Origin of the sequence: Aeoliella sp. (assembly GCF_965227375.1) — a bacterium.
In the GTDB taxonomy this organism is placed as follows: Bacteria; Planctomycetota; Planctomycetia; order Pirellulales; family Lacipirellulaceae; genus Aeoliella.
In genome coordinates this window covers 1,550,054-1,607,724 of the sequence record NZ_CBDDFX010000001.1, presented here as the reverse complement: position 1 = coordinate 1,607,724, position 57,671 = coordinate 1,550,054, and the positions used below count along the sequence as shown (strand labels likewise).

37 protein-coding genes (2 of these 37 running past the window's edge) are annotated in these 57,671 nt (G+C 61.3%); 20 read left to right on the top strand and 17 right to left on the bottom strand.

The features are described from left to right. The 3 genes from ACQK2L_RS06600 to ACQK2L_RS06590 form a co-directional block, all read left to right on the top strand. A protein-coding gene (locus tag ACQK2L_RS06600) for a hypothetical protein (protein WP_425396142.1) crosses the window boundary here: on the top strand, positions 1 to 3,003 show its 3' portion. 1,002 nt of this gene lie to the left of the window's left edge; the window shows 3,003 of its 4,005 coding nt (coding positions 1,003–4,005); the start codon falls outside the window, past its left edge; the stop codon is at positions 3,001 to 3,003. A gap of 127 nt (positions 3,004 to 3,130) precedes the next feature. Then, positions 3,131 to 4,492 carry a hypothetical protein gene (locus ACQK2L_RS06595; RefSeq protein ID WP_425396141.1) on the top strand — a complete coding sequence of 454 codons (1,362 nt, stop codon included), beginning with the start codon at positions 3,131 to 3,133 and terminating at the stop codon, positions 4,490 to 4,492. A 49-nt stretch (positions 4,493 to 4,541) separates the two neighbouring features. Then, entirely contained in the window at positions 4,542 to 5,942 is a 1,401-nt protein-coding gene (locus tag ACQK2L_RS06590) for a hypothetical protein (RefSeq protein ID WP_425396140.1), read from the top strand. A 128-nt stretch (positions 5,943 to 6,070) separates the two neighbouring features. Here the strand turns inward: ACQK2L_RS06590 and ACQK2L_RS06585 are convergent, their stop codons facing one another. After that, the gene (locus ACQK2L_RS06585; RefSeq protein WP_425396139.1) at positions 6,071 to 6,301 is read right to left on the bottom strand and encodes a hypothetical protein; all 231 of its coding nucleotides are present in this window, start codon (positions 6,299 to 6,301) and stop codon (positions 6,071 to 6,073) included. Positions 6,302 to 6,741: 440 nt separating this feature from the next. Here ACQK2L_RS06585 and glgC point away from each other — a divergent pair, with 440 nt between their 5' ends. After that, positions 6,742 to 7,962 carry a glucose-1-phosphate adenylyltransferase gene (gene glgC, locus ACQK2L_RS06580; RefSeq protein ID WP_425396138.1) on the top strand — a complete coding sequence of 407 codons (1,221 nt, stop codon included), beginning with the start codon at positions 6,742 to 6,744 and terminating at the stop codon, positions 7,960 to 7,962. A 23-nt stretch (positions 7,963 to 7,985) separates the two neighbouring features. On the opposite strand, the gene ACQK2L_RS06575 is transcribed toward glgC, so the two are convergent. The 3 genes from ACQK2L_RS06575 to ACQK2L_RS06565 all read right to left on the bottom strand — a co-directional run bounded on the left by ACQK2L_RS06575 (position 7,986) and on the right by ACQK2L_RS06565 (position 19,130). After that, positions 7,986 to 14,474: a hypothetical protein gene (locus tag ACQK2L_RS06575; protein WP_425396137.1), complete on the bottom strand. Its 6,489-nt coding sequence runs from the start codon at positions 14,472 to 14,474 to the stop codon at positions 7,986 to 7,988. Beyond that, positions 14,467 to 18,033: a hypothetical protein gene (locus ACQK2L_RS06570; protein WP_425396136.1), complete on the bottom strand. Its 3,567-nt coding sequence runs from the start codon at positions 18,031 to 18,033 to the stop codon at positions 14,467 to 14,469. Before ACQK2L_RS06570 ends, ACQK2L_RS06575 begins: the two co-directional genes overlap by 8 nt. 275 nt (positions 18,034 to 18,308) lie before the next feature. Further along, positions 18,309 to 19,130, bottom strand: a complete 822-nt coding sequence (locus ACQK2L_RS06565; RefSeq protein WP_425396135.1) for an inositol monophosphatase family protein — start codon at positions 19,128 to 19,130, stop codon at positions 18,309 to 18,311. Between the two features lie 466 nt (positions 19,131 to 19,596). Between ACQK2L_RS06565 and ACQK2L_RS06560 the strand changes: the two genes are divergently transcribed. Then, entirely contained in the window at positions 19,597 to 20,253 is a 657-nt protein-coding gene (locus ACQK2L_RS06560; protein WP_425396134.1) for a hypothetical protein, read from the top strand. 7 nt (positions 20,254 to 20,260) lie between these two features. Here ACQK2L_RS06560 and ACQK2L_RS06555 read toward each other — a convergent pair whose 3' ends face one another. Then, positions 20,261 to 21,559, bottom strand: coding sequence for a hypothetical protein (locus tag ACQK2L_RS06555; RefSeq protein ID WP_425396133.1), 1,299 nt, complete (start codon positions 21,557 to 21,559; stop codon positions 20,261 to 20,263). A gap of 265 nt (positions 21,560 to 21,824) precedes the next feature. Between ACQK2L_RS06555 and ACQK2L_RS06550 the strand changes: the two genes are divergently transcribed. Together ACQK2L_RS06550 and ACQK2L_RS06545 are read left to right on the top strand one after the other, a co-directional pair. After that, positions 21,825 to 23,831: a glycoside hydrolase family 32 protein gene (locus ACQK2L_RS06550; protein WP_425396132.1), complete on the top strand. Its 2,007-nt coding sequence runs from the start codon at positions 21,825 to 21,827 to the stop codon at positions 23,829 to 23,831. A gap of 110 nt (positions 23,832 to 23,941) precedes the next feature. After that, entirely contained in the window at positions 23,942 to 25,276 is a 1,335-nt protein-coding gene (locus ACQK2L_RS06545; protein WP_425396131.1) for a S41 family peptidase, read from the top strand. Between the two features lie 103 nt (positions 25,277 to 25,379). Here ACQK2L_RS06545 and ACQK2L_RS06540 read toward each other — a convergent pair whose 3' ends face one another. Continuing rightward, positions 25,380 to 25,526, bottom strand: coding sequence for a pilus assembly protein N-terminal domain-containing protein (locus ACQK2L_RS06540; protein WP_425396130.1), 147 nt, complete (start codon positions 25,524 to 25,526; stop codon positions 25,380 to 25,382). Next, a complete protein-coding gene (locus tag ACQK2L_RS06535; protein ID WP_425396129.1) occupies positions 25,516 to 25,737 on the bottom strand; it encodes a hypothetical protein in 222 nt (73 codons plus the stop codon). Before ACQK2L_RS06535 ends, ACQK2L_RS06540 begins: the two co-directional genes overlap by 11 nt. 179 nt (positions 25,738 to 25,916) lie before the next feature. On the opposite strand from ACQK2L_RS06535, the gene ACQK2L_RS06530 reads away from it, so the two are divergent. From ACQK2L_RS06530 to ACQK2L_RS06520, 3 genes are all read left to right on the top strand, one after another. Next, positions 25,917 to 27,296 (top strand): Nramp family divalent metal transporter, encoded by a 1,380-nt coding sequence (locus tag ACQK2L_RS06530; protein WP_425396128.1) that lies wholly within the window; start codon positions 25,917 to 25,919, stop codon positions 27,294 to 27,296. A 32-nt stretch (positions 27,297 to 27,328) separates the two neighbouring features. After that, positions 27,329 to 28,018, top strand: a complete 690-nt coding sequence (locus ACQK2L_RS06525) for a hypothetical protein (protein WP_425396127.1) — start codon at positions 27,329 to 27,331, stop codon at positions 28,016 to 28,018. Positions 28,019 to 28,130: 112 nt separating this feature from the next. Continuing rightward, positions 28,131 to 28,565, top strand: coding sequence for a hypothetical protein (locus tag ACQK2L_RS06520; protein ID WP_425396126.1), 435 nt, complete (start codon positions 28,131 to 28,133; stop codon positions 28,563 to 28,565). Between the two features lie 21 nt (positions 28,566 to 28,586). Here the strand turns inward: ACQK2L_RS06520 and ACQK2L_RS06515 are convergent, their stop codons facing one another. Then, positions 28,587 to 29,261, bottom strand: coding sequence for a TVP38/TMEM64 family protein (locus ACQK2L_RS06515; RefSeq protein ID WP_425396125.1), 675 nt, complete (start codon positions 29,259 to 29,261; stop codon positions 28,587 to 28,589). A 144-nt stretch (positions 29,262 to 29,405) separates the two neighbouring features. Here ACQK2L_RS06515 and ACQK2L_RS06510 point away from each other — a divergent pair, with 144 nt between their 5' ends. Next, entirely contained in the window at positions 29,406 to 30,392 is a 987-nt protein-coding gene (locus ACQK2L_RS06510) for a hypothetical protein (RefSeq protein WP_425396124.1), read from the top strand. A gap of 86 nt (positions 30,393 to 30,478) precedes the next feature. Here ACQK2L_RS06510 and ACQK2L_RS06505 read toward each other — a convergent pair whose 3' ends face one another. From ACQK2L_RS06505 to ACQK2L_RS06475, 7 genes are all read right to left on the bottom strand, one after another. Beyond that, the gene (locus ACQK2L_RS06505; protein ID WP_425396123.1) at positions 30,479 to 30,685 is read right to left on the bottom strand and encodes a small basic protein; all 207 of its coding nucleotides are present in this window, start codon (positions 30,683 to 30,685) and stop codon (positions 30,479 to 30,481) included. 158 nt (positions 30,686 to 30,843) lie between these two features. Further along, positions 30,844 to 31,722 (bottom strand): serine/threonine protein kinase, encoded by an 879-nt coding sequence (locus ACQK2L_RS06500; protein WP_425396122.1) that lies wholly within the window; start codon positions 31,720 to 31,722, stop codon positions 30,844 to 30,846. A 188-nt stretch (positions 31,723 to 31,910) separates the two neighbouring features. Next, positions 31,911 to 33,914 (bottom strand): glycosyl hydrolase family 28-related protein, encoded by a 2,004-nt coding sequence (locus ACQK2L_RS06495; RefSeq protein ID WP_425396121.1) that lies wholly within the window; start codon positions 33,912 to 33,914, stop codon positions 31,911 to 31,913. A 120-nt stretch (positions 33,915 to 34,034) separates the two neighbouring features. Then, a complete protein-coding gene (locus ACQK2L_RS06490; RefSeq protein WP_425396120.1) occupies positions 34,035 to 35,300 on the bottom strand; it encodes a hypothetical protein in 1,266 nt (421 codons plus the stop codon). A gap of 41 nt (positions 35,301 to 35,341) precedes the next feature. Continuing rightward, a complete protein-coding gene (locus ACQK2L_RS06485; RefSeq protein WP_425396119.1) occupies positions 35,342 to 36,589 on the bottom strand; it encodes an efflux RND transporter periplasmic adaptor subunit in 1,248 nt (415 codons plus the stop codon). Between the two features lie 65 nt (positions 36,590 to 36,654). Beyond that, on the bottom strand, positions 36,655 to 39,024 hold the full coding sequence (locus tag ACQK2L_RS06480) for an ABC transporter permease (RefSeq protein WP_425396118.1): 2,370 nt from the start codon (positions 39,022 to 39,024) through the stop codon (positions 36,655 to 36,657). A gap of 191 nt (positions 39,025 to 39,215) precedes the next feature. After that, a complete protein-coding gene (locus tag ACQK2L_RS06475) occupies positions 39,216 to 39,941 on the bottom strand; it encodes an ABC transporter ATP-binding protein (RefSeq protein WP_425396117.1) in 726 nt (241 codons plus the stop codon). A gap of 175 nt (positions 39,942 to 40,116) precedes the next feature. Between ACQK2L_RS06475 and ACQK2L_RS06470 the strand changes: the two genes are divergently transcribed. The 4 genes from ACQK2L_RS06470 (at position 40,117) to ACQK2L_RS06455 (ending at position 48,886) form a co-directional block, all read left to right on the top strand. Next, positions 40,117 to 41,871 carry a TIGR03790 family protein gene (locus tag ACQK2L_RS06470; protein WP_425396116.1) on the top strand — a complete coding sequence of 585 codons (1,755 nt, stop codon included), beginning with the start codon at positions 40,117 to 40,119 and terminating at the stop codon, positions 41,869 to 41,871. Positions 41,872 to 42,336: 465 nt separating this feature from the next. Next, positions 42,337 to 46,818, top strand: coding sequence for a tetratricopeptide repeat protein (locus ACQK2L_RS06465; RefSeq protein WP_425396115.1), 4,482 nt, complete (start codon positions 42,337 to 42,339; stop codon positions 46,816 to 46,818). A 237-nt stretch (positions 46,819 to 47,055) separates the two neighbouring features. Beyond that, a complete protein-coding gene (locus ACQK2L_RS06460) occupies positions 47,056 to 48,078 on the top strand; it encodes a hypothetical protein (protein ID WP_425396114.1) in 1,023 nt (340 codons plus the stop codon). A 163-nt stretch (positions 48,079 to 48,241) separates the two neighbouring features. After that, entirely contained in the window at positions 48,242 to 48,886 is a 645-nt protein-coding gene (locus ACQK2L_RS06455) for a hypothetical protein (RefSeq protein WP_425396113.1), read from the top strand. A gap of 22 nt (positions 48,887 to 48,908) precedes the next feature. Here ACQK2L_RS06455 and floA read toward each other — a convergent pair whose 3' ends face one another. After that, on the bottom strand, positions 48,909 to 49,859 hold the full coding sequence (gene floA / locus ACQK2L_RS06450; protein ID WP_425397424.1) for a flotillin-like protein FloA: 951 nt from the start codon (positions 49,857 to 49,859) through the stop codon (positions 48,909 to 48,911). Positions 49,860 to 50,338: 479 nt separating this feature from the next. Here floA and ACQK2L_RS06445 point away from each other — a divergent pair, with 479 nt between their 5' ends. Continuing rightward, positions 50,339 to 51,466: a DUF1559 domain-containing protein gene (locus ACQK2L_RS06445; RefSeq protein ID WP_425396112.1), complete on the top strand. Its 1,128-nt coding sequence runs from the start codon at positions 50,339 to 50,341 to the stop codon at positions 51,464 to 51,466. 1 nt (position 51,467) lies between these two features. Here ACQK2L_RS06445 and ACQK2L_RS06440 read toward each other — a convergent pair whose 3' ends face one another. Then, positions 51,468 to 53,927: a hypothetical protein gene (locus tag ACQK2L_RS06440; RefSeq protein ID WP_425396111.1), complete on the bottom strand. Its 2,460-nt coding sequence runs from the start codon at positions 53,925 to 53,927 to the stop codon at positions 51,468 to 51,470. A gap of 236 nt (positions 53,928 to 54,163) precedes the next feature. Here ACQK2L_RS06440 and rpmI point away from each other — a divergent pair, with 236 nt between their 5' ends. From rpmI to pheT, 4 genes are all read left to right on the top strand, one after another. After that, complete coding sequence (gene rpmI / locus ACQK2L_RS06435; protein ID WP_425397423.1) at positions 54,164 to 54,370, top strand: 50S ribosomal protein L35; 207 nt, start codon at positions 54,164 to 54,166, stop codon at positions 54,368 to 54,370. 264 nt (positions 54,371 to 54,634) lie between these two features. Then, entirely contained in the window at positions 54,635 to 54,991 is a 357-nt protein-coding gene (gene rplT / locus ACQK2L_RS06430) for a 50S ribosomal protein L20 (protein ID WP_425396110.1), read from the top strand. A gap of 72 nt (positions 54,992 to 55,063) precedes the next feature. Continuing rightward, entirely contained in the window at positions 55,064 to 56,173 is a 1,110-nt protein-coding gene (pheS, locus tag ACQK2L_RS06425) for a phenylalanine--tRNA ligase subunit alpha (RefSeq protein WP_425396109.1), read from the top strand. Between the two features lie 235 nt (positions 56,174 to 56,408). After that, a protein-coding gene (gene pheT / locus ACQK2L_RS06420; RefSeq protein WP_425396108.1) for a phenylalanine--tRNA ligase subunit beta crosses the window boundary here: on the top strand, positions 56,409 to 57,671 show its 5' portion. It continues 765 nt past the right edge of the window; the window shows 1,263 of its 2,028 coding nt (coding positions 1–1,263); it begins with the start codon at positions 56,409 to 56,411; the stop codon falls past the right edge of the window.

The window sequence follows — 57,671 nt, the reverse complement described above, 5'->3', positions numbered from 1 at the left end:
GAGCAATTGCTCACCCGCGAACAGGGACCACGTGGCCAACGCTTGCGCACCGAAGCCGAGCGAACCCGCCAGCCCTTCGGCGGCGCGCGGCAACACCTGAACCAGGAACTGGCCCGTCGCCGCGCGATTCAGTTGCAGCGCGTTCACCTGGCGCAGGTGTACGCTCGCATGGGCTACACCGAGGCCGCGATGAAGCAAGCACAGTCGGTGCGCGTGGCCTCGGCGCGGATGCTGTGCCAGATCTACTGCCGACTCACCGCCGGCCACCACGCCATCGATCGCCACCGTATCGACGAGGTGGCCACCTACCTGGACGAAATCACCGATCTGCTGACGCGTGGCATCGAATGCGGCGCGCTGGTCGACCCGTGGAGCATCCTCGGCTTCGGCGCGAACTTCAGCCTGTTTCCCTCGCTGGAAGACTCGGTGCGCGATTTCCGCGTCGACGATCTTATCCAGATCGTCGAACAGACGCTCGACCTGTGCTCGCGGGCGTGGGCCGAAGCGGCCGCGGTGGACGAGCGCAAACTGGAAGATCGCTTCAGCAAGCAACTCACGCAACTGGCCGACTGGTGGGACTCCTTCGGCTCCACCGAAGTGAGCGGCGTCAAATCGCTCGACGCCAAGGAAATCGAGATCAGCACCAACCTCGTGGCCGGAGCGCTGAACGCCTGGCACAAGGCCGGCGCGGCCGCGGGCGACGTGAAGTTCTGGGGCCTGTTTGTCGAGCAATTCGATACCTCCAAGGCGTTCCAACTGGTGATCGAAGCGCTGTTGGACAAGGACGACCTGGTCGCCTCGATGGCGCTGATGATGCAGTGGCTCAGCCAGGTGGAGTACACGCCGCTCGAGGAAGGCGACGCCGCCCTGCACCCGCTGGCGCTGCGGTGGATGCGGATGGTCGAAGCGCGGTCGCAAGAAACCTCCGCCCAGGGCGACGACCAATGGTCGCTGGTGGCCCGCTTCTTCGGCCAGTTGGAAGCCAGCGCCGAGGAGTACTGGCACGTTCCGCAGTTCGAGTTGGGCAAGCCTTCATACCGCTACGACGGCCCCGACGATTCGATCTTCGACGACGAGAACTACGACCCCGACGACGAAGAAGATTACAACGAGCTGTCGCCGTACGACGAGGAGATGGACGATGAGGAAGAAGGCCTCGATAACCTGTTCCGCGCGGCCTACGAGGACGTGACCTACCGCGACAGTACCGACGACGGCTTCGACTCGGCCATTTACGATCCCGGCAGCGAAGAGACCGACTACGAACTGGAAGACGAAGCCGAGCGACTCCGTGAGCGCCTGGCGCTGCTCACCACGATCGCTCGGCTATGGAAGCACACCGCGATTGGTTGGGACGCCAGCGAGTCGCCTGAGCGCCGCGACCAGTACGACGCCTGGCAGCGCGACGCGCTGTTGAAGTACGGGCAGTTGGTGCAGTTGCTCGAAGAGGTCCACCAGCACCGTGTCCCCCCGCCCTCCGGTTCGCACGAGTCGATGGTGGAGTACGACCGGCGGCGGATGATCCTCGAGACGCTGATCGAACAGATCATCACCACCTGCGTCGAAATGTCCGACGCGGGGCGGTTGCTTCGCGCGGCCGCCGGCGTGGCGCAAGTGACCGAAGGCGCGCCGGCGTCGGCCATCACTCGCACCATCGAGATCCTCCGCTCGGTGCTCGAAGGCGACGCCGACGGCGTCCGCCAGCACTGGGACGACTTCGCCCGCTCGCTGGTCGACCAGGAGTTGCTTTACGTGCCGCTCGGCAAAGGCGGTAGCCCAGGCCGCATCGTCAAAGCCCGCGCGCTGCATGGTTTGATCCACGACCTGTTAGGCTGGCTGCCACGACTAGGCTTGGTGCGCGAGACGTGCGAGCTGCTGGACGTCGCGCAGCGAATGGAGATCGAACACCCCGTCGGCCCCGGTGCGATTACCGAGTACGACACGCTGTTTGAACAAGGTTACCAGGCGCTGGTCGAGTGCGTGGTGGCCTCGGCGGAGACGTGGGACAACTCGGGTGGCACGGACGTCCCCGGCTTTCGGCGTAGCGACCAGATGCTGGTCGAGGCCCTGCAGGACCTGACCGAAGCGCAGCTCGGTCGCTGGCTTCGCCATAGCCGCACGGTTCGACTCAGCGTGGTCGAAAAGCTATCCAACGAGAAAGATTGGAAGCGATTTGTCGACTTCGTCGAGCGCTACGGCCGCGACTTGTTCACCCAGCGATTCCTGAGCCTCGGCAACCTGCGTTCGATCCTGCACCAGGGCGTCGGCGTGTGGCTCTCGAACCAGGAGATGGATCCAGGCGACGATCCCCTGCCACTGATCGAAGAGTTGGGCGGTCGCATCGAGCGCGAAGATGCGGTGGAGATGCTCACGATCGCCATCGATTCGGTGGTCGAGAACTTCCGCGAGTACCGCGATTACAACGCCACCACCACGCAAAGCGATCACGGCGAACTGTTCTACATGTTCGTCGATTTCTTGCGTTTGCGGGCGAGCTACGACCGCAGTGCGTGGAACATGAAGCCGGTGTTCCTGGCCCACGAGATCCTCATCCGCCAGGGCCGAGAAGCGGCGGCCGACATGTGGCGCCGGGCCATCGCCGCCCGCACCAGCGAACGCGCCGACCACTATCTGAAGGCCTTCTCGCAGATGTCCGAACTGTACGGCATGCGTCTGCCGACCATCGCCGAACGGCTCGGCGAGCGCTTCATCCGCTCGCTGACCGTCGACCGCTTGCGCGCACTCGCCGCGCCGGCTATCGAGGCCATCGACGCAGAACGCGAGGATGGTTCGTTCGAGGCGCTGGAATCCGAAATCACCAGCCTCATCGCCGAGCCATGCGGCGCCGGCCTCGACGTGCCCGACTGGGTGGCCGCGCTGGAGGACGAAGTGACCACCATCCGCCGCACCCGCCGCCACCATCCGCCAGAAGACAGCCTGCTAGCGCGAATCGATCAGGTATCGCTAAAGTGGGAAGACTTGCGCAAGCAGCTGGGCGAGTAAGCCGAACGCGGTAGCATCGGCTTTCTGAGATGCGTCGAGGTCGCGGCAAAGAACTTGCCCCGCTAGTGCAAAACCGCGACAATGCCCTCTAGCGTTCCGCGTCCACGCTCACTTGGAGGCCCGCCGCATGCGATTCGTCCGCGCCACGTTCGCCCGACTTCGCCGATTGCACCCGTTTACCTGGTGCGTGGTGCTGCTGGTCAGCGTGGCGATGGTGTTGATCGTCGTGCCGGGCGATCTGACGGCGTTTGAGTTCGGTTCGGGGCGCAACGGGGCTTGGGAGCTTCGCGCGCGGGAGATCTTTCAGCAAACCAAGGCCGATTTTGGCGGCGAGCCGACCGCCAAGCGTCAGGTCACCGCCAACGTGCGACTGTTCGAGCATGGTTGGCCGCGGCCGTTCCTGTTTCGCACGATCGGCTCCACCTGGAAGTGGGACGTCGATGGCACGATGCACCGCTCGCGGGACAATGCCCCCTACTGGCTGAAGTTCGACAAGCATGGCAATACGCTCTATCCCGCGCCCTACCATGCGATCCGGTGGAGCAGCACCGATCATTGGCCGCTGGAAGCCGACGCCTGGGCGATCGACGTGCCGCATCTGCTGATCGACATGGCCGTCGCAGTGCTGGTAATCGTTGCTATCGGCTTCGTGGCCGAGCGATGGATTCGCTGGCGTGGCGGGCTGCTGCGTTTTCGCTTGCTCGAGATGCTGGCCGCAACCACCGTGTGCGCCATGCTGCTTGGCTGGTACACCCACCACACGCGAGCCCACCGGCTGGAGAGCGAAGTGCTCGAACAGTGCGACCGCCTGACCGAAGGCAACATGTGGCAACGCTCGGAGTACGTCGGGCCCGAGTGGCTACGATGCCTGGTGGGCAACGACCAACTGATTCCCCTGCTGCATCACACGACCCACTTTGGCTTTCAGGGCCAAGGCGACTGGCACAACAACACGCAGGTGGAACAGAGCTTGAAGCACTTGGAGAGGTTGCCTTACCTCGAGTACCTGGAAATTTCGCAGCCCGTGCGTCCGCATTTGTTACCGGAGTTGCAGAAGCTCTCCGGTTTAAAAGCGCTGGAGTTCCCAGCGGCCAAGTGGCTGCTGCCCGACTCGCCGAAGGAGGCGAGTTTCGTTGCCGCGGCCCAACGTCTCAACGGCCCGCAGTTCCATCGCTTGGAGCCATTGCGTTTGGCGGAGATTCGCGTCTATGGCCCACACTTGCTGGTCGAGGACGCGGAGGAACTTGCCAAACTGCCTGGGCTTCACAAGCTCGAGTTGGTGAACCCGCTGATCACGAACGACGAATTGGACGCGCTGCAAGAGCGGCACCCAGCGATCGTGTTCCGAGCCGAATGGAGACGGGACAGTCCATCCCCCGTCCGTCACCAAACCGTACCGACGATCACGCGCCCGACGAAGATCAAGAACGAGCGAGATCATCGTGCCCAGCACGCGAAGTTGCTGGCCACCGCGGATGCCGCTGAATGAAACGGACTATACTACGAGACCAAACGGATCGCACCAAACTCTGCTGGCCATGAACTTCATCCGCCACACCGCCGCCCGACTTCGCCGATTGCACCCGTTTACCTGGTGTGTGGTGTTGCTGGTCACCGTGGCGATGGTGTTGATCGTCGTGCCGGGGCTGGAAGCAGACAACGATGAGACTTCGCCGTGGTACGCCTCGTCGCGGAAGCAACTGTATTGGGACACCGCTTCCCGCTACGAAGCCCACGCCCACCAGGCCAATGCACCGCATCGAACCACCATCTGGGTTACCGATCACGGGTGGCCATTTCCGTTCATGCTCCGCTCGCTAGGCTCCTTCGAATTGATCGCCGTTGGGGGAGCTAAGCAGAGCCGCGCCTGGTCGAAGCCGCAGATCACGTTGGGTGGCGCTAACACGGGAACTTCGACCGGCGCGCCGCTGGAGGTGAGCTGGAGCAACCGCGACAACTGGCCGTTGGAGAGCGAGTTTTACCACTTCCGCCTCGGATTTTTGCTGCTCGACTGCTTGGCCGCCTTGCTCGTGGTCGCCATTGTGGCGGCACTCACCGAAGGGTGGATTCGCGCGCGAGGTGGACTGCTCCGTTTTCGCACTATCGATTTTCTTATCGTTGTCACGGGCTCCTCGGTTGCTTTGGCTTGGTATTTTCACCACTGGCGGATTAGCGAGCGCGAAAACGATCTTGTCCAATCGATGACGACCGAAACGTGGATTCGCGGTGCCGAAAAGGACTACGCGGGACCCAAGTGGCTCGCGAGGCTGGTAGGCAATCAGGAGTTGCTTTCATTTCTGTATCACTACGATAGTCTGCAATGGCACAACAGCAGGGCCGTACAGTCGCTCGACGATTGGCAGCGAGAGTTTGGAGCTGTGCGTAAACTCCCCTACTTGCGATCGGTGACGCTACCCGATGGGGTGCCGCTGACAGCACTGGCCGAGTTGGTAGAGCAACATCGACTGAGATCCGTTGGCTTCGAATTCTACAAGGCCGACGTCACCCAGTTCATCAGCGGTGAGGTTTCCTTGGTGCACGCGCACCAACTCGAGTTGCTTAAGAACCTTGGCATCAGGCATCTCGAACTCATCGGCGAGAATGTCCTCGCATCCGATATCGAAACCGCCGCCGGCTTGCCTACGACAACGCGACTTACGTTGCACGACGTCGCCGCCTCGCTCGACGATATCGAGGCGATCCGCGAGCGACATCCCAATGTGGAAATCGTCACTACCTGGGGAACCTATCGCACGAAGGAACCCGCCAGCGCGCCTGCCCAAGAACGACTCGCACGACACAACGAGGCACGTCGCCGCGAGGCTAAAGCGGAAGCCGAGCGACTTGCCAGTGCGGCCGATGCTCAACCGGAAGACGAAGGCGACATGTTGTCGCCAGCTATACGAGACGAGGTTCAAAGAACCATCGGTACACAGTGAATGCCTGGTGTCCAGTTACTTCCTCCCCAATGATCGCGGCTCCTCACGGAAGTGATTCGATCATTGCTGCCACTCTGATCGGAGCAGCCGCGATCGTTGGGGAGGGAGAGCCCGCCGGGTGCGGGTGCTTAGTCGCTCGCCAGGCGGTTCATCGACAGGCGGAAGCCGCTGGTGTCGATCGTGGGTGGCGACCACGTTTCAGGAATCTCATCGGGAAGTTCCGGGCCGACGAAGCGGCGACGACGTTCGTTGAGGCTCCAGTTTTCGCGAATTGACGCACAAGCGTCGCTGATTTCCGCGGGAGTGGGAAGGTAGTCGATGCGGGTCGAGTCCAAGGTATCCAGGGCTTGAGCGATCACTGCCTCTTGAGTCTCCCGTTGAACATCAATGTGGGTAAAAAAGACCGACGCCGATTGGCGGGCGGTGGGCGTAATGGAACCGACGCCGGCCTCATGTTTCGTTCTCGGCTTGCCCCCTGGGCTGCCGACGACAAGAAAGTATCACCCGTTTGTGTGGATTGTATGTAGACCACACAAGTTTTCCGCGAAGATGAAAATGCGGCCAGAGATTCTTCATGGCGACCTCCCTAAGTGACGACTATGAAAAGAGTAACGATCGAACAAGGCCGCTGGAGAAAAGTATCGTCGGTGGTCCTTTTTAACCAGTCGTGTCGCGGTTGAACGCAACCTTCTTACCCTGCGGAACTGGCCGCCTGCTCTAGGGGACCGGCATCCGACGCGGTAGAATCGGTGGTGTAGGCAACCCACGTATTTGGCTTCAGGGAAGGAGGGTGCTGGCGATGAAGGATGTACTGGCAGTCGTATTGGCCGGAGGCAAGGGTTCGCGTCTGGAACCGCTAACGCGCGATCGCGCCAAGCCGGCGGTGCCGTTCGGCGGCAATTACCGGATTATCGACTTTACGCTCTCGAACTGCCTGAATAGCGACATCCGCAAGATTCTCGTGCTCACGCAGTACAAAGCGATGAGCCTCGACCGCCACGTGACGCTCGGTTGGCGGAGCTTCTTGTGCCGGGAATTGGGTGAGTTCATCGACGTCATCCCGCCGCAGCAGCGGATCGACGACAAGTGGTACCAAGGCACCGCCGACGCGGTGTACCAGAACATCTACGCTCTGGAGCAAGAACGCCCCAAGCACGTGGTGATTCTGGCCGGCGACCACATCTACAAGATGGATTATGCCAAACTGGTTGCCAGCCACGAGGAAAACAACGCGGACGTTACGATCGCGGCGCTCAGTGTTTCGCTGGAGGAAGCCACGCAGTTTGGCGTGATGCAAGTCGACAGCGATAACCGCATCGTCGGGTTCGAAGAGAAACCAGCCAACCCCAAGCACATCCCCGGCGATCCGGACCACGCGTTGGCGTCGATGGGCATTTACGTGTTCAACGCCCACTTCCTGTTCGACGAACTGTGCAAAGACGCCACGCTGCCTGAGAGCAGTCACGACTTTGGCAAGAACATCATTCCGGCGAACATCGATTCGCGCCGCGTGTACGCGTTCCCATTCCTCGACGAGAATCGCAAAGAGCAAGCCTACTGGCGCGACGTCGGGACGATCGACTCGTACTTCCAGGCCAACCTGGAACTCACCAGCGTCGACCCACCGCTGAACCTGTACGACCTCGACTGGCCAGTCCGCACGTTCCAGCCGAGCACCCCGCCGGCGAAGTTTGTGTTCGATTCCGATCAGCGGCGCGGGCAGGCGCACGACAGCATTGTCTCCAGCGGCGTAATCATCTCGGGCGGTTGCGTTACGCAGAGCGTGATCGGTCCGCAATCACGCATCAACAGCTTCGCCGAAGTCGATCAATCGATCATCTTCGGCCGTGCGAGCGTCGGCCGCCACGCGAAACTGCGCCGGACGATCATCGACAAGGACGTGATCATCCCCGAAGGGGTCGAAATCGGTTACGACCACGACGCCGATCGCGCACGCGGCTTCACGGTAACCGAAAGCGGCGTGGTCGTCGTCGCCCGGGGTGAGAACATCCCGACTTAGGACCCGAGGGCAGCGCCGACGGCTCACGGGGGTGACTGCGAAACTGTGGAGGCTTGTTCCACATCGCGACGAGCGAAGTTGCGCCAGCGGAGCCATGCCACGAGGGCGGCAACGGCCAGCACCAGCCCGATCGCCCGCGGCCACAGGCAGAGCCACCACGCCAGGCCGAACAGGGTCACCGCCGGGAACAGCAGCTCGTATTCAGAGAGTGGCAGCGCCCACGTTCGCTCGCGCGAAATCAAAAAGACGCCAGCCAGTAAGGCTGCGCCGAGCGCCAGCGCCCAGCGGGACAACTGGTCGGTGGCGTCTCGTTGTACTTCGGACCAATGAAGCGAATCGGCGCCAGACTGCACGAACACCTGGCTCGATCGATCGCCGACCTCGAGTAGATTGTCGACCGAGGAGATCGATCCCACCTGAAGCTGGGCCGCTGCGCTGGTGCGTTTGATCTCGGCCGTCGCGTCACTCAGCAGCTTGTTGTACTCGTCCGCGTCGTCCTCGGGGCTGACAATCGTGGGATCGACCACCGCTCGCTCCGCCAACGATCGGCGAAGGTCGCTTTCGGCGGCGGCCAGTTCGGCCATCCAACGCTTGGCCCACAGAGTAGGCACCGGTTGCGAGGCGGGGGTCTGGCTGCCCAGTGTGCTGGCCAGCAGTTGGTAGAGTCGCAACGCGGCTGTGTCGGCTGCGGGAAGTTCCTCGGCCTGCGGCGCCACGAGGGACACTTGGTGGTCGAGCCCCGACACCCGCCAGACGGTGTGCTCCACTTCGCAGCGGCGTCCGTCGGCCAGCAGTTGCGGGATCTCGACCGACGACCGCGCACCGTCGGCGGCCAAGCGAGTGACGATCTCGACAAAGTGTGGCAGATGGGCATCGGGCAACTCTAGCCGCAGATGGTTTTCGTCCACCGCCGTGGCGTGCGCCGCGACCCTGTCGATAGTGACCTGCATCGCTCGCTGCCCGTCGGGAATGAGCACTTCCAGCGAGTCCGTTTCCAGTGGCGGCACAACCAGTTGGGTTCGCATCGAAACCGCGTGGCTGTCGAACTTCCGCACGGCGATCGTGGCCAGCGGCAACTGATGGATTTGTTCGTTCGCGGCCTTGGCAGTCCAGACTCCAACGGGAATGCTGCCAGGGTTGGCTTTGAGCAACCGAGCCGAAGGCCAGGCCGCCAGCAGTCCTTCGATACTGGCGGGGGCGACGTCGCTTTTGACGCGCTGCCACTGCCAATCGCCTGCTTCGTCGAGCAGTTCGCCGAAGTACCACCGAGTGTTGGATGCCTCGCGGACATGAACGATGGGGCAAACCACGCGCCCTGGCGACTGCATCTGCACGGCCGAACGAAGGGTGATTCGCAGTTGTTGGCTCGGCATGGCTGCCGGGTCGAAACGCAAGTGAAGTCGTCGATCCTGCGAAGAGGGAGACGACTCCATGGATACTCGCACCGAACCATCGACGTCCGCCTCGCCCACCAGCATGCTGGGCCAGTCGAGCACCACCTCGGGCAAGTTGCCCTCGGCCACGGTCAACAACACGCCGAACTCGGCGATCCAGGCATTGTCGCGGCGAATCATGGTGGTCAGCACGTCGGCGTCGAAGCGTACTCGGTTCTCGCCCACGCGGACGCTTAGCGGAGTGTCCCGCTCGCTGGAAGTCATGTAGCTCCGCACACCGTACGCTTGCCAGTTGGCAGGCGGAGTGGGGATGGCGGCTGCGAGTTGCGGTTCGACTTCGCCCTCGATCAACTCGACCGTTGTTTGATCGGACGCATATAGACGGATCTGTTGCGTGACCGGCGTGTCGAGCGACGCGGTGAGTCGGGGTATCTCCCCTTCGTCGCTACCCTGGGGCATCGGCGCCCAGCCGGTAACGCGCAGTTCGCACGTGCCACTCAAGGGGCTATCCACCATCACCAACAGGCGCGTGCGATCGGGACGGGCGAAGTCGGCTTTGCGCACAACTCCCTCTTGACGCAGTTCCACCGACTGCACTTCGAAATCGGGCGAGACGGACAGCCACTGCGAGTAGGTTTGGAGCTTGGCGTAGTCGAGCGTTCCGCGATAGTTCAAATCCAATTGGCTCTCAGTGGCCAGCACGTCGAGCGCTTCTTCAATCCTGGGAGTCGAAGTTACAGGGCTGATGCCAGCCACCAGTGCGGTGGCGCTGCGGTCGATGGTGAGCAGTTGGCCGGGCTCGTCGCGAGTGGGCCAGAACTGGGCGAGTGCGGTCAACATGTCGCTGCTGTCAGAGGCGGTTCCGGCCAGCGTGACCATCAGATCGGACGACTCGTCGACCGCCATCTGGCGCGTTTCCAGCATGGTGCCCGCCAGGCGAAGATTCGGCAACAGCAGCCGACCGTAGGTATCGGGACGAAGTTGCTGCAGTTCAACGCGCAGTTGCTGCGATCCGTCGTCGCCGGTGGTGGTTTGCGGCGGCGAAAGCAGTTGCCACTGCGCGTCGGGCGAGGCGGTGGTCGGGGCGACCAACGCTACGCGGCCGTCGATAGTCAATTCCGGGGTCAGGTCGTACTGCTCGGGATTGTCGATCCGAAACACCACGTCGAGCGTCGCGCGGTGCTCGTCAACGTCCAGCCAGGCCCACTGCTCGACCGGCACCAGGGCCGTTGCCGCGTCGTCCGATTCTTGTGGCCAGGCGATGTTCAATTGCGATTCGCACCCCAATTGAATGGTGGTCGCGTTGGAAGCGGCACTCGAGGTGGTCATCGCCCGTCCGTTAACCTGCAGCCGACTGGCCAGCGCGCCCGACTCGAGTTGCAACTCGCCGCCCGGTAGCGGTGGCACGGCCAAGCGTACCGACCAGTTGGTGTCGCTGCTCTGAATCATCGGCTGGAATTCGATCTTCACGCGATAGTGGCCCGGGCGTGGTACTTCGAACTCGAGCCACTCGCCAGCGTCGCCCCACTCCAGCGGGATGCTCACCCCATCGAGCATTACTACCTCCGACCACTTGGCGTCGGCACGATGGAACGGCAGACGCACCTTGGCCGGCGCTTGCATCACATCCAGATCCAAACTGCACTGCCAGCGACCCACCGTAGCGGTGGTCGAGTTGCCGTTGGCCGTGGACGAGAGCGAACCGGTGTAGTGCGGCGTCGACACAACCCACGCGTCGCCGGTCGCCTGCTGTCTTTCGCGACGCAGCAACTCCGCTAGCAGCCGCGACGTGATGTAACGCTGGTTACCGACGACCTGACCTTCGGCATCAACCGGAATCAGGCAGCTTTCCATGGACGGTCGCGGTGCGATGGCCAGACTGTGGTCGCCCAAGACCAACACGAACACCAACAAGGTTCGGGCGGCTGTGCTCACCAGCGACCATTGCTCGTCGCCCGTCCAAGCTTGTCGGGCAATGGTGGTCATATGTTGAAGCGCCCGCACGGCCACGGCCAGTATCAGGCCTCCCAGCGCTGCGGTGGCCCAGGCCGAGGTGGTTGGCGGTAGCAACAGCGCCGCCACAGCCGCGGCGGCCACCAGCACGACCAGCGCGCTGGGCTTTGGCCACAACCAGTAGCCGACGACGACAAACAGCACCAGGCACAAGCACTGCCGCGTTTGCCGAGTCGGTTGATGCACCAACTGGATACTCGCCGGGGCGCCCGGCCCGAACAGCAGGGTCACTTCGTGCAACGACCGGTCGCCCGCCGCCGGCGTGTTGGAGTTGTCGGCGACGACGCTGCGCGGCGCCATCCAACCAAACAGCCGCGCCCTCCAGCCAATCGGCTCGGCCGCTTCGCTGCCAGGCAGCGGCTGGTACGACCGCGGAACGAGGACTTTCCAAGTGGTCTCGGTCGCCGGCATACTCAACTTCGGCATCGGCGCGGTGTATCGTTCGCCATGTCGCAGCGATTGCCCCGGCATGGCGTACTGGACGACGATCGTTTGTTGTCCGCTGGGCACGCTGAGCGGAATCGCAAATTCCGTCTGCGACGAAGCAACGCCTGGCAGCGGAAGACCGTCGCCGTCGAACGTGTGCCACCGAATGTCGGTAGCCGCCTCGGGTAGCGTGCAAAGTAGTTGGCCCTCGGCCTGATTGTCGATGGTCAATTCGAGCTGATGTTCCGACGCCATTTTAGGAATGAACGTCGAGGTCAACTCGGCGCTCTCCACCGACGCCAACGGCAGATTGTCTTGCTCGCCCTTTCGGCTCACCACCAGGCCTTCGGGCCGCGACGACTGCTCGGACCACCACGCCGAGTGGAGTGGCACTTCGTCGTTGTCAGTGTCTTGGCGCGACATCTTCCATCCGCCGGCGGTGACATTCAGGTCTCGCGCTGCCGCCGACCGCACCTTCACCCACTGGATGGTGTTGCGGGCGTCCAGCAACTCCAGCGGCTGCGGTCGGCACGTGGCACTAGTGGTTCGATACGGCTTGATCAGCACCACAAACGGCGTCGCTTGGCGTCGCGGCAGTTGCAGGTTGACCGACGTGCCCGCCACCGTTGCACCGCCGTTGGTGCGAACATCCGCTCGCGGTTTTGCTTCGCGCCATTGATCCTCGTTCTCAAATTTCCATTGCAGCGGAATCTGTCCCGCGGAAGTGGTCGCCAGAGTGAGCCGTTGAATCGATCCATGCAGCGGAGTGCACTGGATGCGGTGCGAAACCTCCCAACCATTCTGCCGATCGACCACGCTGGTCACCAACCGCGCGTCGAACTCAGCCGCTGCGGTGCCCAGGAACACCCGCAGGTTACTGGCCAGCGAAGCACGCTCGAACACCTGCGCCGTGGGTGCACTGGACACCAGATCTGCAGGCGCCGATTGGCTTGGCGCGGGCGGGGTGGGGTTGAATTGCAGCTGATAGCCGTCTTCGGCGGTCAACGAGACCCAGCTTTCCTCGACGGTGGCGTCGTTCCAATGGAGTACGTCATAGGTCGACATCCGCACGTACCGGTCGCTTGCGGGCACCTCGCGATTGGCATCGACTTCGAGTGTGAGCTTGCCCGTTTCACTTGCTTCGGCGGTCGGATCAATCGATACCCGCACCACCAACTGACGCGCTTTACCTTGCGGCTCGACATACCATTCGTCCACTTCGTACGGCGCGGCGGCCGACACCAACTGCGGCTGCCAGTCCTGGACCAATTGGGCGGTAAGCAGCCGCACGTGGTCGGCGGACGTTGACTCCCACTGCGTGACTACCTTGGCCGTGGCGCCGGTGGAGCTAAGCTGCAGCGAGCGTCCTAACTCGATACTGTCGGTAGCCACGCGGCGAACGACGGCCAAGTCGATCGCGCCGCGCGAGCGGATCTTCTCGAAACACAATGCTGGCGGATTGCTGGCCGAATCAGGAGCAACCTGAACCGCGTCGCGAAGTTCCAGGTCGGCCACCTTCAATGTCGGTTCGAGCAGAAGCTGCAACTCGCCCGACAGCCAATAGAGCTGCGAAAGCTCCACTTGCGGCAGTGGCAGCGCCGCCTGCGGAGGTAGGGCGCTCCAGGCATCCACCACCAGTTCATGCTGGTCGTTATCACCCGCTACTTCTGGCGGCAGTGCGACTTCGAGCAGTCCGCTATCGGTCCGGCGGATGTCGAGCGACTCTCCGTTCCAGGTCACGCTTCGCACGACCGCGCCATTGATGGCGCGCAGCGTGAGCGGTCGCGGCAGCTTACCCCGCGGGACGATCTCAAAACGTCCTTCCAGTGCGACGCCCCCTTCGCTCACGCGATAGGTCAATCGCTCGTGGTATGCGGCGGTGTCGATGGCCTTGGGCTTGGCCTGCTGGTTGGTGCGAATGCGGAAGTGAAAACTCCCGTCGGCGCCCGCTCGCAGTCGCCAGCGGAATTTCCCGGCAGTCACCTCAGGCAGAGACTTGCCGAGTGGTTGTTGCGGCTGATCGTCATCTACGCGCTCAATCACCAACGAAGCATCGATCGCTTCGATCGATTGTCCGTCCGCCAAATCGAGCCACAGCACGCTCGATAGCGCAGCCGGCAATTCCAGGCGGTACTCATCGGCCGATGGTGTCGTGCTGGCGGGCGCCGCACGCCAGGAGAAGTCGAGCCAGTCGTCGGCCGTAACGAGGGCGGCCATTTGTTTGCGTGGCCCCCAGTATCCCACCAAGGCCGGCGCTTGCTGCTTGCGCCAGGTCGCGTCGGTTATACCCATTCGCGAGGACTTCAGTTTCAGCCAACTGTCGCCCTTCGTGGTGTGTTGCACCTGCACCGCGCCGGCGCCGACGAGGCCAGCACGGTCGTCGAGCGACGCGTAGAGCACCGTTTGCAAAGCCTCCGCGGTTGCCTGCGAATCGGAGTTCGCCGCGGACAACAACTCATTGAGTCGCTGGTGTTCCACCGGCAGGTAGGCCTCCCCGTCGGTAGGCCAGGCGGCCATGTTCTGGGCGGGTACGTAGACGTTGCGGAGCAGCACCGAGGGCTCGTCGGCCAATGACCACGTCGCTACCAAGAGCAATAGCGCCACCGAACTCCACAGTGCTGCCCCGCCAGGCGAGGCTGGCCGCGCGCGGCTACCAGACTGGCGAAGAGCACTACGCATTCGAGTCGGTCAACTCCACAGAAACGGTTGGGGCATTGGTCGACACGCTACCGGTGTGCAGCGGCACCAGCGTGGATGGTCGTTGCGATTCAGACGCTTCCTGCAGCGCCGAACCCGACAACCTGCGTGTCGTTGGCTCCCGTTTTCGTCCACCGTACAGCAAATAGAGCACCCAGGCCGCCAACCCACAAACTGCCCCGTAGAGTCCAAACTGAGCGACCCGCACCATGGTGGTCGGCGCCGCGACGCCTAGCGCCATGAGCAACACCAAGCCGGCCAACAGCGCCGGAGGCTTGCGGAGCGAAGGCACGTAAACTACCGCCATGACCAACGCCAGCACTGCCGCCGAAGCGGCCAGCACCAGCAGTTCGCGTCGCACCAGCGTCAGCTCCAGGTTGGCATCGGGATTGGAGTGATACAGCATGGTGTGTTCGCCCATCGTGGGACGAACCGAGGCGGGGGCCGCGCCGACCCACTGTTCCAACTCGGCGACCGACATCTCGCTGTTGCTACGCCAATCGCCATTCGACCAGGCCGTTTGGAACGCCGGAACCAGCCAACCGGGGGCGCGGAAAGCCTGGTGCTGCACGGGAGTAACGACTAGCCAATACTGTTTCGTCGATTCCTTACCCACCAGGCGCGGGCGCTGGGTTGTGACTTGCGTAGTCCACCCCAACTTGCACGGCAAACGGTACTTGAATTCGAGCGTGCGGAAGGTGGACGTCGGCCTGGCGGGCACCGTGACTTCGATGGAGTCTTCCAGGCGTAGCCACTCGGCGGCCTGCCCGTCCAGTAACACTTGGAAGTCGGTAGCCGCTGGTGTGTCCAACGGCAACAAGATTCTCACGCGCTCCGCTTCGCCGCGGAACTGGAAGCACGTGCGTAATTGCTGCGTGCCTGGGGTCAGCCAGGTTTCCGCCCACACACGGTCGACCTCCACTTGGTCGGCGGCCGCGCTCTGCCCCACCTGCTTCAAGTGCAGAAAGTTGGTTCGGGCCGCGGCGAACAAAACGCTCGTCGACTCTTGCAAGGCCGGCTTCATCTGCCAACCCGTACCGTCGGCCGCGGCGAACGTTCGCCCCTCCGCGCCGACGAGCCGCACGGTGTGGCCGACAAACTCCGCCACCGGCACGGTACGCCCGGCGTACTCGGCATTGGGCACCGTAAGGAACGACAGCCTGGGGCTCTCGCCGGTGGACGTAGGCGAGTCCAACGTATAGCGGGCGCGCACCCGAAATTTGCCCAAGTGGGGATGTCCCAATGCAATGCGCACTTCCGGCACCGTCGGCAGTCCCACTGGCGAGTCGGCACCCATCGGCGGGATGTCCAACTCGCTCGCGACGTTGCCCTCGGCTGGCAACAGTTCCAGTTCCTCGATGTTCACCCCACTGGGGCACGCCAGCAGCAGCCCACTGATTGGTTGATGGCGAACGTCGAACTCGAAGGTCTGATCGACCTCCACTTGGCCGTTGGAGAGATACACATCGGAGTTGCTCTGAACACGAATCCGACGCGGCCGCTGCGATTTTTCTGCGGCCAGCGCCAATGGCGGTTTGTCGGCTACCGCCAGCGATGGAACCACGCTGCGATAACGGAACAATTGCCCCGGCGGCAAAGCGGTCAGCGTGTTATCGGTGTCGTCGATCGGCACAGCGGCCAAGCCCCGGCTTAGCTTCTCATCGGGCGTGAGTTGCAGGCTGGTGTCCGTTAGCACGGTGAGCGTACTGAGGTTGATCGTCAGTTGATCCAACCCCGGATCAAGCGGAGGCAGAGAGAGCACAAATTGGTCAGCTTCATCCGCTTTCCAGATGCGGCGCAGCTCGAGGGTAACTTTCGGGTACCGCGAGGTAGCGTATGCCGAGGAGAATCCGAAATACTCCGCGCGCTGGTCCTGCCGCGACTCGAACGTCTCCAGGTTGGGCAGTCCTCCGGCTTCTTGCGCGCCCTCCAGATTTACTGTCGAGGTGCTTAAGTGCTCCCAACCTTCGAGCTTGAAGCGGGGGGCAAAGGGAATCCTCTGTGCACGCCCCCCTTCGATGCGGTACTCAACTTCCATTCGCAGCAGCGCTTCGTTGGGGTTGATCGTCAACACATAACTGGGCGTGGCCACCACGCGTTGTTCGCGGGGCATGAGCCTCAGTGGCAACGACCACGGCTGTCGGGCGTAACGGAGCGCCAGGGTTAGCTCGTCGATGCTCGTCGCTGGTTCGATCCAGGAGAGGTCGAGTTCCGCCGGGTGAATCAGTCGCACGGTGTCGGTTGGCTCGCAACGCACTTGCCACGAGTCGTCTACCTTCACGGCCACTTCGCCATCCTGCGGCAGCGCACCAAGCACTTCGAAACCTGAGAGATTGAGCGAGATATCCTTGCCGCCGGTCGGCACCGGCTCGTAAGTTTCCAGAGTGATGGTCGCCGGCTTGGTCTGGTCAGCCTGCAGCGTGACTTTCAGCTCGGTGCCTTGAGAATTCTGGCCGGCCTCTTCTCCCGTCGAGGCGGCGTCGCGAACCGTGGTGATCGACACGTTGGACGAGAGGCTGCGGGTGGAGTCGTGATGCGCACCCGGCGGAAGTCGCACTATAAACTCGCGGAACGATTGCCCAAAGCTTTTCACGGTGATTTGCGCTCGCGTCCGCACTTCGCGTGGACCAATGGTCACCAGCAGCTTGGTCGAGGCGGTGAGCACCGATTCGGTCTCGGTGCTTTCGTCGGGTCGATCGACCCAACTTAGCGAGCTCTCGCCGCCGATGCCGTGCGCCTCGATCGACGTTCCACCCGCCGCCAGGGCTGTGCTTGTCAGTCGAACTCCTTGACTCGCTACAGCCGACTGCAACGAACGCGTGGAAACCAACACCAAAGAGTCCTTCGTGGCGCGCGGCGCCAGCAGTTTCAACGTCGCTCGAGCACCGTCGCGTTGCACGGGAACAATCAAGTCCAGGTGGATTTTGATCGTCTGCCCGCGATCGCCGGTAAGTTGCGCGAAGTAACCACCGCGTTCTGGATCGTAGCGCAAGAAGCGTTTGATCTGCCCGCTGGGAGGATCCGGCAGCTCTTTGAGCAGCGCGCCGGCCAGCGCCAACGGCACCTCTGTCGTGCCCGACTCGCGGAGCGTGATGTCCAGTTCGGCGTGTAAGGCCGCGTGGTCACCCTCCAACGAGCCTACCAATCGCAAGTCGTCCAGCGTTGGCTGATTGGCCGCCTGCTGGGTGTCGGAGGCCAATGCTTGCTGCTTCTTCCATACTTCCATGAACTCGTCGAACGACATGTTCAGCACTGGCTGGGGCTCGCCATCGGGACCCAGTAGCAGGAACGTATCGGGCCCCACGCGCTCGATCTTGCCCGACAGCTCGTTGAACACCGGCGAGACAGGTTCCGTCTGTTCGTCGGCTTGATTGCTGTCGACGGGCGGGGCGGTCGACTCGGGATCGGTTGCTTCCGATCGAGGTAGCTCGGCGGCCGGCTCCTGGCAATTCGCCCCGCGCGGCAGGCACACGCTCAGCACGACCAAGGCGGCGAGTACCGCGGGCGGCAGATGTCGTGCTCGTTGGCCACGTATCAACACAGTGCCAGCCGATGGGTGATGGGCGTTACGAAAGGGATGAGAAGGCAACCACGACCCACCGGGCGGATCGTTTGTTGAGCCGAGTCCCCAGAAGTGCCTTCTCACAGCACTTCACCATCGGCTACACGGTTGCGTGTTGCAGGTATGTTCCGACCCTACATTCTAGTCACGCTGGGGGCGACAAAAAAGCAATTCGAACTCGGTTTACGCGATATCGGATAGCCGAATTCCCCAAAAATACCGGCCCGTTTGTCACAAATGGTTGTCTGATCCCGCTATCGGCCCACCGGACGAGCGCCCGACTGCTGCAGCACCTCCAGCAATTGGCCCTGAATGCCCGGCGCGGCGGCCACCAGGTGTGCCGAGCCGAGGTCGAATTCTCCCCCGTCGCTGGCCGTGACCACTCCCCCCGCTTCGCGAATCAGCAGCACCCCGGCGGCCACGTCCCAGGGGTGGATGCACCGCGCCCAATGGGCGTCGAGCACTCCCTGGGCCACGTAGGCCAAGTTGAGCGCGGCCGATCCCAGCCGCCGAACCGCTCGGCATCGGCCCACTACCGACACGAAATCGAGCACGTCGGGCGACTCGGGGTTCGCCTGCGGAGGCAAACTCATCGCCAGCATCGCTTTGCTCAGCTGCTGCGTGGTGCGCACTCGAATTGGCTCGCCGTCCAGCCACGCCCCACCGCCTCGGGCAGCGGAGTACATGTGGTTCTTAAGTGGATCGTAGATCACGCCTGCGGCCAGTTCTCCTTCCACTGCGACAGCTACCGATACGGAAAACGCCGGAAAATCGTGGACGTAATTGGTGGTTCCGTCTAGCGGATCGACCACCCAGCAATACGGCCGATTGAGCAACGGCCGGATTTCGCCCGGGTTCTCCTCGCCCAGAAAGGCGTGATCGGGATAGTGGCCGGCGATCACCTCGGCGATGGCTTGCTGCGAAGCCAAATCGGCGTCGGTCACCAGGTCGAAAGGCGACTTCTCGCGAGCCTTGAATTTGCCCCGCCACTCCAGCAGCTTTTCGCCACCCGCCTTGGCGGCCTTCACCGCAACTCGAAGCAACTCGTCTGGGGCAGAATCAGTGGCGGCGGGCATGGCAACGCTGGATCGGAAGGAGGTGTTGGGCGCATCGGGCTGCGACAATCTTACCGCGACCCGCAAAAAACTCACATGCCCGCCACATTCCCAAACAAGCGACGATCGCCCTAAGTAGTTTGCCAGTCGCGACTAAGGGCATTTTGATAAAATGGGCAATTCATCGACCCTTCAACTTTCTTCATAATTCGCTGGACACGGACGTCCGTATGAGTATTATTACGGTTGGAACGTGAGACAAGGTTTGGTGCTTACGGGTCGTGTACTCAACCGCTATTTGCGGTCGGGCGATTGCCTAATCTCCATCATCCCCTGACTCCGAAACATCGGCCTCTTCTCTGTTCCGGCCCCGTCGCTTCACTTCGGTGTTCGGCGGGGTTTTTTATTGGATTAACAGCAAGCTAATCATCGCGCTTGGTTATTGCTCTCTCTATTCTCTCCTTTGCATCAACAGGTTTCGCAGCGCATGTGGCAATGGGACGGCAGCATCGCAACCGCTGAGCTTGGGTCGATTCAACTTACAGTCGCGACCGCGGTTGGCGATCGTCGCGTGCAACTCAAGACGCGCGAAGGACTATTGCTCGCCACGTTGTGGGACATGCCATCGGTGAGCGGCGCGCCACTGCTTGATACCTACGTGCGCGACGACGATTTGGTTTGCCTCACCGGTCCAACCGATTCTTTTCCGTTTCACACGCAGCTGTATTGGACACTCCGCAAGGTCGAGTCGTCACCCACGCCACTGGCCGCGCTGTCGCTGTTGGTTTCGGTGCGCACCGACCTCTTGGACACCCATCCCACCATCGACGTCACGACCGAGGCGGCCGCACGTTCGTCGAGCGAACTCAGCGTACTCGATGGCAAGGCGTACGTCGTGTCGCTGCGCGAAGACGTGACGCTCGTCGATTTCGCCACGCCCGAAGACTGCGCGCAACAACAACTGCATGCTGCTGACGATCAACGCACGACGATCGAGCGATCACTGTTCGGGCACTTCTTGGAGAAGGGCGTCATTCGCAGCGGGCGGTTGTTTGCCGCGCTGTACGCGGGCGAAGTCACCGAGTCGCAAGCCGCCGAAGTTTGCGAGCAGCTCAGCGCCACCGAGCTGCCGCTCACGACGTAGCTGCTGTCTATTGCGCTGGCACTGTTAACCGCGGGTTGACGCTGCGACGATCGCCCAGATCGACGAATCGGCGGTTTCCCTGCCCTTGCACGGTGTACTTCTCGCCGTTCACCGGATTCGTCTCGCCTGCCGTGACCGGCACCGCCAACGTGTCGGCCAGCAAGTGCAGCCAGCCTTCGATCCGCGCCTGATCGCTGGCGATCTCCCGTTGGGCGAGTGTCAGGCTGTTGTTCAGCACGAACAAGTGGTTGGCGAACCAGGGAAAGTCGTCGGTCTGCTCGTTGGCGCGCAACAGTCGGTCGCATTCGACCAGATGCTTCGAACTCTCGTGAAACGGCTGATCGGCCACCGAAATCACCTCGCGCATGTACTCCAAATAGGCCGCCTGGTCGGCATCCACCGAGTCGGCTTCGGCTCTGCGAAGTGCGTCATACACGCCATCGGCCCGCAGTTGGGCCCGCTCTTCGGAAGTAAACAGCAAGTCGCACAAGTGCATTCTCACCGCTTCGTAGGTAGCGATGCCCAGCGCTCGCTCGCGCATCAAAGTTGCCTTCACCGTAGGCCAGGGATTCGTGCTCGATTGCAGCATGGCGTGAAGCTGTTCGAGGTCAGCCAGCGTCGCGCCGGGGCGATTGGCGATCGCCTCGACCACGAATAGCGCGTCGCGACGCAACTCGGCCGCTTGCACGCGCGCTTCGATGTGATGCGAGTCCGACAGCCAGTTGGTCCACTTCCACGCGCCCGCCAATCGTGCAAGCGCCACCTTCTCGTCCGATTCCATGTGGTATAGCGCGTCGACCAAAAGCAGCCGACATCCGGCCGCTGCACGGTACACGAACGTCAGGTCGTTGAAGTAACCATGCTCCAGGCGGATCTCGAAGTCGCAGTCGGGTAGTTGGGTTGCTTCGGCGACCGCGTTGGTTTGCTCCACCCATTTGGCTCCGAGCGCGCCGCTCTCGTTGCGAATGAACGCCGCGTCGGCCACCGGCACCGCGTCCAGGAACGCCTGCGTTTGTTCGTTGATCTTGGTGATCACTTCCAGGTCGGGCAGTGCGTCTTTGAGCGCTACCGCGGCATTTTGGTGCGCCAGTTGGGTGCCACCGTTGAGATGTTCGGGCAGGCCGTGGGCTTGCTCGACCAGTCGGAACTCTTCCCGCAGGGCCGAGTGCCCGCTCGACCGCACGCCTGGCAGCGTGGCTGCTTTGTCGAGCATCTCCTCGAGCGACTTGTTGCCTTCCCGACAACCCACCAGCGCAGCAAGCACCCCGACTAGGAACACTCCGCCGAGTAGTCGATCGGTTGGCATGGTCATACAGGGAGACAGGTTGCACTAAGCCGCCAGGGGGGCGCGGGCCGGGCGAATCGTATCGCCGATGCCAGCATCGCCACAATAGGAATTGCCGCGCGAATCGACCTCGCAGCGCGCCAGCGGTACTAGCATTTTTTCTGTTGCCGGCGTGCAACATGCGGCAAACCCAGGATCGGCCGATTTCGGCCCTCCATGCGGATTGCTAGCGATCGAAGTACACTAGTGATTCCAGATTCACCCTGCTTTGAGCCTCGAAACGACCATGCCTAGTACGACCCAATTGCTGTTCATCCATCTGCTCTGCCTTACGGGCTTGGCCAGCGGCGCTGAACCGTTGTTCGAAAACTCCGGATTCGAGTCCGGCACGCTGCACAACTGGACGGTCGACGGCGAGGCCTTTGCTGTCCAGCCGACTCGGGGCGACAACCCTGCTGCGCGTGGCCGGGAGAGCAGTTGGCACAACGGTGAGTATTGGATTGGCGGATTCGAGGCGCACACCAACCAAACCGGCACACCCGGCGCAATTCGCGGCGATCAGTTCACTGGCACTCTCACATCCCGCGAGTTCGTGGTCCGTGAGCCGTACATCAGTTTCCTCATCTCGGGCGGTAAGCAGCCTGGCAAGCTCGGCGTCAAGCTGCGCGTGGACGGCGAAGACGTGCTGCTTGCCACGGGCAACGACTCCGAGTCGCTCGCACGCTGCAACGCGGACGTGCGCAAGTTCCAGGGCAAGCGCGCCCGGCTGGTGGTGTTCGACGACGCCATTGGTCAGTGGGGCCATATCAATGTCGATGCGTTTGTGGCTGCCTCGCAGCCGCTGGCCGACGACGCGCAGCAGTTCGCGTTCTCGAAGAGCGTCAAAGCAACGTCCTACGACGACATCGACTATTCCGAACCATTCCGCCCTCAGTTTCATTTCACGTCGGGTCGCAACTGGCTCAACGACCCCAATGGCATGATCTGCGATGGTGAGAAGTTTCACTTGTTCTTCCAGCACAACCCCCTCGGCACTCAGTGGGGCAACATGACTTGGGGTCACGCTACTAGCAGCGACATGATCCACTGGCGGCAACACGAGCACGCCTTGCTACCGTACCGTGTCGATGGGCGGAGCGGCACGATTTACTCCGGCACGGCGGTGATCGATCACAACAACAGCCTGGGCGTCCAGCAAGGCGATGTCCCGACGCTGTGCGCCTTCTTCACCCTTGCCAGCCAGCCACGCTTCTACCAGGCCATGGCATACAGTACCGACCGCGGTAAGACCTGGACTTACTGGAACGAGGGTCGACCGGTTGTCGACAACCAGGACTTTGATTCCGGCGAGCGCGACCCCAAGGTGTTTTGGCACGAGCAGAGCGGCCAGTGGGTGATGGCGTTGTGGGTTCAACGCAACCCTGGCCGAATTCGATTCTTCACCTCGAATAATCTGACCGAGTGGAAGTTCGCCTCCGACTTGATGCGCGATTGGGCGTTCGAGTGCGTCGACTTGGTAATGCTGCCGGTGGATGGCGACCCCAAGAACACCAAAGCCGTGCTGTACGACGCCAGCTTCGACTACGAGATCGGACACTTCGACGGCCAGCAGTTCCACACCGAGGCCGGCCCCTTCGTGGCTGGCGGCGGGAACTTCTACGCTGCCCAAACGTTCTACAACCACCCGGAACAGCGGGCGGTGCAGATCGGCTGGATGCGCGGGCACCCCAACCTTCCCGAGTTATTCAACGTTCCGTTCAACGGCCAGATGTCCTTTCCGTGTGAGCTGACATTGCGCTCGCTGGCCGACGGCCCGCGATTGAACGTTTGGCCCATCAAGGAAATTGAATCGCTCGTCAAGTCATCTATCACCAAGTCGAACGTCACCCTCCGCGAAGGCGAGAATCTGCTGGAGGGTGTTACTTCGCTGGATTTGGTGGACCTCGAAATCGACTTCGATCCAGGCACCGCCAAACAAATCGTCTTCGACCTGGGGCACGCAACGCTGCGGTACGATAGCGAGCAACAAGTGCTGAAGGTGCTTAGCATCGATGAGGCGGGCAACGTGGGGGAGACGATCGCCTTGCGCGATCTTGCCCCTCGCAACGGTTCCGTGAAGTTTCGCGTGTTGGTCGATCGGCTGAGCGTAGAATCCTACACATTCGGCGGAGAGCAGTTCCACGCCTGCTATTACTCGCCGCTGGAGGATGACGAGGACGTGTCCATAACCACTATCGGCGGCGAGGCAAGACTGCACTCCTTCACATTACGCGAGTTGAAGTCGGCCTGGTGATGCGAGCGGGCAACAGCTGCGGCGCGGCTGTTTGGCAGCGCCGTTTCCGCCCGGTATAATCTCCCATTCTCCATTGCCTCGCTGCCCCGCACACCACAATCCAAACCGCCATGTCCCGCCGAAACCTCACGCTGCTGCTGGTGGCCATCGCCTTTTGCCTGCTGTGCTACACCCGTGGCGAGCAGGATCCGTTTGCTCGTTACGTGGTGAACGGGTACGAGAACATCGACCGCATGGCCTATACCAGCGTACCCGACGAGGAACTCTTCCAGGGCGCGATGGAGGGCATGGTCGACGTGCTGCACAAACACGGCGACGATCATTCGCTGTTCATCACGGCTGACAAGGCGAAGATGTTCCGCGAGGAGATCAACCAGGAGATCGCCGGTATCGGCGTGCGACTGCACCTCGATGGCGAGCCGCTGGTGGTGAAAGTGGCCGGCCCACCGATTCCTGGCAAACCAGCCGACCGCGCGGGCATCCGCGCCGACGACACCATCCTGGCCATCGACGACTTCGAGATCACCAACGTCACGCCCCGCTCGTTCCAGGAAGACGTTATCGGTCGCATGCGAGGCAAGCCGGGCGAGCCGCTGACGCTTACCATCCAGCACGACGGCGACTCGGAGCCGACCAAGCTCGACTTGATCCGCGAGATCGTCGAACTCGACTCGGTGCGCGGCGACCGGCTTCTGCCCGACCAGTCGTGGCGACACACGTTGGAAGAAGATCCACGCATCGCTTTGGTTCGCGTGTCGTCGTTCGGCGCCAAGACCTACCGCGAATTGGAAACCCTCATGCCCGAACTCATCAACCGAGGCGCCGAGGCAGTGGTCCTCGACCTGCGGATGAATCCCGGCGGCCTGTTGGACGCAGCGGTGGCGACTTGCGAGTTGTTCCTTCCGGACGACAAGCTGGTTGTCGAAACGCGCGATCGCCGCGGGAAGACACGAAACAAATGGGCCAGCAGCGGCGACGGACCGTATCTCGACCTGCCGCTGGTAGTGCTGGTCGATCGCAACAGCGCCAGCGCCAGCGAAATCGTCGCCGGCTGCCTGCAGGACTACAACCGCGCGGTCGTGATCGGCGAGCGGTCCTTTGGCAAGGGCACCGTGCAGGAGACGCTCAGCATGCAGGCGGGCGAAAGCACGTTGAAGCTCACCACGGCCAGCTACTGGCGACCCAGTGGTGAGAACATCCATCGCCACCAGGACGATCGCGAATCCGCGCTCGACGACCCCGACTGGGGAGTCACGCCCAACGAGGGACTCGAAATCGAAATGACCGAGGAAGAACTGATCGACCTGGTCAAAGCCCGCGCCGAACGCGACTCGACTATCTACGACCCCGACCTGGCCGAAGAAGGCCCATTGCTGCACGACCCCGCGGTCGATGTCGCGGTGGCGTACTTGCAGGAACTACTCGACAACCAACCCGCCGAGTAGGCGGGCCTGAACAGCAGAAGCTGCCGAAGCTGTGGGCGAAGTTTAGGGAGTGAGCTCTGCACAACACGCGTCACAACTCACGGTTCTTGCGTAGCAACACCGCTTACTTTACCTTCACCGAGAACTCGGTGGAAGTACCGTCGTCGCGCCACATGATGACCTTCGCATCTCCGGGAATTCGACCAAGCAGTTGGACCTCGCGTGCTGAAATCGGCTGCGCTTTCAGAATATGGGGAGAGTCAATCGCCATCCGCGGGATCGCCCGCTTGGTTGTTACGTTGATTGTCTTTCCACAGGCGATCGAGTACTGCTTGCCCTGCGCGCTCCAGTTGCACCAGCGCTGCATTGCCGCTCCAGTGACGCCCTGCGAAGAACGCCGAGATCACCAGCGTGATCCACAGCAGCGTGGCAATGCGAAAGCGAAACACCGTAGGCTTGCTGTGACGCTCGGCGGCATTCATGAGATTTTCCCGATGGACTGGACGGATGGACCCCTCTGAGGGGCCCTTCGGCAACGTATCCTACTAGCCGCGCTCGTAGTGTGCTACGGCAACCGCCACCCTATCCAACGCGCCATCCAGCGCCCACTCTGCTATAGTGGGCCTTTGCTCTTCACTCCCACCTCGAAGGCTTGGTGTCGATGGCGGTTACGGTGCGTGACGATCCCTATTCGCTCGATCCGCAGATGGTGCGGGAGCCGCCGGATACGTGGTGGGAGTGTCTTGGATATGTGGGGCCAGGGTTTGTGCTCTCGGCGTCGATCGTGGGGTCGGGTGAATTGATTGCCACCACAGTGTTGGGGGCCAAGGCCGGCTTCGTCGCCCTGTGGATCATCTTGCTTTCCTGCGTGGTGAAGGTCGCGCTGCAACTGGAGTTCGGCCGCTACGCGATTGCCCACGGCCAGACGGCCATCGAAGCGATCAGCGAACTGCCTGGCCCTCGTACGCGCGGCACCGGGTGGATGGTGTGGTTGTGGCTGCTGTTGTGGCCCATCAAGATCTTGCAGGTCGGCGGTGTCCTGGGTGGCGTGGCGATGGTGTTGTTGCTGGTGTTTCCCGGAACCACCGCGGTCGTGTGGTGCTGGGTGGCGGCCGTAGTGGTTGCCTTGCTGGTATCGATGGAGCGGTATGGACTGATCGAGCGCACGTCGCTGGTACTGATCTCGCTGTTCACCCTGCTGACACTCATCTCGGTCACCGCGCTACAATGGACCGAGTACGCCGTGTCGCTCGGCGACTTGGCGAGCGGACTGACGTTTCACCTGCCGGGCGACATGCTGTTGGTGTTCGGCGCGTTCGGGCTAACCGGCGTGGGTGGCGACGAGATCATGACCTACACCTACTGGCTGCTCGAAAAAGGCTACGCCGCCTACACCGGCCCGTACGATGGCAGCGACCAGTGGCGCGCCAGGGCACAAGGGTGGATTCGCGTGATGTACCTCGACGCTTTCTTGTCGATGGTCGCCTACACGGTGGTGACGATGGCATTCTTCGTGCTCGGCGCGGCGGTACTGCACGCTCAGGACCGCGTGCCCGAGGGCGACAAACTCGTGGAGACGTTGGCCGCCATGTACACGAACACGCTCGGCGAATGGGCGCGGTGGTTGTTCCTGGCCGGCGCATTCGTGGTGTTGTTCAGCACGCTGTTCTCGGCTCTGGCTGCCTGGACGCGGATTTTCGCCGACGCGATTTCCAAACCGCTGGACCTCGACTTCCGCGAGAGTAGCACGCGAGGGCGTTTGGTTTTCGCCCTGGCGTGGGCGTTTCCGCTGTTGTGGGCCGCTCTGTACACCATTTACCCGAATGCGGTAAACATGGTGCTACTGGGCGGCGTGGCCACCAGCGCCATCTTGCTGATGGTGGTGTACGCGGCCATGTACTTCCGCTACTGCGTGCCGCGCCGCGTAGCGCATTCGACCCCATGGTACGATGTAGCCCTGGTGGCCAGCGCGGCGAGCATCACCGTCTTCGCCCTGATCGGTCTGTGGATGACCGTGGCCAAATGGTGGGGCGGAGCGTAGGCGGCGACGCGTTGTAGTAGTGGTTACCTCCGATGAAACCAACGTTCTCCATTCGCACGCTATTGCTGATCACCGTGGTTGCGGCGATCTGTGCGCTGATGATACGAACTAGTGACTGGGTTGCCGTGCTCGGATTCGCTGTTTCCGCAGCCCTGATCATGGTCGCCGTTCACACGTTCCGCTCCACGCAAAATCGCGCGACGAAGGGAGTCTGCGTCGTCTTTTTCGTGGTGGCGGCCGGGGTCGGCTGGTTCGCGGTCGTCGATTATTCCTACTTTCATGAAGGTTGCACTCATTGCGGCCAACATCATTTCGTGAGCGAGCACCGAGTGTGCGGATTGGCGGTGCGGAGCCTTCGCGGGCCGACCCACGACAGCTACCTGGCGCGGCTGCGGACCGACGTCGGCATGCCCTGCCAGCACGAGTACGAACGGTGGCATTTGGTGCGAGCGTGGGGGTTGGTGTACTGCGCGAGACCGCGCATTGGTATCACGTGTTGCCTGGGATTCGATGAAGAGTACTACAACGAACGGGTCTCGCAGCGCGCGCAAGAGTTTGCACGCAATAACCCCGACGCTGCGCGAGAACTGTTGGAGCACATCCAGCAACCTGGGGGCTACGATGAGATGCACGACTTCATCATTACCATGGGGCAGCCCGATGGGGTATGGCGAAGCGATTCGCCGCAGCCGAGCATTGAACCGATATCTGGAACACAGTAGGTCATGAAACGAAACTTGTCGTTGCAAGGCAATAGTTGGTGGATGGGATATGCAGCGAAAGAGGCGTAGGTCCCGCGGATGAATGGTTCCAGTTGGCAATTCCCCCAGAGCGATGATGTCCGACTTACTTGATGGCACGGAGTTCGATCGACGCCTGAGCGCGTGTGCCGAGCAGCTAACGGATCGAGAGTATCGCGAACTGGTTCTCGAGTATTGCCAACTGTGCCAGGAGGTCTATTGGTTTGAGCAATTGGAAAATGCCTTCGCTTATCTGACCCTGACAGATCATGATCGTGAGCAACTACAATCGGATCTGCCAGACGTGCGTTCTCAGGTGCAAGAGGCAGTAGGCGAGTACTTCGAAAGCCTGAACGAGGTGGCTACAGCTGTCTACCGATTGCTCGATGACACCCCGTTTTCGAGTATCGACGCTCGTACCTGCATCGCCCACGTTTGGGATGCCCACGCCTGCAACGTACATCCTGAGGAGTTCCGCTGTCGAGAAAACCGTGTTCTTCGTGAGCTGTTGAGTAGGATCTCCAAGTGACATCTGAAAGGGGCCGGCTGGTTATAGGCCGCGCCCGCCTGCGGCTCCTTCATTCATCTCCGCGCGCCGCCGAAGTCGATGCCGCACGACCCACGTTCCGGCTAGCGGCACGACGATCGACAGCACGAGCGCGGTGGCCATCCATTCGTGTTCTTCCGCCTGGCTGCCGAGTACTGCGAACGTGGTGGCCACTGCGGCGTTACCCACAGCCAGGGTCCACAGCATTCGCGACCAGCGGGTGTCGAGCGCGCCGCACAGCAGCACCGTGGCTTCGGCCAGGATTGGTAGCGGGCGAGTCACTAGGAGTAGCCACACGTCGTGCTCGCGGGCGGTGGTGCGGAGGTTTTCGAGTTCCTCGGGCGCGGCGAATCGTGCGGCCACGGCTGGGCCCCAGCGTTTGGTTACCGCGAAGGCTGCCACGCCGCCGAGCATCAAGCCGAGCCAGGCCGCACTGGCGGTGAGCGCCACCCCCAGTTGTCCACCGGCCAGCGTGATCACCGGTCCCGACGGCACGGGCAGCAGAATGTCGGCCGCCAGCACTGCCACCAGGGCCACGACCAACCAGCCAGCCGGCGGTGGCGACTCCCTCCAGGTAGCAAACCAGTGCTCGAGCGGGCCGCTCCACAGCGAGGCCGTCAGCAGCGGCAAACCCAACAGAACCGCTACCACCAGAACCAGTCGGATCAGCGAACGCATGCGAGGGGCAGACCTGGGCGGTGGAGGTGGTTGACTTTGTGTCCAGCGGGTCTAGTTTTACGTGAACCGCCAGCGTTTTTTGTTATTCTACGTTGCAGGCGACAACGCGGGCGAGGGCCGAGGCACTACGAAATGAGCACTGCTATGTTAACTAAAATCGTTCGCCTGTGTGTGATGCTGGTCGTCGTAGCGGCGGGCTCCGCGGCCTCCGCGCAAGTGAGTCGTACCGGCGAGCTGCAGCAGTTGGCCAACGACTTTGGCTTTCAGATCAACATGCTCCGCGACTTCGATCGCCGCGCCGCCGAAGAACGCACCCGTGCGCTGGCCGTGGTGCTCGACCGCTGGAATAGCTCCACCCGCACCGACGCCGACTACCAGAAGATGAAGTCCTGGCTCGAGGGCGCCATCCAAGCCACGATGCCCGGTTCGCAGGATCCATTGCCGCAGCTGCCATGGTTCGAGGCGCGTTTGGCCTCGGCGCCGGAGTTGCCACTTCCGAACGAGCCGAACGCCGATGAACCGGGAACGGATCCCCAGACCGAACGAGCGCAGCTTCCCGAACCCACCCACACCGCGGCCGAGTCGCCCGATGCCACTTCGGACGTGACGCCTGAGATTCCTGCCGCCCAGCCACAGCGCGAAGCGGTGACAAGCTTCTGGGATCGCCATCCTGGCGCGCGGCCGCTTGAAATCAAGGATCCGTTTGAGGACGACGAGCCGCTGGCCGCCACGTCGGCGACGCCGCGCGTTGCGATGCGGCCAACAGGATTCAGTACCGCGGGCGACAGCACTTCCGATGTGGGCATCAATACGGCGGAGCTCGGCGCGCGAGTGCGCGGCTTCGTGCACGGCCTGCGCGGCATCGAGGCACGCCTGGTGGCCTCGCCCGACATGTCGTTGGAAGAGTTGCTCGGCGTGGTCCGCGAACTCCGGCAGCTATCCAGCCAACGGGATTTCGTCGGTATGTATCTCGACGTGGTGTCGCTCGATAATCCTGACCAAGCGCCAGACCTGCCATCGACCAATCACGCCAAGGCGCTGGTGAAGGATCGGCTCAAGCGATTGCGGCAGACCGACAGCGACCACGCTGCGGCGATCAATTCGCTGGAGACGATGCTGCTGGGGCTGTAGCGCGACACGCCAAAGGCATCGCAGGAGAATAGGCGAGCAATAGATGCTCGCCGCACAGATTGCCGGGGATAATCCCGGGCCGACGATTAGCTCTCGCCTTCTTCTTCCTTGGCCTTCTTCTTTTTCTTCTTCATCGTCAGCTTGCGGACACGCACTTTGGGCAGTCCGAGCGGCGAATCGCCTTCTTCCCAACGACCGTTTTCCTGCAACACCTTGAGCCGCTCGACGCGCGTCAGCACGCTGCGGTTGGTGTTCATACCACGCTTGACTTTCAGGCTTTTGTCGATGGTCATCGGACGGTCTCGCTAGCTTGGCCCCGCACGGGTGCGTGAGGGCGAAGGGTCAGAACAAATCGATAGCCCGGAAGTATAAGCGGTTTTCGCCCGAGTGGCAAAGGGGGCCTGAGAGGCGATTTTCCGATCGGCAAGCACCCAAAATGGCCAAACCTTCCTCAGGTGGCCGCGTCCTCGCTCTTCAGCGGCCGGATGGCTTTCAAGAAATCGTCCACCGACTGGTAACGGTCGGCCGGGTCGTTTTCGATGCACTTCAGGATCGCCGCGTCCAGGCGGGGGTCGATCTTGGGGTAGTGTTCGGCCACCGGCTTGGGCTTCGACGCGCCGTGCGACATGGCCGCCAGACCGTCGCTGCCACGGACCCACGGAAGGTCGAACGCGAACATCTCGTAGATCGACACGCCCAAGGCGAAGATGTCCAGCCGCTTGTCGGTCGCCTTGCGACGAACCACCTCTGGCGCCATGTAGTTGGGCGTGCCGGTGCGGATGCCCGGCTGCATGTACGACCGCTCGGCGGGCACGGTGAGGCCGAAGTCGATCAGCTTGAGCGACGTGGCGTCTTTGGCGCACACGAAATTCCGCGGGCAGATATCGCGATGAATGTAGCCGGCGTCGTGCACCACTTTGAGCGACTCGGCCATCTGCCGCAGCAGTGTCAGGCGGTTGCCGTCGAGCAAGGGGCTCTTGCCGACGATCAGCGAGTTGAGCCCAGGCCCATCCAAGAACTCCATGACGATAAACTGCTCGTCGTTGGTCGTCATGCCATACTGCAGTGTGGAGACGATCAGCGGGTGATTGAACGAGCTGGCGATCTTCCCCTCGCTCGGCTTGTCGAGCCCCTTGAACCGGGCCTCGAGCGCCTGCGTCTTGTTGCGGTCGAGAATCTTCAGGCCGACCAGTTGCTCGGTCTGGCGGTCGCGAGCCATGTAGAAATCGCTCATCGTGCCCGAGACAGCCTCGCGCATGAATTGATAGCGTTTCTGAACGTCGACCTTGCCCCCTTCGAGCATCGACTTGAAGAAATTGCCAATTCCCACTGCAGATCGCCTCGACAGGAGCGAAGTAGTTCCAGTAATCCTCCAATATACGCAGCGGCCCGGGGTGGCGGCAACGCTCTTGTGGGCAGAGATCGGGTCCGAATGACCTACAATTCGCGTGGCTGGAGGCACATTTGTCTCCCCCTGAGGGAGGAAAAGCCCCTTCCGCAGGGCTAGCACGCGGGACTCTACTGCCGGGGCGCGTACTTGCGCAGCGCGGTGCCCGACTCGCCGCGTTGCCATTCAAAAATCGACTCCGGCGTAGCTTGCGGCCGGTCGGCAGTTGGATTGGCCGGGAGAAGTTCGTTGTCGCGGCTGCTCACTGGTTCTGCCCGACCCGAGGTGAGCAGAGCACCCTGGCCGTACACGCGGTTGCCCTCCAATTCGACACCCACGCAGTTGGCGGTTTCCAGGAGGATCCCCGGCTGGTCGGGCTGCTCCAGTACGATGACATTGTTGCGGAGGATGTGATCGAAGGAGCCCTTGCGGGCGATGACCCCGGGTCCCTTGCCTGCGCGAATGCGGTTGTGCAGGAGGAGCCAATTCTCATTCATGCCATTCATCTTGATTCCAGACAACGGAGCCGCAATGTCGCAGTTGTAGACCACGTTGCGCGGTCCGTTGGGGCCGTGGGTCGTGTCGTCTGGTCCCGTGCCGAACGCTCCGTGGCCGTAGCTTCCCTTACCTCCATGGGCGTCGACCACACATTGCTCCAACAGGTTTTCACTTGTCCAACCAGCATGCCACTGCGCATCGCTCTTCATGAAGCGGCTATTGCGGATGACGTTGCCGGATGCAGCCCATTGCAGGCATGGAGCATGCCGCAGACCGTTGGTTTCGACGTTGTCCATCAAGCAGTCGTAAGCCCGTTCCCAACCGACGTAGGCAGTTCCGGCGCCCCCTTTGAACCACGCATTGTTGAACTCCGAATCGCGCACCTCGCACCATTTGGCATAGCGGGCGTAGATTGGGTGTCGGCCGGCCTTGGTGACTTTCATCTCTTTCGCCCAGCACTCCCACGCATTGAGAAACAGTACGCCGCAGGTCCAAATGCGTTTGGTTTGCTCGATCGAAAACCGCTCTACCCCACAGCACCGGATGGGATAGATTTGCTGTAGGAAGCTCCCATCCTCGACGGGGTAGTCGATGCGGAGCGGCTGGTTGAGATGAACCACGTTGCCCTCCACTCGATCCACCTGGAATTGGTAGCGGCGGCAGTCGGGCTTGTCGCAATTAGTATCTAGCATCGCGCGCCACCGCTTGGTGTTGGGAGCCATCAGCAGCACGGCGTCGCCAGACTTGAGGTTGGGCGCAACCTCGAGCGTGAGATGCAAGTCGCCTCGCTTGCCGTATTGGGCCAGCTTCCAAGTCTCGCCGCTTTGCTTGTCGCCTACGAACAGAAAAGCGGCGACCGACGCTTTGGCGTGAACTGGATAGCGGCGTTGCCCGGCCGAGATCCGGTAATCCGGATCGATGTGCACCTCGCGAGTGACTTCGGCCCGCGAACCGTTTCTCCACTCCACCACCGCCTTGATCGTGTGATCTCCAGGACCGAGGGCGTCGACGAGGGCTTCGCCAGTAGTGCGGAGGACGAAATTGGCCTCCACATTTCGATAGGCGGGGGAAGTTGCCAGTGGCTTTCCGTTGGCCTCCAAATGGATGTTGCGAATTTTGTGTGTCGGGTCGGCGTGAACTTCAATCCAGGAATCCGGCCCAATCGTCTCACCGATTTGTGGCCGGTAGAAACGCACCTGTGATGGCAGATACTCAAACACCACATGGGTCGTATCGGCCCCCTGTCCGCGCACAACCACGTTGTCGCCGGTCACGACGATAGGTTCGTGCAGATGGTAAGTACCTGAGCCAAGCACCACGGCTCCACCGCTCTGTTCCGCTGCATGGACCGCCTGCTGGATGGCAGCGCTATCATCTAGGCCATCGTCGGCCCTGGCGCCAAAGTCCTCCACGTTGGCAACGTCGGCCACCTGGGGAATCCCATCCGGCACGCCAGCGTAGCGCCAGTCGGGGTAGACGATGTTGTCTGGGCCAACGATATCCGCGGGCGTTAGCCGCGAAGTTTGAGCCGGGTCGATCTTATACTGCGGAGCGAAAGGAGGACTCGCTTCTCGACCACACACTCGGTTTGCCATGAGTAGGGACATCACCAATGCTGGCAATAGGATCTTGGACACATCATTCCCTACTTTTGAGTCGAAAGCAGCGTAGCCGCGGGCGCGGCCCTCTGAACTACATAGCCGAGCGACCGCCTAACCGTACAGAAACCTGGAAATTCGCCAGTTATTCGGGAAACGCTATGCCTCGACAATACCGCTCACATCGATCAAGTGCAGCTGGCGGCCCGGTCCAACGTGGGGCGAATCGATGCACACCAGGCGACCGTCTCGGCTCGAGCGCGGGTGGGTGTCGCACCGCCATTCGCCTCGGTAGTCGGGTGGAGAGAGGAATGCGCCGAGTTCGACTTTGCGACGTGTGGGAACGTGGTACAGCAGCGCGTGCTGGCGACGGCTGGAGTCGGGGTACGTATCGGTGAGGATCCACTCGTTGTTTGTTGCGGGTAGGTACGTGTTGTGACCATTCACCGTCAGGATGCCCTCGCCGATACGCTCGACCTCACGGGTCTGGTCCTTGAACAGATAGTAGCCCGCCGGCTTGCCCACGGGACGTGTCCACATGCAGATGTGCTGAGGATCGCGCCAAATGAAGTGCGAGGAACTGCCGGACGGATCGACTACGAATCGGTCGCTGCCATCGATGTTGGCGGTGATCATGCGTGTTGTGAAGTTGCCATCGCCCGAGGTGGGGATTCGGTCCCGCCAGCGGTGCAGGACAATAAACCGCTGCGAGTCGGGACTGACCAGCAGATGATTGAAGTAGTGCCAATGCGAATCGAGACTAGCGCCTCGGAAAGGCAAAGAGGCCATCTCGGCGAGCGACAGCACTAGCGTCGTCTCGCCGGTGGCCAAGTTGACTTTGAACACTCCCGAGTCGTCGGGCGCTCGCTCGTCGGCGTGCGGATCAGCGACCCCGACGTAGCCATACCCGGGCGACATGCACTGGATGCGGGCGAAGTCGGCTGTGAGGGCGAATTTGCCATCGGGACTGACCGTGTAGATGGGGTGAGGCAACGTGCGCTGCTCGCCTGTTGTTACGTTCATAACTCGGGCGACATACTGATCTGCTTCGCGGTCGTTCCAGATGACATCGTGCTGCGTGCCGGGCACCCACTGCAACATGCATCCTTGCTGCCAACCCCAAGCGCGGCTCTCGCCCAATTCAATCCATTGGTCGTTGCGATGGGTGTCGACCATGCCTACCTTGATCCGATCGCTGCCCGTAGGTGTCCGATGCTCAAAGTCGACTTCGTTGGATAGCACAAAGCGGTTGCCAGGATCGAACTGGTGCTTATCGTAATAGCCGAACCAATGGAACTTCGGTCCCCGCGTAATGGTCCGCACAGGGAGCTTCGCGGATGTGGACTGCTCGGCCATCACGCCGCTGGTAAGACAGCCGGCGAGTCCAGCCGCCGTGGATTGGAGCATTGTGCGGCGATTGATCATGGAATGGTCCCTCTGGTTGCCAAGGTGTTGAACAAGGGTGCTCACCGTTGCTCGACCATCACCCCATCTGCGATCTTATCGCTGGGATGAATGATAACCTGGTCGCCTTCGGAAAGGCCCTCGCGGATTTCGGCCTCCAGGCCGTTCTGGTTGCCGGGCACCACCTTGGTTTCGACGGCGCGGCCGTCGACCACTTTGAACACGGCCCAGCCTTCCTTGGGACGGAAGAGCGAGCTGGCGGGGATGCGGAGTACGTCGGTGGCTTCGGCCACCACGATGCGGGCCTCGACGCGGAATCCGTCACCCAGATTCCTGCGTTGCTCCACCGGGTCGGCCAGGTCGACAATCACGTTCACGCGTTGTTCTTCGACGCCGAGCGTGGAGATTTTGGTGAAGCCGCTTGGCTCGACCAATCGCACGCGGGCGTTGAGCACCCGGTCGCCGCCCCAGTGTTCGAGCATCACCCGATCGCCTGGTTGGATATTAACCGCGTCGCTCGAAAGCACGTCGATCTCCACTTCCAGGTCGTTGGGATCGCCTAATTCCAGCAGCGACATGCCGGCGGTGACCACGGCCGAGCTTTCTTGAAACACCCGCAGCACCCGGCCCGTGATCGGCGAGCGGATGTTGTGGTTCCAGCCATTGACATTGGTTCCGTTCTCTTCAGCATCGTCGCCGTTGGGAAGCTGCTGAAGATCCGATTCGGTTTCGCTGCGGGGGCGTGAGCGCAGCAGCGCTGCGCGGGCTTGTTCGAGTTCGAACTCGGCGATCTCCTGAGCAAACTTCGCGCTGCGGAGTTCTTCGCTAGCCGCTTCGTAGCGGGCTTTGGCAATGTCGACTTCCTCTTCGGTCATCACCTCCTGCGAAGCGCGCATCCGCGCGAGTTGCGTCTCGGCGTAGCCCTGCTCGATGCGGGCTTGCTTTAGCATCGGTTCGGTTTTCTTCACCGCCGACTCGGCTGCATTCACGCGGGCTTCGGCCTGTGCGATCGCCCGGGCGTCGAGCAGCTCGGGATCGCGTGGTTCGATGGTCGCCAGCAGGGTCTCGCCCGCCTGGACGACGTCGCCGGGGTCCATGTTGATTCGCAGCAGCCGCCCGGCGAGCGGTGTGGAAACGACGTACTTCTCGCGAATGCGAGTCTTGCCGTCCTCGTCGACGGTTACTAGCACGGTACCCCGCTCGACGGCGGCCATGTCGACCTCCACCGGCTTGGGCATGAACGACCAACCGATCAGCCCCACGAGCGTGAGGCCAATAGCGATGAGTATCCAGGTGAGCCAGCTTTTCATTTTTTGGGCTGGGGGCTTGGGGCTTGGGTCTGGGTGTGGTTGGGAAATACTACTTCGGGCTACGCCTATTCGCGGCTCTTCAGCACGGCGATCAGGTCGAGGTGGTCGAGCTTACGTCGCACGAGCAGCGCCGACAACACCGATGCGGTGAGGACCACCGACACCGCTAGCCCGTACGTGGAATACTCAATAATAAACGGAAAACGGAACGCTTCTTCGTTGGCCAAGTACGACGACAGCAAATAGGCGAAGCTCCAGCCGATGCCCATGCCCAAGGGCAAGGCGAGCACCGTGATGACGCCCAACTCGCCCAGCAGGATGGCCGAAATCTCATGGCGCGTAAAACCAATCACGCGGAGCGTCGCCAGTTCGCGGCTCCGTTCCGACAGCGCGATGCGCGCCCCGTTGTACACCACGCCCAGTGCGATGATCACCGCGAACGACAGGTTGATGACCTTCATCGCTCCCAAGTTTTTGGTAATCGTGTCGTTAAAGCTCTGCAGCGAGTACTCTCGCACGCTGACGCCGGCCAGCGCGGGAATGTCCTTGAGCTGCTTATAGACCTCCGCTTGCTGGTTGTGGTCGATCCGCAAGTACGCACCACTCGCCCGCGGGCCTTCGCGCATCAATTGGTTGAGTGAGTCGAGGCTCGTGTAGACGTTCAGCCCGGCGATGTCGTCCAGCAGCGCGAGCACTGGCAGCTCGAGCGTGGGCCGTTTGCCTTCGAGAACCTCGACCGACACCAGATCACCCACTTTGGCGTCGAGTTGGTCGGCGAGGATCTTCGACATCACCAGCCCCGCCGGAGGCGGCCGCCACGTGGCGCGGTGTCGATCCATCAACTGCACCAGCGTCACATCGGTCGGCAACGACTGCACGGCCACCCGGCGGTAGTGTGGGCCGTAGCGCACCCGGGCGGGCACGCTGCGCATGGGCTCGACATGCAGCACGCCGGGAACGCTCGCCAGGGCATAGGTGATGTCGGTCGACAACGGCTCGACGGTGTTCACTTGGATGTCGTACAGCTGCATCCGGTAGTACTGCAAGTCAGTCACGTAGTCGATGGCGTCTTGCATGAACTGGCCGACCACGATGATGCCGACCGACAGCCCTACCGCCAGGATGGAAACGCAGGTCTTGATCCGCTGACGCTGCAGTTGGCGCAGCACCATGCGGGCCACGTTGGGAAGCCACGCGCCGATGCCCAGCCGCTCGAACAGCGTGGGATGGAAATTGGCCGGCGGTTCGGGCCGCATGGCCTCGGCGGGTGGCACACGGATCGCGCGACCGATGGCCACCGACGCACCGACGAACGCCGCCGTGGCTGCGACCGTGATGGCGAGCGCCACGACGCTCCAGCGAACGCGGATCAGGATCTCGGGGTACTGATACACCTCGGCCAGCATCCGCGTGAAGAACCCAGCCAGCAGGTTGCCACCCACGGTGCCGAGCGCCGCACCGACCAGCGTGATTACCAGCACAAACTTCACGTAATGCCAGGCGATGTCGAAGTTGGTGTAGCCAAACGCCTTGAGCGCAGCGATTTGCTCGCGCTGCAACGCGAGCATACGCGTGAGCACCACATTAAACAGGAACGCGGCCACGCACAGGAAGATGGTTGGCGCGATCAGCCCGGTGGTTTTGAGGCCGCGGATGTCGCCTTCGAGAATCATGTGCGAGATTTGGTCCTTGCGACCGAACGCACCCCGCCCGCCGTACGGATCGAGCAGTTCGTCCAGACGGAAGATCACTTCGTCGATGTTGGCCCCATGCAACAGTTCGACCGACACGTCGTTGAACGCGCCCTCCATGTCGAACGCCATGCTAAGGGCTTCCTCGTTCATCCACATTACGCCGAAGTGCTTGGGATCGGGCACGATGTCGCCCGGTTTGACCTGGAACACATATTCCGGCGATAGCACCACGCCCACGACGCGAAGCTGCTTGAGTCGGCCGTTAATCACCGCGGCGATCGAGTCGCCCACGGCCAGCTTGTTGGCCGCAGCGAATTTCTCGCTGGCCAGCACCTCGTCGTCCGCGCCCGGCTTGAGCCACCGCCCGCGCCGCAGGTACAGCTGGTTGAGCAGCGGCGGGTGCGTGTCGGGCACGCTGATCAACTGGCCGAGCGCGGGCTCGCCCAGCCCGGGGATATCGAGGTTCACGCCCTCGACGATCCGTGTCTCGACGTGGGCGACGCCGGGAATCTCCTCCAAGCGGCTCTTCAGCGAGTCCGGCGCCCGCTTCGCTCCAGCGAAGACCTCGCCAAACCGCGACCGCTCGTAGAACGCCGCCCGTGTCGACTCGAGCGACCGCAGCGCGTTCTGCGAGTTGACAAACGTCGCCACGCCCGAAGCGATCACCAACGAAATGGCAATCGCCTGCCCCCACAGGGCACGCAAGTCGCGGAGCAGTTTGCGGTCGAGGGATGAAAGCATTTGGTCGAGGGTGGAAGTGCCGTGTCATTTCGACAGGAGTAACACGACTGAGAAATCTACGCGTTGCGGTGATAGCTGGGGAACATCGATGTTCGATCCTTGCCTGCTTTCGCCACCCACCGCGCTCTCCACACCAGATTCCTCCGTCGCGAAGTTCCTGTCGGAATGACACGCAGGGAGTGTGCTGTTGGTCACCATTCCAACTCCTCCGCGCGGCGTTTGGTGGTGTTCACGTCGGTGCTGGCGATTTTGCCGTCGGACACGTGGATGACGCGGTCGGCCATTTCGGCGATGATTGCGTTGTGCGTGATCACGGCCGTGGTGGTGCCCAGCTCTTCGTTGATCCGCTGAATGGCGTCGAGCACCAGGATGCCGGTATGGACGTCGAGCGCGCCGGTCGGCTCGTCGCACAGCAGTACGTCGGGCCGCTTGGCCACAGCCCGGGCGATGGCGACTCGTTGCTGCTCGCCGCCGGAGAGCTGCGCGGGAAAGTGCGTGCGGCGCTTGGCCAGGTCCACCAGCGACAGCGCCTCGAGCGGGGTCATCGGGTTTTTGGCGATCTCGGTGATCAGGGCCACGTTTTCTTCAGCGGTGAGGCTGGGAATCAGGTTGTAGAACTGGAACACAAAGCCCACATGCTTGCGGCGATACTGCGTGAGCGCATTGTCGTCGAAGTCGGTCAGCACCTCCCCGCGATAGCGAATGGTGCCATGGGTGGGGACATCGAGACCGCCCAGGATGTTCAGCAGGGTGCTCTTACCACTGCCCGAGGGGCCCAGCAGGACGACAAATTCGCCGCTATAGAGTTCCAAATCGACACCACGCAGCGCCTGCACGTCGACCTCGCCCATATGGTAGGTCTTGGTGACGTCGTGCGCTTCGAACACGCGCTCGCCGCGGGGCGGGATGGAGGACATGACCGGTTGCAGTGGGAAGGAATACGGAAACCCTCATTCTAACGTGAAACCACCCACTGAGGGCAGGACGCTTTTTTGTCGCACCTCACGCTGTGAGGGCCGATTTGCCCCGGTCGAGCGAGTCGCGTACAACAAATTGCGCCGCTATCCCTATTAGTTCGTGTGTGAGGTCCGGATGTTGTACCTGCGTTTGCTACTGGCCGTTCCCATGCTACTACTCGCGGCCCTGGCAACCGAGGTGCAAGCGGGCGGCGGGCCCGAAAATGTGCTGCTGGTGGTGAATCAGAACAGCGACGCTTCGAAGACCATTGCCAACTACTACATTCGACAGCGAAACATCCCACCGGCGTGCGTGCTGTACCTCGATTGGAATGGCGGCGCGGGCAATACGCACGGCTGGCGATTTCGTGACCAGATTCTCAAGCCCATTCTGGAGGCCATCGAACAGCGGCAGCTGACTGGGCAAATCGAATACATCGTCTACTCGTCCGGTTTTCCCTATTCGGTCGACTTCCGCGAGGAGTTGAAGGAAGAGAACCTGCCCAAGCAGTTCCGCCCCATTGCCTCACTGACGGGCGCAACCTACTTGTGGGTCTACGTACTGAACAAGCAACCTTCGTTCACCATGCCCACGGTGAACTGGTACGTCCCACCCGAGGCACGCAAGAATCAGTCGACCTGCATCAACTGCAGCCAAGTGGCAACGAATGGCTTCCGCGCTCGCACGTATTGGACGAAGGATGGCAAGCGCGTGACCGATCCCGCCGAGGGGCAGACCTATTTCATGTCGACCATGTTGGGAGTCACCGCCAAAGGGGGCAACACCGTGGACGAAGTGGTCGACTACCTGACGCGGTCGTCGGTGGTGGACGGAACCCATCCGTCGGGCACGTTCTATTTTGTGAAAAACCGCGACGTTCGCTCCAAGGCGCGGCACGACTGTTACCAAGGGGTGTGCGATCAACTGAAGGCCGAAGGCGCCCAGGCCGAGGTGCTCGAGGGTCGCGGGCCGCCGTCTACCAGCGAAGCGCTGGGCATCATGATGGGCACCGCCCGATTTGCGCTGGATGCCGCCGATACCAAGTTGGCGCCCGGCGCCATCTGCGATCACTTCACCAGCTTTGGCGGCAAGTTCAATCAATCGACTCAAACCACGCTGGCCACGTGGATGCGGGCCGGGGCTGCTGGTTCAAGCGGCACGGTTTCCGAGCCGTTTGCCATTCAGGCCAAATTCCCACTGCCCTGCCTGCACCTGCACTACTGGCGAGGTGCGTCGTTGGGCGAGGCGTTTTACCAGTCGGTCTGTGGTCCCTACCAACTGCTGGTGGTAGGCGACCCGCTGTGCCAGCCGTTCGCCAAGCCACCCAAGGTGGAACTTGCGGACATCCAGCCCGGCCAGCGGCTATCCGGCGTGGTGGAGATCAAGGCGAAGGTCACCCCCCAACAGGGTACCAAAGCGGGCCTCAGCGACCTGTACCTCGATGGACGACTGATCGCCCGTTTTCCGCACCAGTTGCCAGTGCCGCTGAAGACCGACTCGATTGCTGCTGGGCACCACGAATTGCGGCTGGTGGTCAGCACGGCCGATAGTATCGGGTTCCGCGGACGCACGATCGTGCCAGTGGTGGTGGGCGATCCGCAGTCGGGCGCGGTGAACATCGATGTACAGCCCAGTCCCGTGGTTACCGCAGGCGAGCGGCTGCGGGTGACGGTATCCGGACCCGATGACGCCACAGGGATCGAGATTCTGCAGAACCGTCGCCGGGTCGGCTACGTACAAGGCACTAGCGGAAGCGTAGAGATCGACTCGAAGCTGCTGGGAAGCGGCCCTGTTGGGCTGGTTGCTCGGCTGGCCGACGAGAAAGACGCAACGCAAGCCGCCGGCCAAACGGCTACCCGATCGGAGACCTGCTGGGTGCTGATCCGCTAGCCATTATGCCAGGATTTGTGCCTGTCAGTGTCTCCCGCAACCCCGGGCAGCGGGGGCGACTGTATCGATCGTACGACCTGCGATGGCAGGGGAGTTTGGCCCCTTGGCAGAGCGGGTCGGAGGTTCGTTGACAGCCCTGGGGACGCGGCTACCATGAAGGAACGCCCCCGGTGCGAGACGCCCGGCCGTAAGTGCGTTATGCTTATAGCCCGGAGGGAGCGAACTTGTCGCCCAGCCGGCGCCTCGAAGTGACTGCTTGCGGATCCCGCTGCTTGCAGACTGAATAACGAGGCCCTTCGCCGGACACACAACTCCCTGCGGAACTGGCAGGGCCCCATCCATCCCATTACCATTCGCCCGATTGCAGAGCCTCTTTAGTCGGAACCCTGGAACATCCGAAACGCGGCACTCGGCCGCCTGCATATCGGCTCCCAAGCTGAATTTTCATCGATCGAGGAATCCCTGATGCAACGCTATCGCGTTAACTACGGCCTGCTCATTGGTCTGTTGGTTGGTGGTTTGGTGGCCGCCGGTTCGGTTTACGGCATTTGGTGGTGGCAGATGAAGAGCAACGCCAGCACGATGCTCTCGCGCGCCGAGGCAGCCGAAGCCAAGGGCAACTACGCCGAAGCTGCCACTGAGATGCAGAAGTACTTGGGATTCAAGCCCAATGACGACCAGGCCAGGATCAAACAGGCGATGCTCTGGGTGGAGGTCGCCGACCAGGCGTTGGAGAACGGGGATATTCGCGACTTCCATCAGCTTCGCGCCTTGATCAGCAACGCTCTATTCAAGTATCCCGCCGAAACTGAATTGCGAACCGCCTACGTCGATTTGATCGGCAGCGATCCACGACTGGAGGCTGGCTTTGCCAGCGAGCAGTTGCAAAACGTCCAGGCGCTATTGAAACAGAATCCTGACGATGTCGAGCAGCTGCTCCGAGAAGCCCGCTGCCACAACTACCTCAAAGATCAGCGTCGAGCAGTGGAGGTACTGCAGAAACTGGTTGGCTATAGCCCCGCCGCTGCCGAAGAAGCCAGATGGGACGACAACGCCCTCGCGCCCAACAACATCGATGCTTACGCCATGCTGGCCCGGTTGCTGCTGCAGCTCGAGGAGAAGGATGAGGCCATGGAAGTGGAGCAGCGGTTGGTCGCACAGAACCCCGACTCGGCCAAAGCTTACCTGGAACGGGGGATCTTCTACACCTACTTGGACGAAGGCGAAGGAAGCCGGAGCGACTATGGCGACCAGGCGGCCGACGACCTGAAGAAGGCCTACGAACTCGACCCCCAGGACACCGCGGTCCTGCAAGCGCTTGCCAACCAGGCACTGCGCAAAGAGGACTACGACACCGCCCGAGATTATCTCGAGCAGGGTCTGGAGCAGGGCACCGAGAACGTGCAGTTCTACCATCTGCTCTACATGCTCGAACGCCAGCGTGAGGACAACGACGCAGCGATGGCGCAGATTGAGCGTGGGCTGAAAACTCTGGACGAATCTCAACGACAGCGACTTGTGCTGCTGATCGACAAGATGGACTTGCTGATCGACCAAGGGAACATCACCGGCGCGGAAGAGGTAATCAAGGATTTTGAGAAGCAAGTTGCCATCAAGCACCCGGAAGTCGAGTTCCAAAAAGCGCGGATCATGGCGCACCACGAGCGGTGGTACGATGCGTCGCGTGCCCTGGAGGACATCCGCCCCCAAACCGCAAGCAACGCCCGCCTGCGAATTCAGACCGACCACCTCCTGGCCATGGCGCACTTCAAGAACGGGCGCAAAGAGAAGGCTTTGGAGATCTTCGAGCAGCTGTTGCGCGAGAACCCCGACAACAAGCAAGTCGAGGGCATGATCATAACCCTGAAGCAGAGCATGGGACTCGACGCCGATTTGCCAGAGTCCTTCAGCGGCGGCTTCAATGAGCGATTGAGAGAGGAACTCGACAAGCCGGAAGAAGAGCAGAATTGGCCGGCATTCAGCCAGTTCCTGGCCACTTGGGCGGAAGAAAACGACAAGAGCGAACTAGAGGTCAAGCTGCTTGAGACCCAGGTACTGGTGAACCGCAAGAAGTACGATGAAGCTCGCCAGATGCTGCTCGATATCTACAAGATGGCAGACGATAACCTGAAGGTTCAACGCGCGGTGGTTCGGCTGGTGGCCGTCGATCCGAAGCGTGGTCCCGAGAGCGCCATGAAGTTGCTTGACCGCACAGTCGAGAAGTTCGGCGACGATTGGCAACTGCGACTTGACCGGGCCGACCTGACCCTTGCCTTGGGCGGAGACAACGTTGCCGAGCAACTGCTTGTACTGACCGACGGCACTGATGGCTGGGAACGCAGTCACCAAGTGGAGCTGTGGAAAGGCATCGCCGCCCGACTCGCTCGAGTTGGCAAGCGCGAGGAGGCAGAGGACGCTTGGAGGAAGGTGGCCGAACTGAATCCTGACGACTTGCCCTCGTTGATGCAGGTGTTCCACCTGGCGCTGGCGCGGAGCGACGACGATGCGATGAAGGAAGCGCAAAAGAAGGTGCTCGAACTGGTGCGCAGCAAGACGGACGCCGATTGGGCCTTCACCGAAGCGGCTCGCAAGTTCGTTCAATACCGCAATAATCCCGACAACAAGGACTTGAGGGAGCAGATCCTGAAGTTGGTGGACACCGCGCTGAGAGAACGTCCCGAATGGAACGAACCTTACATCCTGCGAGCTGGCCTGAATGTCTCCGAAAAGAACTACCTGGAGGCACTACGCGATTACAAGGAAGGATTCGCCCGTGGTCGAGGCAACGCCATCGCGTTGTCGCAGTACGTACGACTGTTGGTAAAGCAAGGCAGCTTCAAGGAAGCAGCTGAGCAACTCGACGGCGTCAACGAGAACATCAAGGTAGCCGTACTCGGCGAACTCTATCCCGAGATATTGTTCCAGGTTGGCAAGTACCGCGACGCGGGCGATGCCGCCGATCGATTGGGCAACGCTGCAAAAGAGAACGCCAAGATCCAAAGCTGGTACGGCCAGTTCATGCAGCGGTTGGCTAGCGTCAACAGCATTCCTGAAGACCTTCGCGCCAGTTCGCTGCAGAAAGCCGGCGAGGCGCTGACCAGTGCGGTCGAAATTGGTGGTGACTCACCTGCCGTGTGGTTGCCCCACATTCGTTACCTGCTGACTTCCAGCGCGAGAAGCATGTCCCAGGCGAACGAACTGGAAAAGAAGGGTGGTTCATCCAGCGAAGTCGAGCGGCTGAAGACCGAGGCGTTGGAGAAGCGTCGTGAAGCCGAAGCCGCTTTGCGTGAGGCCCAACTGGTGATCGAAGAGGATCAACAACAACTTCTGCTGGCGAATTGCTATCGCGATATGGGACGTTGGTTCGATGCCGAGAGCATCTACCTGCTGGCCCATGAGCAAAACCCGGAAGCCGAGAACGTCAACAAGCAGCTGGTCGATTTCTACCTCAGTCCGCAGTACCCGCTGCCGGATGGTCTGGCCAAGGCTCAGCCATTGATCAACGACATCCTGCGACAGTATGCCGACGATCCGGATTCGGTGAACAAGAGCATCGCATCCTGGGCACGCCGCACAGCCGCCAAGTTGTTGGCGTCCTCTGGCGACTACCAGAAGCTGCTGAAGGCCGAAAAGCTGTTGGCTTCCAACGCGGAAAACAACACGTTGGCGGTGGAGGACAAGCTGTTGATGGCTACCTTCCTGGCGCAACGCCCCGAGCCGGTTTCGCGAAACAAGGCCATCAAGTTGCTCGAAGAGGTGCAATCGCAACAACGCTTGAGCCCGCAACTCGACCTGACGCTCGCGCAGCTCTATTTCAAGACGGGCAACTGGGCCAAGTGCGAAAAGCACATGGTGAGTGTGATTACGCGGTATCAGGATTCGCTCGCGGTTCGCTCCAACTACATTAACTTCCTGCTCGAGCGTGGTGAACCAAGGAACCTGGCCACCGCAGAGAACCAGCTCGACCAGTTAGACCGAATCGCACCGACGTCGCCGGTCACTTACGAACTCAAATCCCGCGTCTACACCAAGACCGGCGACAAGAGCAAGGCCCGGCAAGCGCTTCGCAAAATGCTGCCGACAAACTTGAAGAATCTCGACACCAACGGATACAGGATGGTAGCGCGGGTGGCGACGCTGTTGATCGACTTGGGAGATACGGAAACAGCGGAGAAACTACTGAAGCTGATTGTCGATCGACCCGATGCGAATCTGACCGAACAATTGCAGTTCGTGCAGTTCATTGGAATCTATCGCAACGCTGATAGTGCCTTTGGAATGCTCGACAAGATGGTGGACAACAAGAACCAGCTTGCCATCGCAAAAGTCGGGATGAACATTGTCAACAAGAATCGAGACGAGATTGGTGACAAGTATGATGATAAGATCGATGGCTGGATCGCGGCCGCCAAGCGGGAAGATCCACTATCGATCAGCGTCGCCATGATCGAAGCCACCTTCCGCGATATCCAAGGACGCTACGAGGATGCAGCCAGCATCTATCGCAATCTGCTGAAAAACTCTGACTTGGTCGGTGGGCAGAAAGCGGCCGTGCTGAACAACCTGGCGTACATGATCGCCTTGGGGGCTGCCGAATCGGAATCGACCAACGAAGCGGTGAACCTGCTGCAGCAGGCAGTCGACATCCTGGGACCGAGTTCCGACATTCTCGACACTCGGGCAACGATCTGGATCGGCCGCGGTGAGTACCAAGCGGCCGTGGACGACATGGAACTGGCCGTGACGGACAATCCAACCGCGTCGAAGTACTTCCATAAGTCGCTGGCCCACATGGGCCTGGGGCAGAAGACCGAGGCCCTTAAGGCCTGGGAAAAGGCGGAAGATCTCGGGCTTTCGCGCGAGAGCGTCGGCCGCCTGGAAGCCGAAGAGTTCGACGAGTTGGCCAGCCAGATCGACAAGCTCCGCGGCAAAGCCAACCAGCTCTAGAATCGGCTCTGAGCGGGCATTTTGGACGTTGATCGCGCCGTTTTCTGGCAATTCGGCACCGCTGCGCGGCCGTTGGGGTTGGCGTGAGCCGGCGCGCCCAGGTAATTTCGTCCATCCGTCAGGTGCGGCAGAGTTTGTCGGCTCGGACCAGACCGATTAGGATGGGTAAAAAGAAGTGCTCCACAGCGGGCCTTCGATGGGGTTCCGTTCGCGAAGTCGTTATCAAAGGCAGTTGCCATGCGATTGTTAACTTTGGCTTGTTGCCTGTCGCTATCGTCCTGGGCCGTGGCGCAGGACATTTCCAATCTGTCGGAATACCAGCAAGGTGCTGGCGCCTACTTCGCGGGCCGCACCGATCAGGCCGAGGAGCATCTTTCGGCCGCGCTCGAGAGCGACCCTAACGACATTCGCGCCTACTACCTTCGCGGTTTGAACCGGCTGAACACAGGCGACCTGCGCGGCGCACAGGCCGACCTCGCCAAAGGCGCTGAACTCGAAGCCCAGCGCGGCTCCGCTTCTCCGTTGGTCGACCAGTCGCTCTCGTCGGTCCAAGGCTCGGCAAGGGTCACGCTCGAACGAATCCGCCGCGAGGCTCGCAGGAGTGCCGAACTCGAGCAACGCCGCGCGACCACTGAAGCGCGCAAGCAACATCGCGAGCAGCAGGAGAAGCGGGTCCTACGAACCGATTACCAACTGCCCATCGAAGCACTAGCCAGCCGATTGACGGTGGAACAGGCGCGGCAGGTGGCAACCAAACTTGGGCCCGAAGATCAGGGAAGTGTGGCTACCGCCGTCGCGACGAACCAGCAGCCCATGGTGGACGAAAACGATCCCTTTGTGGACGATACGCCGGCGGTCGACGCCAATCCGTTCGGTGCAGTGGATCCGGAACCCGCACCGGCTGTGGTTGCGACCGCTAGCGAAGAACAAGGCGATGTTCCCGCAGCCGCCCGCGGCACCGTGGATGCCGGCAGGTTGTTTGGCGTCGTGACCAATGCGGTCGGCCAGGTGTTCACCGATCGCGCGAGCGTGATAACTGACGTCCTGCCCATGGACTCTCTAAGTCCGCCGCCAGGAATGATGGGAGGCTTTAACCCCAGCGGTGAAGCGAGCTTCCCCGCTGGCGAAGGCTTTCCTGCGGGTGGCGAAGAAATGCCAGCCTTTGGAGAGGGCGCGGAAGTGGAAGGAGCCGGCATGTTCGGCGATCCCGAAACAGAGAGTCCTGCGATCGACGAGAACCTCTCACAATTCGGCGAGTAAGAGCCTTTTCTCCGCATATCCGCTGCATTCGGAGTCGCGACCCGGCACCGCGGCAGCAGTGCCGCCTAATCGATTGGCCTCGGCTCGCCAACAGTGGTATGTTGCACCTGGCGTCACCCCTTGTTGTTTCCCCAGCTTCTCCCGCAACCGATGGACGGATGTGATGAGCGGTCACGATTTGAGTAATTCGGTCCTTCGCAGTTTCGCCGGCATTTGCCTGCTGTCGCTATTGGTGATGGCCGGTGGCTGCGAGTCGAAACGCCCGTCGGCCTCCAACAAGCCGACAACCGATCAGTCGCCACAGGCGAAATTCGATCGCATCGTCGACACGCTCCGCGAAAAACTGGAAACCACACCCAGCGTTGAGGGCACCAGCACACAGTACAAGATCGAAGCTCCCGACTCGATAAAGGAATCCGTTCCCGGCAAGATTCTTACCGCTACGATCAAGGTCACGCAGTCGTCCAGCTACTCGTACCTGCCGCCCAAACGCAAGGAAGGCGAGGAGGAGGCGGAATCCAAAGGCCTGCCGCAATCCAACCCGTTGGGCGAGACGAAGGGCGAGCAACTCAAATCGATGGGGCTGGAGGTCTTCGACGAATCGACGGTGGACGAGGATCTGGCCAATGCGTTTGGCCCACAACTCAAGCCGCTGGAAGCGCCGCCCCGCACCATCGATAGCGACACTCATATCGTCTACGAGCTGGTGTACGAAAAGGACCGCTGGCGACTGGCGTCGCTACCGCCTACGGACGTGATGGAAGCCACCACCGTCGTGATGGAACAGGCGCTCAAGCGACAGAACTGATCGCCAGCTGCCCTGCCACTTTCTATGGTGCGCCGTTCGCGCCGGCGTTAGCCGCTTGCAGGTTGCCTTGGCGGAACGCCTCGGCCATGGCCCGCGGAACTTCCGCCTCGGCCAGCACCACTTGGGCCCGATTGGCGGCCACTTGTGCTTTCATTTCCTGCTCGTGTGCAATCGCGTCGGCCCGACGTTGCTCGGCCAACGCCCGAGCTTTCCGCGTATCGGCCTCGGCCTGATCGGCCTGCAGGCGGGCGCCGATTTGTTCGCCAATGTCGATATCGGCAATGTCGATCGAGACAATCTCGAACGCCGTGTGAGCGTCGAGGCCCCGTTCGAGCACGGCCTTACTGATGCGGTCGGGATTCTCCATCACTTCCAGGTGATCGGCCGCCGAGCCAATGGCTGTGATGATGCCCTCGCCCACGCGGGCGATGATGGTCTCTTCGGTCGCACCGCCGATCAATTGCGCCAGGTTGGTCCGCACGGTCACTCGGGCGCGAATCTTCAGTTCGACGCCGTTCTTGGCCACGGCGCTTAGCGTGGTCTTGGGCGAATTCGCCGGATCGGGGCAGTCAATCACTTTGGGATTCACGCTGGTCTGCACCGCGTCGAGCACGTCGCGTCCGGCCAGGTCGATAGCCGCCGCCCGGTCGAAATCGAGGTCGATATCGGCCCGATGGGCCGCGATAATCGCCAAAATCACGCGCGGCACGTTGCCGCCGGCCAGGTAGTGGGCTTCCAGCCGCCGAGTGGTGATACCCGTAGTGGGATCGGTGCCCACGCCGGCCTGCATCGCGCGAATCTTGGCGTCGACAATGGTCTTGGGGTTCACTTGACGCAGGCTCATGCCCACCAGGCTGAACGGGTTCATCGGCACGTTCGACACGTAGGCCTGGAACCACAACCGCAGGTAGTTCCAGAACAACGCCAAGAGCGCCACTCCCAGCAGCAGACAAATGACACCGATGATGATCATGATCGGCCAACTGTCGGCCAGACGATCCAAGTCGCCTTGCTGCTGCTCCTGGGCGAGCGGCAAAAGTGTGAGACGCAGCATCATGGTGAACCTAACCTTCGAGTCGCAATGCTTTGATTCGTGTTGGAGTGGCCACTGACGCGCTGCCGAGCGGACCGCCAGCCGTGCGCGATCACCTCACCCCATGCATGCTTATTCTAGCCAACCAGGCATACAGGGAGAAGCAGCGCGTAGCGGTCGACCGAACGCGACCGACTCGCTGGAGGCAATTCGCAAGCCGGGCGAATAAATTGTCCTGGCCGGAGCGAAAAGTAGGGTGGTATACCTGCGTTTTACCCTGTTTTTCGTGGCGGACGGGCCGTTTGACTAGCCGCCGAGCCAGTTTTCGGGGATACTAGAAGGCTGGGTGCCCCAGGGGCCGCACCTAAGCTTGTCTCGCAAGAGCCTACGTCTACGGACATACAGAGGAGAATCGATCCATGCGCCGCATGCCTAACCCCCGTCGCGGTTTCACCCTCGTCGAACTACTGGTCGTCATCGCCATCATCGGCATGCTCGTCGCCCTGCTGATCCCCGCCGTGGGCGCCGCCAGGGCCCGGATGCGCAAAGCGAGTTGCCTGAACAACATGCGGGAGATCGGGACCGGCCTGATCAACTTCGACAGCACCAAGCAACGATTGCCGGGATACATCGAGTCGGTGCAAGCCCGCGCTCGCGAAGACTCAAACAAGACTCGAGGCTATGTAGCCTGGGTGCCAGGAGGCAACCCACCTTACGTAGATTCGGGTTACGTGAATCTTGGCGACCTGAACAGTCCTGGGCAATCTCGCGTGGGTTGGCCCGCGTTGATACTTCCGCAGATCGAGCGCCAGGACATCTGGGAACTGGTACAAGGGGCTGAGACCAACGGAGATGCATCACTGGTTGCTCAGCAAATTGTGCCCAATATCTCCCTGTATGTTTGCCCCGACGACACGGACCTCACCAGTTTCGACACCGCCGGAGGCATCAGCTACTCCGCCAATACGGGTGCGTGGGACTGGAGTACTAGCGGCACCTTCTTGGGCGACAGCAAGGCCAATGGCCTGTTTCACAACCACGTCGATCCGCCACTCAACAACATGACTGCGGTGAAGTCACGTTTGACCGACGCCGTGGATGGCGCCTCCACCACGCTGTTGATATCCGAAAACATCACCAAGAACGAGAATTACAGTTGGTTTGGCGTGCAGGGGGGCGGTGAGCAGCAGTTCGGCATTGTATGGGTTGCCAGCCTGACTCCCCAAGCCGGCGATTCCACGCTCATCCAGCAATATCCATTCAACGACGATGGCACAGAAACCAATACTGTTGGCCAATGGACCGCCGAGATGCCGGCCTTCGCACGTCCCATGTCCAACCACTTTGATAGTGGTTTCAACGTCATCTTCGCCGATGGCCATGGACGTTCCTTGAATCCGGATATTGACTACACCGTCTACCAGCGGTTGATGACTGCCCATGGCTCGAAGTGCTTGGATCCCAACGACCCCAGCGATCCACCGCCTGCGGCCATCCAAGAATTCCGGCGGCAACCCCCGCTGTCCGAGGCCGATCTCGACGGCTAGTTCAATCCTGCGACTCGGCGTCTTGAAGCACCTTCGCGGCCGCATTCTGCAAGTCGGCCTCGACGATGGTGCGAATTTCGCCCCTCAGCAGTTCGGCAAGCGACGTTTGCAGCGCTTCGTCGCTCGTGGCGTCGAGTTGTCGGAGTAGATGGCAGGCCAAATGCAGCTCACCGCTGAGTTCGTCGCCCGCCAGATTGCAGAGCCACATGGTGTCCTGCTCAGGCAAGCTCTGCACCAACGGCACGACCTGCTTCAAGACTTTCATCATGCCGGTGTCGGGGGTGGTGAGCATTTCGACTTCGCGTTCAAAGGAGCCGTCGGAGAGTTTGCGGAGGCCCCATTGGATGGAAGCATCATCCTTCACATATCCCAAGCAACGAAGTGTCCAGCACGCCAAAGGTCCCACGTCGTCTCGCGCCAATGCTCGTCGGAACTCCACTTCGACAGCCTTCAAGTCTGAATCAATCTTTGCGCAACGGATGGCTCTCTCTCTCATAATAGTCCACGGCCAAGTCTCGCGTACGAACAGGTAATCGGCCGAGGCCGCTCCAACAGGTACCATCTTCGCTGGCGAAAACCCAGACTTCGACTCGCCCGTAGCCGTCTGAAACTCCCACCCTTTCGGTTGTTTTGAGTCAGATTTCGCGTCGATTTTCATCAGCAAGTCAGAGGTGGCGAACTGTCTCAGCAATTGCATTGTCGCTTCTGGAACTAGCGGTTCTTCCTGCGACAGCTGTTCAACCACCTCCAAACCCCAATCGAGTATCGAGGCACATGGTCGCTGCGCCTTGTACATGTTGGGAAGCTTCTGGAACTCCTTCAGCTCTCTTTCGAACTCCCCGTCTCGACGCCAGATGGGCACAATACTGCAATAGCTAGTCCCATCACCCCAGAGGTCCATCTCCAGCACTCTTCCGGTGGCGACGTCAATACGCATATTCGCGTACTCCATCTCTACGGAGAGAGTCCCGTCGTTCACCTCGCATTGCGACTCTTCGCGATGCGCTTCGTGCACCCACACGACCGGACAGGTTTCCAGTTCTACAACCGTGGCTTCAGACTTCTCGTTCCCCACTCCGCAGCCAAAGTGAAAACGGCAATTGTACTCCCCATTTTCAACCGCTCCTGGCAATAGACGGAGTTCCATGTTGGGAAGAAACTGACGAGGTATACTCCATCGACGTTTTCCCACGGCATCGGTGACGCCCAATTCGGTGCGGGAGTTGACCAAGGAGAACTTCCACGGTATTCGCCTATTGTTATTCGTGTAAGCGCCGGCTCCAGATACGAACACTCCATCCTGGGGTGCGAGAATGGCGGTGATATCGCCCTCCACGGCAGAATCGTCGCTCGAATCTACTCGACAAGACAGACGGAGATTCCAGTCCTGTTGTTCAAAAAATCGACTCGCCCACAAGCCAGCACGACGCAGTGCTTCTTCTTTTTCGCTCAGCGGCTCACCGAGTTTCCCCACATGAGTATATTCTGTAAGTGCCACGACAAGCGTCGTTGAAGCGTCCGGAGCGGCATACCGTGACTTTGATGACGGTGCTGACGGAAAATTGATCGACAAGTCATGCTTCCAGAAACGGCAACTGCCCTGAAGTCGATCATAAGCCTCGAACAATTTCGGCAGATCGTAGTCGGCACCTTCTTCCATTCCCATGAAGTTCAGCAACTCGTTGCGCGAGTGGCGCTCCAATCCACGTATTTCGATGTTCGTCAGCTGCGCAAACGAACCGAGTTCGTTAATGTGTATCTGCAAATCGGCCACATCCTTGTCGACCGGCTCGATCGATATGTCAAATCTGGCAAGGGGATAACCTCCGATTGCCAACGTGCTGGCGACTGCCTTGCGGATCTCGTTCAGACGAAGCGCACTAGACCGGGTTGGTTCGTTCGCCACCCATAGCATCTCAGGTTGGTCATTGTTGTCATCGTCGGGTGAACACCAACCTCCGATAGGTTTCCTATCGCGATAGAAGCGAATTCGCCGTCGAGAATCATCAGCGCCCACATTCGACGTAAGACATCGGCGAATGGAGTCAGCCAACTCTTGATCTACGCCTTCGATACGAACTACTCCCGCCTTGTAGCGCGGTCCTTCCTCAATGGTGGCCAGCAAGCTCGAGCCATCCGCTGGAATTACTCTCACTTTCGCCCCTGGGCAGCCCGAGTGGGCGTAGCCCTCGGCGAGTGTTTCTTCTAGCTGCTCCACCAGGGGCAAAAGCGCCGCTGTCGGGCGGCAGGCGGCTTGCACCTTCAGGTTGCTTTCGAGTTCACTTCGCAGCTCCTCGGCCTTGAAATGCTCGAGGCCGCGGAACTTGAGGGTCGAAAGGTCGCCAAACTCGCCCACCCTCACCGAATGCTTGGCCTCCTCAATCTTACTATCTGTCTTATCAGCGAGGACTTCAGGAGCGGCGACTAGGATCAGCAGCACGAGTAGGTGGGGACGTCGCATGGGAGGGACCCTTGCAGGGGAGGAGGGGCGAAGGCGAGTCGGCTGGAGTCTAGCGGTTTGCCGCCGCTGCACCTATGTCGATCTGCCACGTCTGTCCCGCCGGCGATAAGAAACTCCCTGTTTTCCAAGCCTTCGACGCCCCTTTCCCCCTCTGCCTATTCTGCTACAATACGGGGCTCGCAGCGGGCTGAAGGTCTGCCCACTGCCAATCGCACAAAGCTAAACTCCGACGTGATATCATGCCGAAGCAAAAGACTCACAAGGGAACCAAGAAGCGATTCCGCTTGTCCGCTAAGGGCAAGGCCAAGCACCGCCAGGCAGGCACCAGCCACCTGGCCGCCCGCATGGACCAGAAGCGGAAGCGCAACTTGCGTGGAACCACCACCACGAACGACACCAATAGCAAGATGATCGCCAAGGCGCTGTGCGGCAACAGCTACTAATTTGCTGGGTCAAGCCGAACTTGTCGCACCAGCGATCGCCGCGCAATCTGGAAGCTTCCAGCCGGCCATGGGATCGCTACTGCGAAAAGATTCGTTTGACCTGGAATTGGGGCCGTTGGCAGGTTAGCCGACAGCCCAAACAAGCGGGTCGGGCTCGATAACGTTTGCTCTGTTGGTGAGCAAAGGCCTGGATTCGCCACACGAGGCATCGGCCGCGGCAACACTGCCCGGCGCCCGACGCCCAATCAATGGACGCTCCCTACCATGCGTACTACTAACGGTTCGACTCGGAATCGCAAGAAGAATCGTCTCTTCAAGAAGGCCAAGGGCAATCGTGGCGGACGCGGCAATCTGCTGCGTACCGTGAAGGAAACGGTCGTCCGCTCCGGCGCTTATTCATTCCGCGACCGCAAGGTCCGCGCCCGCGAGTTCCGCAAGCTGTGGATCATCCGCATCAATGCGGCCGTGCGTGAGCGTGGCCTGCGTTACAGTGAGTTCATCAACGGCCTCACCAAGGCTGGCATCGAGCTCGATCGCAAGATGCTCTCGGAAATGGCCATCGCCGACCCCGCGATGTTCGACGCCGTGGTCGAAAAGGTCAAAGAAGCACTCGCTAAATGACCAATTGATGAATGACCAATGACCAATAGGGTTTTGGTCATTGGATATTTGGGAATTGGACATTCATCGATCGTGGCACTTCAGGACTTCATCGCCGAACTAGATTCGCTCGCTGGCGAAGCGCAAGACGCGTTCACCGGGGCGGCCGATCGCGATGCGCTCGAGGCAGCCCGCGTCGAGTTCCTCGGCGCGAAAGCGGGCCGGCTGAAGGCCGTACAAAAGGGCATGGGCAAAGTCGACAAGACCGACAAGCCTGCCGCCGGCCAAAAGCTCAACTCGGTGAAGAAAGCCATCGAGCAAGCGTTCGAGCAAGCGACCGGCAGACTCGCTCAGTCCGGCGGCAAAGCCGCGCAAGACTCCTTCGACGTCACCCTGCCCGGGGTACCGGTGCGAGTGGGGCGGCTGCATCCGATCACGCAGACCATCGAGCGGATGAAGGAGATCATGGGCCGGCTGGGCTTCTCGGCGGTCGAAGGTCCCGAGATCGAAGACGACTGGCACAACTTCGAAGCACTGAACATTCCGCTCAGCCACCCCGCCCGCGATCCGCTCGATAATTTCTATTTGAGCGTGGCTTCAGCGAACGCTGCCGGTGGTTCACCCCCACCCCAGCCCTCCCCCAAAGGGGGAGGGAGCAGTAAGCCGTTGTTGCTCCGCAGCCAGACCTCCACGGTGCAGATCCGCGTGATGGAGCAGGTTCTTGCGAATACCGTCGCATCCGGGGCCCAGCCGCCGGTGCGGATCGTTTCGCTCGGCCGGGTGTATCGCCCCGACACGGCCGACGCCACGCACTACCCGATGTTCCACCAGATTGAAGGACTGCTGGTGGATAAGGGAGTCACCATGGCGGACCTGAAGAGCGTGCTGCGGATGTTCTGCCAGAGCTATTACCAGCGTGACGGTGATGATGCTGAAGACGTGCACATCCGCTTCCGCCCCAGCTTCTTCCCGTTCACCGAACCGAGCGTCGAGGTCGACATCAACTGGCAAGGCGGCTGGATGGAGATTGGCGGCGCCGGCATGGTCGACCCCAACGTACTACGCGCGGTTGGCTACGACCCCGAAGAGGTCACCGGCTTCGCCTTCGGCATGGGCGTCGAACGCATCGCCATGCGACAACACAACATCACCGACATCCGCGACCTGTACACCAACGACGTGCGCTTCCTGGCTCAGTTCTAGTCGAACCACGGAGAACACAGAGGTCACGGAGAGAAGAAAGTAGGATGGGTCAAGCGAGTCTCAGCTCGCGCGGACCCATCGTTGTGAAATACCCAATAACGAAATACCCAAGTACCCAAATATCCAATAGATGCGTAAGCGCTCGCCCTTGGGTACTTGGGTATTTCGTCATTTCCGATCATGATGGGTCCGCGTCGCTGACGCTCCTTGACCCATCCTACAAGTCTGCAAAACGATGATCGTCTCCAAAGACTGGCTGTCCGAATACGTCGACCTCAAGATGCCGCTCGACGAGCTGACCGAGCGGCTGACGCTTACGGGGCTCAACCTCGAGGGCGTCGAAACGGTGGCGGGGGACACGGCCATCGATCTGGAAGTCACCAGCAACCGCCCTGACTGTTTGGGCCACATCGGCGTCGCTCGCGAAGTGTCGGTGTTGTGGGGCGAGGAGCTGAAGAAGCCCGACCCGCAGCCAAAGGCTTCCGGACTGAAGGCGTCGAGCGAGATCTCGGTTGAGATCACCTGCCCTGAACTCTGCCCTCGCTATACGGCGCGGGTGATTAAGGGAGTGAAGATCGGCCCCAGCCCGGCGTGGTTGCAAGATCGGCTCAAAGCGATTGGCTGCGGCATCGTAAACAACGTAGTCGACGTGACGAACTACGTGCTGTTCGAATGCGGGCAGCCTTTGCACGCGTTCGATCTGGCGAAGCTGCACGGCGGGAAGATCATCGTCCGCGAGGCCACGCAGGACGAAGAGTTCACCGCCATCGACCACAAGACGTACAAACTCTCGCCCGGCACGTGCGTTATTGCGGACGCCGAAAGGGCCGTGGCGCTCGGTGGTGTGATGGGCGGCGCCGATAGCGAAGTGTCGGACGACACGGTCGACCTGTTGATCGAAGCAGCCGACTTCGATCCGCTGTCGATCCGCACAACCGCCAGGGCGCATCATCTGCACAGCCCGAGCAGTTATCGCTTCGAACGCGGTGTCGATCCCGAAGGCGTCGATTGGGCCAGTCGTCGCTGCTGTGAGTTGATTCTCGAACTGGCCGGCGGCACTCTGTGCGAAGGTGTCGTCGAAGACGGGGCAAAGCCTGAGCCGACTGGCGAGATCAAGCTTCGCTTCGACCAGATCCCGCGCCTGCTGGGCATCGAAGTCGCCGACGACGAGGTCCGCAAGATCCTCACCGACCTGGGCTGCGAAGAGACGCATGTCTGCGGGCACTGTGTGAAAGTGGTTCCGCCCACCTGGCGAGCCGACCTGACGCGCGAAGCGGACCTGTTGGAAGAAGTCGCGCGGATTCATGGGTACGACCAGATTCCCGAAGACGTCGGCGTGCGGATGGCTCCCTCGAGTCGCAGCCGCCGCGACGTGGTGCTCGACCGCGTACGACACGTGCTCACCGCCGCGGGGTTCGACGAGGCGCTCACGCTCAGCACCGTGGAGCCCGAGCAGGTCGAGTCGCACCGCATGTGGACCAACGAGCCGCCGCTGGTA

Bases quoted from the DNA above. Each gene is read 5' to 3' on its own strand.
- ACQK2L_RS06595 (WP_425396141.1), top strand. From the start codon at position 3,131: ATGCGATTCGTCCGCGCCACGTTCGCCCGACTTCGCCGATTGCACCCG.
- ACQK2L_RS06590 (WP_425396140.1), top strand. From the start codon at position 4,542: ATGAACTTCATCCGCCACACCGCCGCCCGACTTCGCCGATTGCACCCG.
- glgC (WP_425396138.1), top strand. From the start codon at position 6,742: ATGAAGGATGTACTGGCAGTCGTATTGGCCGGAGGCAAGGGTTCGCGT.
- ACQK2L_RS06575 (WP_425396137.1), bottom strand. From the start codon at position 14,474: ATGCGTAGTGCTCTTCGCCAGTCTGGTAGCCGCGCGCGGCCAGCCTCG.
- ACQK2L_RS06565 (WP_425396135.1), bottom strand. From the start codon at position 19,130: ATGCCCGCCGCCACTGATTCTGCCCCAGACGAGTTGCTTCGAGTTGCG.
- ACQK2L_RS06560 (WP_425396134.1), top strand. From the start codon at position 19,597: ATGTGGCAATGGGACGGCAGCATCGCAACCGCTGAGCTTGGGTCGATT.
- ACQK2L_RS06555 (WP_425396133.1), bottom strand. From the start codon at position 21,559: ATGCCAACCGATCGACTACTCGGCGGAGTGTTCCTAGTCGGGGTGCTT.
- ACQK2L_RS06550 (WP_425396132.1), top strand. From the start codon at position 21,825: ATGCCTAGTACGACCCAATTGCTGTTCATCCATCTGCTCTGCCTTACG.
- ACQK2L_RS06545 (WP_425396131.1), top strand. From the start codon at position 23,942: ATGTCCCGCCGAAACCTCACGCTGCTGCTGGTGGCCATCGCCTTTTGC.
- ACQK2L_RS06540 (WP_425396130.1), bottom strand. From the start codon at position 25,526: ATGGCGATTGACTCTCCCCATATTCTGAAAGCGCAGCCGATTTCAGCA.
- ACQK2L_RS06535 (WP_425396129.1), bottom strand. From the start codon at position 25,737: ATGAATGCCGCCGAGCGTCACAGCAAGCCTACGGTGTTTCGCTTTCGC.
- ACQK2L_RS06530 (WP_425396128.1), top strand. From the start codon at position 25,917: ATGGCGGTTACGGTGCGTGACGATCCCTATTCGCTCGATCCGCAGATG.
- ACQK2L_RS06525 (WP_425396127.1), top strand. From the start codon at position 27,329: ATGAAACCAACGTTCTCCATTCGCACGCTATTGCTGATCACCGTGGTT.
- ACQK2L_RS06520 (WP_425396126.1), top strand. From the start codon at position 28,131: ATGATGTCCGACTTACTTGATGGCACGGAGTTCGATCGACGCCTGAGC.
- ACQK2L_RS06515 (WP_425396125.1), bottom strand. From the start codon at position 29,261: ATGCGTTCGCTGATCCGACTGGTTCTGGTGGTAGCGGTTCTGTTGGGT.
- ACQK2L_RS06510 (WP_425396124.1), top strand. From the start codon at position 29,406: ATGTTAACTAAAATCGTTCGCCTGTGTGTGATGCTGGTCGTCGTAGCG.
- ACQK2L_RS06505 (WP_425396123.1), bottom strand. From the start codon at position 30,685: ATGACCATCGACAAAAGCCTGAAAGTCAAGCGTGGTATGAACACCAAC.
- ACQK2L_RS06490 (WP_425396120.1), bottom strand. From the start codon at position 35,300: ATGATCAATCGCCGCACAATGCTCCAATCCACGGCGGCTGGACTCGCC.
- ACQK2L_RS06485 (WP_425396119.1), bottom strand. From the start codon at position 36,589: ATGAAAAGCTGGCTCACCTGGATACTCATCGCTATTGGCCTCACGCTC.
- ACQK2L_RS06480 (WP_425396118.1), bottom strand. From the start codon at position 39,024: ATGCTTTCATCCCTCGACCGCAAACTGCTCCGCGACTTGCGTGCCCTG.
- ACQK2L_RS06475 (WP_425396117.1), bottom strand. From the start codon at position 39,941: ATGTCCTCCATCCCGCCCCGCGGCGAGCGCGTGTTCGAAGCGCACGAC.
- ACQK2L_RS06470 (WP_425396116.1), top strand. From the start codon at position 40,117: ATGTTGTACCTGCGTTTGCTACTGGCCGTTCCCATGCTACTACTCGCG.
- ACQK2L_RS06465 (WP_425396115.1), top strand. From the start codon at position 42,337: ATGCAACGCTATCGCGTTAACTACGGCCTGCTCATTGGTCTGTTGGTT.
- ACQK2L_RS06460 (WP_425396114.1), top strand. From the start codon at position 47,056: ATGCGATTGTTAACTTTGGCTTGTTGCCTGTCGCTATCGTCCTGGGCC.
- ACQK2L_RS06455 (WP_425396113.1), top strand. From the start codon at position 48,242: ATGAGCGGTCACGATTTGAGTAATTCGGTCCTTCGCAGTTTCGCCGGC.
- floA (WP_425397424.1), bottom strand. From the start codon at position 49,859: ATGATCATCATCGGTGTCATTTGTCTGCTGCTGGGAGTGGCGCTCTTG.
- ACQK2L_RS06445 (WP_425396112.1), top strand. From the start codon at position 50,339: ATGCGCCGCATGCCTAACCCCCGTCGCGGTTTCACCCTCGTCGAACTA.
- ACQK2L_RS06440 (WP_425396111.1), bottom strand. From the start codon at position 53,927: ATGCGACGTCCCCACCTACTCGTGCTGCTGATCCTAGTCGCCGCTCCT.
- rplT (WP_425396110.1), top strand. From the start codon at position 54,635: ATGCGTACTACTAACGGTTCGACTCGGAATCGCAAGAAGAATCGTCTC.